Annotated in this window: 41 protein-coding genes; 20 read left to right on the plus strand and 21 right to left on the minus strand. The window is 68.7% G+C overall.

All coding sequences use genetic code 11. From position 1 onward, the window contains the following. Together GSI01S_RS18010 and GSI01S_RS18015 are read left to right on the plus strand one after the other, a co-directional pair. Positions 1-1084: LCP family protein (locus tag GSI01S_RS18010; RefSeq protein WP_244874930.1), on the plus strand; the 1084-nt coding region annotated here is incomplete at its 5' end. Positions 1085-1164: 80 nt separating this feature from the next. Further along, positions 1165-1710, plus strand: a complete 546-nt coding sequence (locus tag GSI01S_RS18015; protein ID WP_006898078.1) for a ferritin — start codon at positions 1165-1167, stop codon at positions 1708-1710. Positions 1711-1734: 24 nt separating this feature from the next. Here GSI01S_RS18015 and GSI01S_RS18020 read toward each other — a convergent pair whose 3' ends face one another. The 4 genes from GSI01S_RS18020 to GSI01S_RS18035 are packed head-to-tail and all read right to left on the minus strand — an operon-like array spanning position 1735 to position 4856. Then, on the minus strand, positions 1735-2700 hold the full coding sequence (locus GSI01S_RS18020; RefSeq protein WP_006898079.1) for a DUF5926 family protein: 966 nt from the start codon (positions 2698-2700) through the stop codon (positions 1735-1737). Between the two features lie 58 nt (positions 2701-2758). Further along, the gene (locus GSI01S_RS18025; RefSeq protein WP_085950764.1) at positions 2759-3547 is read right to left on the minus strand and encodes a glycerophosphodiester phosphodiesterase family protein; all 789 of its coding nucleotides are present in this window, start codon (positions 3545-3547) and stop codon (positions 2759-2761) included. Then, positions 3544-4506, minus strand: coding sequence for a DUF4328 domain-containing protein (locus tag GSI01S_RS18030; RefSeq protein WP_006898081.1), 963 nt, complete (start codon positions 4504-4506; stop codon positions 3544-3546). The genes GSI01S_RS18025 and GSI01S_RS18030 overlap by 4 nt, the downstream gene beginning before the upstream one ends. Beyond that, complete coding sequence (locus GSI01S_RS18035; protein ID WP_006898082.1) at positions 4506-4856, minus strand: rhodanese-like domain-containing protein; 351 nt, start codon at positions 4854-4856, stop codon at positions 4506-4508. The genes GSI01S_RS18030 and GSI01S_RS18035 overlap by 1 nt, the downstream gene beginning before the upstream one ends. Positions 4857-5299: 443 nt before the next feature. On the opposite strand from GSI01S_RS18035, the gene GSI01S_RS18040 reads away from it, so the two are divergent. Beyond that, the gene (locus GSI01S_RS18040) at positions 5300-6034 is read left to right on the plus strand and encodes a VOC family protein (protein WP_006898083.1); all 735 of its coding nucleotides are present in this window, start codon (positions 5300-5302) and stop codon (positions 6032-6034) included. Positions 6035-6062: 28 nt separating this feature from the next. Here the strand turns inward: GSI01S_RS18040 and GSI01S_RS18045 are convergent, their stop codons facing one another. Together GSI01S_RS18045 and msrA are read right to left on the minus strand one after the other, a co-directional pair. Continuing rightward, positions 6063-7127 (minus strand): winged helix DNA-binding domain-containing protein, encoded by a 1065-nt coding sequence (locus GSI01S_RS18045; protein ID WP_006898084.1) that lies wholly within the window; start codon positions 7125-7127, stop codon positions 6063-6065. Between the two features lie 9 nt (positions 7128-7136). Next, positions 7137-7856 carry a peptide-methionine (S)-S-oxide reductase MsrA gene (gene msrA / locus GSI01S_RS18050; protein ID WP_006898085.1) on the minus strand — a complete coding sequence of 240 codons (720 nt, stop codon included), beginning with the start codon at positions 7854-7856 and terminating at the stop codon, positions 7137-7139. A 117-nt stretch (positions 7857-7973) separates the two neighbouring features. Here msrA and GSI01S_RS20260 point away from each other — a divergent pair, with 117 nt between their 5' ends. Next, on the plus strand, positions 7974-8117 hold the full coding sequence (locus GSI01S_RS20260; RefSeq protein ID WP_156150494.1) for a hypothetical protein: 144 nt from the start codon (positions 7974-7976) through the stop codon (positions 8115-8117). Positions 8118-8240: 123 nt separating this feature from the next. Then, the gene (locus tag GSI01S_RS18055; protein ID WP_006898086.1) at positions 8241-8870 is read left to right on the plus strand and encodes a superoxide dismutase; all 630 of its coding nucleotides are present in this window, start codon (positions 8241-8243) and stop codon (positions 8868-8870) included. Between the two features lie 103 nt (positions 8871-8973). On the opposite strand, the gene GSI01S_RS18060 is transcribed toward GSI01S_RS18055, so the two are convergent. The 4 genes from GSI01S_RS18060 to GSI01S_RS18075 all read right to left on the minus strand — a co-directional run bounded on the left by GSI01S_RS18060 (position 8974) and on the right by GSI01S_RS18075 (position 13323). After that, positions 8974-9522 (minus strand): dihydrofolate reductase family protein, encoded by a 549-nt coding sequence (locus GSI01S_RS18060; RefSeq protein ID WP_006898087.1) that lies wholly within the window; start codon positions 9520-9522, stop codon positions 8974-8976. Then, the gene (locus GSI01S_RS18065; RefSeq protein WP_006898088.1) at positions 9519-10475 is read right to left on the minus strand and encodes a helix-turn-helix domain-containing protein; all 957 of its coding nucleotides are present in this window, start codon (positions 10473-10475) and stop codon (positions 9519-9521) included. The genes GSI01S_RS18060 and GSI01S_RS18065 overlap by 4 nt, the downstream gene beginning before the upstream one ends. Before the next feature lie 71 nt (positions 10476-10546). Then, the gene (locus GSI01S_RS18070; protein WP_006898089.1) at positions 10547-11296 is read right to left on the minus strand and encodes an energy-coupling factor transporter transmembrane component T family protein; all 750 of its coding nucleotides are present in this window, start codon (positions 11294-11296) and stop codon (positions 10547-10549) included. Continuing rightward, entirely contained in the window at positions 11296-13323 is a 2028-nt protein-coding gene (locus tag GSI01S_RS18075) for an ABC transporter ATP-binding protein (RefSeq protein ID WP_006898090.1), read from the minus strand. The genes GSI01S_RS18070 and GSI01S_RS18075 overlap by 1 nt, the downstream gene beginning before the upstream one ends. A 160-nt stretch (positions 13324-13483) precedes the next feature. Between GSI01S_RS18075 and GSI01S_RS18080 the strand changes: the two genes are divergently transcribed. Continuing rightward, on the plus strand, positions 13484-14212 hold the full coding sequence (locus GSI01S_RS18080) for a TMEM165/GDT1 family protein (protein WP_006898091.1): 729 nt from the start codon (positions 13484-13486) through the stop codon (positions 14210-14212). A 120-nt stretch (positions 14213-14332) separates the two neighbouring features. Further along, complete coding sequence (locus tag GSI01S_RS18085; protein ID WP_006898092.1) at positions 14333-15094, plus strand: SDR family oxidoreductase; 762 nt, start codon at positions 14333-14335, stop codon at positions 15092-15094. Positions 15095-15140: 46 nt separating this feature from the next. Here GSI01S_RS18085 and GSI01S_RS18090 read toward each other — a convergent pair whose 3' ends face one another. Beyond that, the gene (locus GSI01S_RS18090) at positions 15141-16805 is read right to left on the minus strand and encodes a TM0106 family RecB-like putative nuclease (protein ID WP_006898093.1); all 1665 of its coding nucleotides are present in this window, start codon (positions 16803-16805) and stop codon (positions 15141-15143) included. 132 nt (positions 16806-16937) lie between these two features. Between GSI01S_RS18090 and GSI01S_RS18095 the strand changes: the two genes are divergently transcribed. Continuing rightward, positions 16938-17663 carry a DUF6474 family protein gene (locus tag GSI01S_RS18095; protein ID WP_039868111.1) on the plus strand — a complete coding sequence of 242 codons (726 nt, stop codon included), beginning with the start codon at positions 16938-16940 and terminating at the stop codon, positions 17661-17663. A gap of 3 nt (positions 17664-17666) precedes the next feature. After that, positions 17667-18392 carry a cutinase family protein gene (locus GSI01S_RS18100; RefSeq protein WP_006898095.1) on the plus strand — a complete coding sequence of 242 codons (726 nt, stop codon included), beginning with the start codon at positions 17667-17669 and terminating at the stop codon, positions 18390-18392. A gap of 32 nt (positions 18393-18424) precedes the next feature. Here the strand turns inward: GSI01S_RS18100 and GSI01S_RS18105 are convergent, their stop codons facing one another. Genes GSI01S_RS18105 through pdhA form a run of 3 tightly spaced genes read right to left on the minus strand, consistent with a single transcriptional unit; the run spans position 18425 to position 21815 of the window. Next, positions 18425-19720 carry a dihydrolipoamide acetyltransferase family protein gene (locus tag GSI01S_RS18105; RefSeq protein WP_006898096.1) on the minus strand — a complete coding sequence of 432 codons (1296 nt, stop codon included), beginning with the start codon at positions 19718-19720 and terminating at the stop codon, positions 18425-18427. 20 nt (positions 19721-19740) lie between these two features. Further along, on the minus strand, positions 19741-20739 hold the full coding sequence (locus tag GSI01S_RS18110) for an alpha-ketoacid dehydrogenase subunit beta (RefSeq protein WP_006898097.1): 999 nt from the start codon (positions 20737-20739) through the stop codon (positions 19741-19743). Continuing rightward, positions 20739-21815 carry a pyruvate dehydrogenase (acetyl-transferring) E1 component subunit alpha gene (pdhA, locus tag GSI01S_RS18115; RefSeq protein ID WP_006898098.1) on the minus strand — a complete coding sequence of 359 codons (1077 nt, stop codon included), beginning with the start codon at positions 21813-21815 and terminating at the stop codon, positions 20739-20741. The genes GSI01S_RS18110 and pdhA overlap by 1 nt, the downstream gene beginning before the upstream one ends. Positions 21816-21965: 150 nt before the next feature. On the opposite strand from pdhA, the gene GSI01S_RS18120 reads away from it, so the two are divergent. Together GSI01S_RS18120 and GSI01S_RS18125 are read left to right on the plus strand one after the other, a co-directional pair. Continuing rightward, positions 21966-22448: an Lrp/AsnC family transcriptional regulator gene (locus tag GSI01S_RS18120; RefSeq protein WP_006898099.1), complete on the plus strand. Its 483-nt coding sequence runs from the start codon at positions 21966-21968 to the stop codon at positions 22446-22448. A 143-nt stretch (positions 22449-22591) separates the two neighbouring features. Next, positions 22592-23761, plus strand: coding sequence for an NAD(P)/FAD-dependent oxidoreductase (locus GSI01S_RS18125; RefSeq protein WP_006898100.1), 1170 nt, complete (start codon positions 22592-22594; stop codon positions 23759-23761). A 26-nt stretch (positions 23762-23787) separates the two neighbouring features. Here the strand turns inward: GSI01S_RS18125 and GSI01S_RS20415 are convergent, their stop codons facing one another. The 4 genes from GSI01S_RS20415 to rraA all read right to left on the minus strand — a co-directional run bounded on the left by GSI01S_RS20415 (position 23788) and on the right by rraA (position 28482). After that, a complete protein-coding gene (locus tag GSI01S_RS20415) occupies positions 23788-24771 on the minus strand; it encodes a helix-turn-helix transcriptional regulator (protein WP_006898101.1) in 984 nt (327 codons plus the stop codon). Positions 24772-24835: 64 nt separating this feature from the next. Continuing rightward, complete coding sequence (locus GSI01S_RS18135) at positions 24836-26278, minus strand: amidase (RefSeq protein WP_006898102.1); 1443 nt, start codon at positions 26276-26278, stop codon at positions 24836-24838. A gap of 131 nt (positions 26279-26409) precedes the next feature. Then, entirely contained in the window at positions 26410-27963 is a 1554-nt protein-coding gene (locus GSI01S_RS18140) for a succinic semialdehyde dehydrogenase (protein WP_006898103.1), read from the minus strand. Positions 27964-27993: 30 nt separating this feature from the next. Beyond that, complete coding sequence (gene rraA / locus GSI01S_RS18145; RefSeq protein ID WP_039868113.1) at positions 27994-28482, minus strand: ribonuclease E activity regulator RraA; 489 nt, start codon at positions 28480-28482, stop codon at positions 27994-27996. A 172-nt stretch (positions 28483-28654) separates the two neighbouring features. Between rraA and GSI01S_RS18150 the strand changes: the two genes are divergently transcribed. The 3 genes from GSI01S_RS18150 to GSI01S_RS18160 all read left to right on the plus strand — a co-directional run bounded on the left by GSI01S_RS18150 (position 28655) and on the right by GSI01S_RS18160 (position 31039). Then, the gene (locus GSI01S_RS18150; RefSeq protein ID WP_006898105.1) at positions 28655-29227 is read left to right on the plus strand and encodes a TetR/AcrR family transcriptional regulator; all 573 of its coding nucleotides are present in this window, start codon (positions 28655-28657) and stop codon (positions 29225-29227) included. A gap of 70 nt (positions 29228-29297) precedes the next feature. After that, a complete protein-coding gene (locus tag GSI01S_RS18155; RefSeq protein WP_006898106.1) occupies positions 29298-30386 on the plus strand; it encodes an FtsX-like permease family protein in 1089 nt (362 codons plus the stop codon). Continuing rightward, positions 30383-31039, plus strand: a complete 657-nt coding sequence (locus tag GSI01S_RS18160) for an ABC transporter ATP-binding protein (RefSeq protein WP_006898107.1) — start codon at positions 30383-30385, stop codon at positions 31037-31039. The genes GSI01S_RS18155 and GSI01S_RS18160 overlap by 4 nt, the downstream gene beginning before the upstream one ends. A gap of 73 nt (positions 31040-31112) precedes the next feature. Here the strand turns inward: GSI01S_RS18160 and lysX are convergent, their stop codons facing one another. Then, complete coding sequence (lysX, locus tag GSI01S_RS18165; RefSeq protein WP_006898108.1) at positions 31113-34505, minus strand: bifunctional lysylphosphatidylglycerol synthetase/lysine--tRNA ligase LysX; 3393 nt, start codon at positions 34503-34505, stop codon at positions 31113-31115. Between lysX and GSI01S_RS18170 the strand changes: the two genes are divergently transcribed. Continuing rightward, a complete protein-coding gene (locus tag GSI01S_RS18170; RefSeq protein WP_006898109.1) occupies positions 34504-34776 on the plus strand; it encodes an RNA-binding S4 domain-containing protein in 273 nt (90 codons plus the stop codon). The genes lysX and GSI01S_RS18170 overlap by 2 nt on opposite strands. 328 nt (positions 34777-35104) lie before the next feature. Continuing rightward, positions 35105-35527, plus strand: coding sequence for a VOC family protein (locus GSI01S_RS18175; protein ID WP_006898110.1), 423 nt, complete (start codon positions 35105-35107; stop codon positions 35525-35527). A gap of 91 nt (positions 35528-35618) precedes the next feature. On the opposite strand, the gene GSI01S_RS18180 is transcribed toward GSI01S_RS18175, so the two are convergent. Both GSI01S_RS18180 and GSI01S_RS18185 read right to left on the minus strand, forming a co-directional pair. Continuing rightward, positions 35619-36602: a TauD/TfdA dioxygenase family protein gene (locus GSI01S_RS18180; RefSeq protein ID WP_006898112.1), complete on the minus strand. Its 984-nt coding sequence runs from the start codon at positions 36600-36602 to the stop codon at positions 35619-35621. Positions 36603-36787: 185 nt separating this feature from the next. Further along, positions 36788-39139 carry an arylsulfatase gene (locus tag GSI01S_RS18185; protein ID WP_006898113.1) on the minus strand — a complete coding sequence of 784 codons (2352 nt, stop codon included), beginning with the start codon at positions 39137-39139 and terminating at the stop codon, positions 36788-36790. Between the two features lie 197 nt (positions 39140-39336). On the opposite strand from GSI01S_RS18185, the gene GSI01S_RS18190 reads away from it, so the two are divergent. From GSI01S_RS18190 to GSI01S_RS18205, 4 genes are read left to right on the plus strand one after another with little or no spacing between them, the layout of a single operon-like run. Beyond that, a complete protein-coding gene (locus GSI01S_RS18190) occupies positions 39337-40917 on the plus strand; it encodes an ABC transporter substrate-binding protein (RefSeq protein WP_006898114.1) in 1581 nt (526 codons plus the stop codon). Between the two features lie 2 nt (positions 40918-40919). Next, positions 40920-41879, plus strand: coding sequence for an ABC transporter permease (locus GSI01S_RS18195; protein ID WP_006898115.1), 960 nt, complete (start codon positions 40920-40922; stop codon positions 41877-41879). 41 nt (positions 41880-41920) lie between these two features. After that, entirely contained in the window at positions 41921-42841 is a 921-nt protein-coding gene (locus tag GSI01S_RS18200) for an ABC transporter permease (protein ID WP_006898116.1), read from the plus strand. After that, entirely contained in the window at positions 42838-44508 is a 1671-nt protein-coding gene (locus GSI01S_RS18205) for a dipeptide ABC transporter ATP-binding protein (RefSeq protein ID WP_006898117.1), read from the plus strand. The genes GSI01S_RS18200 and GSI01S_RS18205 overlap by 4 nt, the downstream gene beginning before the upstream one ends. Positions 44509-44568 lie beyond the last annotated feature (60 nt).

Consider the following 44568-nt stretch of genomic DNA (forward strand, 5'->3'; position numbering starts at 1 on the left):
TCCGTCTCCCGCACCGGCCGCAGGTGGCGCACCGCCTCGCCGTCGCTCCGACGAGAGGCGGTCCACACCGCCACCGACTCCGCCCCGGCGCCGCGGCCGCGCCGCGCCCTCTCCCAAACCGCGCAAGCGCAGGCGGTTCCGGCTGGGCCGGATCCTGCTCGTGATCGTGCTCCTGCTCGTCGTGATTCCAGTCGGGCTGCTGTTCTATTACGACGGCAAGCTGCATCGGGTCAACGCCCTGTCCGGCTATCCCGGACGGATCGGCGATACTCCCGGAACCAACTGGCTGATCGTCGGAACCGACTCCCGTCAGGGACTCACCGAGGAACAGAAGAAGAACCTGGCGACCGGTGACGCCGACGGGGCGCGCACCGACACCATCATGATGGCGCACCTGCCGACCTCGGGTAAGCCGATGCTCATCAGCATCCCCCGCGATCTGTACGTGCCGATCCCCGGAATGGGCAGCCACAAGATCAACGCCGCCTTCAACAACGGCGGGCCGCAACTACTGGTCCAGACCGTCGAAGAGTTCACCGGCGTCCGCATCGACCACTACGCCGAGATCGGGTTCGGCGGCTTCGACAACCTCGTCGATTCCGTCGGCGGGGTTCAGATGTGCCTCGATCAGCCCCTGCACGACCCCAAGGCCGGGCTGAACCTGCCCGCGGGATGCCAGAGACTCGACGGCGCTCAGGCACTCGGACTGGTGCGCACCCGCGCCTTCCCCAACGCCGACCTGGAGCGAGTGGTGAACCAGCGCAAGTTCCTCGCGGCACTGATGTCGAAGGCCACGAGCCCCGGGGTGCTGCTCAACCCGTTCCGGCTGTTCCCGTTCGTCAGCGGGGCGGTCGACGCGGTCACCGTCGACAGCGGCGACCACATCTGGAACCTGGCCTGGCTCGCGTACAAGATCAGCGGTGATCCGGTCACCACGACGGCGCCGGCCGACGGCGACGAGTTCACCGACGACGGCGACTCGCTGATACCGGGCGAGACGACGAAGAGCTTCTTCGACTACATCGCGCGCGGCCGGGCGGTTCCAGCCGATCTGCTGAGCGGAGGAACCGGCGCCGTGTCGTAGTGGCCGCCGCCACCGAATCGGAGTCGGGCGCCGCCCGTCGCCACCAGCCGGGTGCGGAGCCGGGCCATTAGACTCGTCCCATGACCGAAACGCCGCGCACGCCGTTCCATCAGCTGCTGCACGACCAGATCAGCAACGAGTTCTCCGCATCTCAGCAGTACATCGCGCTCGCGGTGTACTACGACAGCCACGACATGCCGCAGCTGGCGAAGCATTTCTATGCCCAGTCCGTGGAAGAGCGCAATCACGCGATGATGATCGTCCAGTACTTCCTGGACCGCGACATCGATGTCAAGATCCCCGCCGCCGACGCCCCGATCACCGAGTTCGACGACTACCGCGGCCCGATCGAACTCGCGCTGAAGCAGGAGAAGATCGTCACCCAGCAGATCGTCGATCTGGCGAAGACCGCCCGCGACAGCGGCGACTACCTCGGCGAGCAGTTCATGCAGTGGTTCCTCAAGGAGCAGGTGGAGGAGGTCGCGACGATCACCACGCTCCAGACCATCGCCGACCGCGCCAACGGCAACATCTTCGATCTCGAGAACTTCGTGGAACGCGAGGTCAACAACGGTGGCCCCGCACCCGACGCCGCCGAACCGCCGGCCGCGGGCGGAAACCTCTGACGGCCGGCGGGACGGCTCCGGCGGCTACCGCAGCGTGACCTGACGCCCGATGATGCCCGCCCGGGAGCTTCGCTCGGCGGCGGTGAGGTCGGAGGTCTCCGCCAGCGCCTCGGTCAGCCGGGCGTCGAACTCCTCGACTCCCGAGTGCCATTCCTCGTGGTGCGCCTCGGGATCGAGGTCGAAGACCGGAACCACCAGACCGTGGGTGCGGAACGAACCCGCGAAGCGCGAACCCTCGCCCAAGGTCAGCCCGCCGGCCGCGTGCACGCGGGCGAGTGCGTTCATCAACGCGGTCTCTTCCTCCGGACGCACCCACCTCAGATGTGCACGATCGCCTGCGTCGACCCACCACGGTGCACCGACCCCGCTCGACGGGTGCAGCCGGGCGGTCGGAAGGATTGTCGCGTTGGCGCGCTCGAGCATCATCGAGAGCTCCGCCGGAACGTCGGAGTCGTCGGCGAACCACCACCCGAAGTCCTCATGCACGACCACCTGGAGTTCGGCCTCCGGGTCGATGATCTCGGTGAGCGGACGACCGAGTACGCCGCCCGGGTAGGTGTCGCCGGCGGCGGCTGCACTCGCCCAGGTCAGCGCCGCGGACAGCGAGCCGGCGAGGTCGGCCGGCTCGGGGTTGGTCTGCAGGGCCACGAGGCCTCCGGTGACCTTCCCGCCCTCGTCCCCCTCCGCCGCTCCGCGCTCGCCGAAGACCGCTGCGTCGCGCTGCCGGACCTGGGCCGGCACCGCACCGGGCAGAATGGTCGCGAAGTCGGCTTCGTGCGCCGCGTCGAACCCTGCGGCGAACGGCACCCGGGCAGTGGCGGAAGCGATGAAGGCGCGCAACGCCACCAGATCGCATTCCGCCTTGAGTCCTTGGAACGGGCGCGCCGGCGCCGCCAGTGCGGCTTCCTGCCGCGCCTTGCGGGCGGCGACCCGCTCGGCTCGATTGCTCCCCGGACGCGGGCCGCTGCCGCGCTTGCTCTTCTTTCCCATGCGACCAGCCTCTCATCCGCCGGGACGCGGCGCACGAGGGCACCCGATCGCTGACGTCTCACTCCACCGTGACGAGCCAGTCCCGCACTCGGGCCGGGTAGTTGGTCGCCAGCCAGCGCACGCCGAGGTCGGCGCACAGCTGCACGTCGGCCTGGTCGTCGCACGTCCACGCGTAAGTGACGCGGCCTGCTGCGGCGGCCCGATCGACGAGGTCGGGGTGCAGACGCAGGGTCTCGATGGACGGTCCGACACCGGTGGCGCCGACAGCCGTCGCCGCCGTCCCGCCGATGATGCGGATGCTGTCGCCGAGGAGGATCGTCGGGAGTATCGGTGCGGTGCGCCGCACCCGCCACACGCCCGCCGGGGAGAACGAGATCACGACGGCACGGCTGTGGTCGGCCGACGGCGGCGCAGCGACGCCGAACTCGTGGAGGACTTCGAGGAGTTTGAGCTCCACCATGCTGCCGAAGCGGACCGGATGCTTGGTCTCGATGAACAAGCGCACCGGCCGATGCCAGTCCAGGGTGAGGGTGAGCAATTCGCGCAGGGTGAGCACCGACGCCGCCCGGCCGCTTCGGTGCCACGAGCCGAAGTCGTATTCACGCAGTTGCGCCAGGCTCATCTCGCTCACCACACCACTCGCGTCGGACGTCCGGTCGATGGTGCGGTCGTGGATGCAGACCAGTTCGCCGTCGGCGGTCAGCCGGACGTCGCATTCGAGGCCGTCGGCGCCCTGCGACAGCGCCAGCTCGTAAGCCGCCAACGTGTGCTCGGCCAACTCGCCGGAGGCGCCGCGATGCGCGACCACCGCGGGCTTGCCCGAGCGCGAGATACCCGCCGACATCATGCCGCCACCAGTCGTCGTCCGGATGCGCTGGAACCGACCGGGCCGGTGAGGACCGTCACCAGCCGCGGACCCACCCAGTGGGCGAAGACCGCGGAGACCGCGAGCGAGAACGTGACCAGCGCGAGCGCATTGGCGCTCACCTGGACCGAGTCGCTGAACCATGAGCCGATTCGATAGCAGACCGCGATCAGCGCGACGAGATTGACGATCGCCCACGCGGTCCCCAGATGCTTGATGCGTCCGATCGCCGGAGCCGGAGCGTCGCCGCACAGCGCGGCCTCGCTGAGCAGCAGGGGAACTCCGACGACATTGGCCAGCGGCACCGCCGCCAGCGCCAGTACCACGCGGGCCGGCCGCGGGTCCCGGCGGTCGGCGGCCCGATACGCTGCGGCCCGCGCCGGAAGCAGCCAGCGCACGAAGGCCACGAGTGCCACCAGCATTGCGACGAAGGCGAAGACTCCGAAGACGAGCACCGCGGCGCCCGAGAGCAGATCCAGCCACATCGGAATCGGCGTCGAGCGGTTGACGGCCGCGATGACGTACCGGATCAGATGCACCACCGCCGCCGCGCCGAGCATGGAGGTCGCCATCCGCAGCGCGCGCAGCAGCACGTCGCCGGGGTCCGCGGGCTCCGGGTTCTCCCCCGGCGAGATCGGCCCGCGATCCGACAGACCCCAGCGCGGTATGTACCGGTACGACGGGGTCGGCGTCCATTCGTGCGCGCGGACCGTGACCGGAGCCGGACGCGCCTCGGCCGGACGGTCGGCGACCCAGCGCAGACCGGCCCGCGCGACACTCGTGCGCGGTGCCGAAGCCCCTCGCGCGGCACCGGACTGCGGCCGCTGAACCACGCGGCCCTGTGCGTCGAGCACCATGAGCCGACGGCCGCAGCGCGGGCACAGTTCACGTCCCTCGCGATGCGGCGCCTGGATGCGGCAGCTGGGGCAGACGTCGAGCATCAGGCGTCGCCGCTCCCGTACATCCCTTCGGTTCCGGTGTCGACGGGCTTGTCCGCCGCCTGCCACGCCACCATGCCGCCCTCCACGCAGGTTCCGTCGATGCCGCGCATCGCCAGGTACTGGAGCAGGCGGAACGATCGCCCACTGGTCCGGCATATCACCAGGAGTTCGGAGTCGAGGTCGATCTCGTCGATCCGCGCGGGCACGTCGTCGAGCGGGATGTGCAGCGCCCCGCGCACGTGGGCTTCCTCCCACTCGTAGTTCTCTCGAACGTCGAGAAGGACCTTGTCGGTGACATCGCTGAAGTCGTCGGGGAGGTCGGTGACCGCCACCGTCTCGATCTCGTCCATGCTCACCGTTCCCATGCTTCCACAAGTGCCCCGAACTCGATGCGGAGCCGCCGCGGATGATCGCATCGCGGAGCCTTCGGCGCTACCACAACCGCCCAGCGGCGCAACGCGCTCACCCATATGCAAGGTTGCATATTTTTATCCACAGCGGCGTGTCGCACTGTCGATCCACACATACCCACAACCTCCGCCAGTCCTGTGGACAGCCCTGTGGATTTGTGGATAAGGGGAGGTGAAAGCAAGACTTTCTGTGTCGCACGTCTCATTCCGGCTGACAATTCCCTGAATCTTCATCGCATTTCCCCTGGATTGTCGCCTGACGGCCAAGCGATTCTTCCCCAAGTGCACTGTGGACAACGTGGGGATAACCCAGTCGAACAAACCCTCAAGTTCTACTTGCGACTTGCTCGGGCGCTGATCGCGGCACACTACACTCCGAGGTTGTGCACGTGCGCTGGCTCACCGCTTTCTTCGACTTCCCGGCCTCCGAATTCGGCGCTGAGGTGACCTTCTGGCGCGCGATCTCCGGCAGTACGGTGTCCCCGCCGCGCGGCGAGTTCAAGGAGTTCGCGACGCTCGAACCGTTCCACGGCGACCCTTATCTGCGTGTTCAGCGGGTCGACGACGGTCCGGGCGGGATGCATCTGGATCTCCACGTGGACGATCCGTCGCAGGCGATGCTCGAGGCCGAGTCGAGGGGCGCGACGGTCGAGTCCGTCGCCGACGGTGTCGTGACGATGCGCTCGCCCGCCGGCGGCGTGTTCTGCCTCATCCCGTGGCGGAACGAATCAGTCCGGGCCCGGCCCATCCGGTGGCCCGGAGGAGGCATCAGCATCATCGATCAGCTCCGATTCCAGGTGCCGTCCGCCGACTTCGGTACCGAGGTGCAGTTCTGGGCCGGACTCACCGGCAAAGACGCCGGCCCCACCGAGGGCGTCGATGCGGTCGCTCTCAACAACAGTCCCCGACTCTCGCTGCAGGTCGTCATCATGCGGACCGACGAGAGCGTCGCCAGCGCGCACACCGCGATCGCCGCCACCAACGTGCCGGACGAAGTGGAGCGGCACGAGGGCTGGGGCGCGACGGTCGTCGCGCGCTCCGCCGACTGCGTGCAGATGGCCGACCCGTGCGGCCGGCTCTACTGCATCACTGCGCGCAATCCGCGGACCGGTGTGTGAGACCACCCCCGACTGCCCCACGCGTCCGTCAGCCCAATTCGGCGAGTCTGCGGGCCTCACGTTCACACTCACGGCGCTGCGCCGGCCGCAGGTCCACGAGCTCGGTGAGCTCGACGCCGGCCGCCGTCCGCCGCCAGGTCCCGGCCAGTCGCCCGTCCGCCAGGATGAATCCCGGCGACTGCCCGTTGGGTGTCACGGTCCGCGCGTAGACGTCCGGGTCGGCGACTCGGGCGCGGTCGGCGGCGGTGAAGATCACGTTGTCGAAGGGCGCGACGAGCCGAATCGGCACCGCGGTTTCCGGATCAGCGAGCGCCAGCCCGTCCAGGTCGTACAGCGTCCGTCCGTCGGGTCCGGTGAGACGCACCAACTCCCAGTCGTCCGTCATCTGCTCCAGTACCGGGCGCAGTCCGCGCAGACCGGACCAGGTCTGCACCGCCGCGACCGTCGACGGCCCGAAACCCCTCAGGTAGAGGCGGATCAGGTCGCGAATCGCCTCATCACCGGCGACGGCCGGCTCCCCCGGTCCGATCCAGTCGTCCAGCAGGCGGAAGGCCGGGCCGCCCGACCGTCGCCACAGTCCCCGCGGGGGCGTCTGGACCAGCGGCATCCACGCCCGGACCACCGCGGCCATCGCGTCGACGGGTTCGGCCGGCCAGGTCTCCGAGAGCGCCGTACGCAGCCGGGCCGCCGTCACGGGCTCGGGTCCACCGCCGATGATCCGCGCGCCCACGGCCGCCACCTCGTCCGGGGCCGGACCGTTGAGTCGTCGGACGTGATGGCGAGCCCCGCTGATCAGCGTCGGGCTCAGCAGCGCCCTGATCCACCGCGCGTCGAGGGCGTCCATCAGGAAGACCGTGCCCCACTGAAGCGCCATCCGGACCATCGATCGATCCTGGATCAAACTGTCCAATTCGGCTGGATCGAAGTCCTCGATCCGGGAGGCGAGCGCATAGAACGCGGCCTGCGGATCCTGCGACTGCAGGCCGACGCACCGGTCGACGACCTCCACGGCGTCCTCGTCCACCCGCTCGATCAGGTGTTGCCGCTCGAGCAGCGTGCGGTTCCATTGGCGCAGACTGATCGCTCCGGTCACGGCCGCGAGTCAGCCTGCCGCCGGGAACTCCAGGCCCGTGGTGGCATGGCAGCGGTATCCGTTGGGGTTCGTGAACAGATACTGCTGGTGGTAGTCCTCGGCGTAGTAGAACATCCCGTCGCCGGCCTCCGACATCAGCGAGATCTGGCTGGTCACCGGACCGTAGCCGGCAGCGGCGAGGACCGGTTCGAACCGGCGTGCGGCGGCCGCGGCCTGGTCGGCCTCGGCCTCGTCGAAGGTGAAGACGGCCGACCGGTACTGAGTGCCGATGTCGTTGCCCTGCCGCATCTCCTGGGTGGGGTCGTGCGAGGTGAAGAAGACCTCGAGGATCTTCTGGAAGGTCAGCACCTCCGGGTCGTAGACCACAAGCACCGACTCGGTGTGGCCGGTCTGTGCGGTGCACACCTCCTCATACGTGGGATTCGGCGTGTAGCCGCCCGCGTACCCGACGGCGGTGGTGTGGACTCCGGGCAGCTGCCAGAAGATCTCCTCGAACCCCCAGAAGCATCCGCCGGCCAACACCACGGCGCGCAGGTCCGGGCCCCAGTCGCCGATACCCGCCGGAGCGAACTCTCCGTTCTCGTCGGCCGCCCCGCGCAGCGGCCGATGCAGCACCCGATGCTCCGCCGGTATCGGCATCGGCGCCCGACGGCCGGGAAGTGCGTCGTCGCGAGCCACCATCACGCGTTTGACGTCGGCTGCGGCCAGAATCCGATCGAAGAGGCTCATGCATTCCAGCGTACGTCGATCCGGACGGTTGTCGGGGCCGTCGATCCCGAGTAGCGTCTGGTACCCAGGAAGTCTGGTGTGAGGCACATCACGTCCAACAGTCGGGGAGGCTCAACGATGGCGGGACAGGCACGGTCAGCACTCGATCGGCCCGCGGAGGACACTTCACGTCTCGACCTGCACATCGGACAGCAGTGCGCCGCGACCGCGGCCACCATCGCGGCGATCATCGTGGCGATCGTGCTCGTCGTGCTCATCTGAGCCCGGGCGGTCGGCGGGTTTCGCGCAGTCGGCCGCCCTCTGTTGCAAAGCGTCTCGGTCTACGGAAATGTAGAAACCAGACCCGGGTACGGATCTTTCACACTTTCCACAGAGAGGACCATCGTGGCTGAATACACTCTGCCTGAGCTGGACTACGACTATGGCGCCCTGGAGCCGCACATCTCCGGCAAGATCATGGAGCTCCACCACAGCAAGCACCACCAGACCTACGTGAACGGTGCCAACACCGCTCTGGAGAAGCTGGCCGAGGCGCGCGAAGACGGCACCATCGCCGGCAAGGTCTACGGACTGTCGGCCAACCTCTCGTTCCATCTCGGTGGCCACACCAACCACTCGATCTTCTGGAAGAACCTGTCGCCCAACGGCGGCGACAAGCCCGTCGGCGACCTCGCCGACGCGATCGCCAACGATTTCGGCAGCTTCGACAAGTTCCAGGCCCACTTCACCGCGGCGGCCACCACCCTGCAGGGCAGCGGCTGGGCCATCCTCGGCTGGGACACCATCGGACAGCGTCTGGTCATCGAGCAGCTGACCGACCAGAGCGGCAACACCTCCGCCGCCCTCATCCCGGTCGTCATGCTCGACATGTGGGAGCACGCCTTCTATCTCGACTACCAGAACGTCAAGCCGGACTACGTCAAGGCTTGGTGGAACGTTGTGAACTGGGCCGACGCCGGCGAGCGCCTCGATCGCGCCCGCACCCAGGGCGCGGGCCTCATCGTCCCGGCCTGACACTGGGCCCGGCGACATACCCGGCACGGCGGCCCGGCACCGAAAGGTGCCGGGCCGCTCTGCGTCTCGGGAGGGGCCGGCCCGGAAGGGACCGGTCCGACTGTCACTGCGACGGGCCCCTGGCCCCCACCACGCGATAGCGCGCGATCACGAAGGCCTTGTTCCGGGCGGTCTCGAGCAATTCGAAGTCGAAGGGCCGGGTGAACAGCGGCCGCCCCGCTCCCAGCGCGACCGGGGCGTAGCAGACCACCATCTCGTCGAGCATCCCGTCCGCGGCGAAGGCGGCGGCGAGGCCGCCGCCGCCGACCACCCACACGCCGAGTTCACCGGCCGCGGTCTCCAGGAGTTCGCGGTGCTCGGCAGGGCTTCCGGAGATCACTCTCACCGTGGGATGCACCAGGGGCAGTTCGCGGTGACTGAAGACGAAGGTCTGCTGATCCGGATAGGGCCACGGCTCGTCGGGCGTGTGCTCGAGCACCCACTCGTAAGTGGTCGCGCCCATCACGATCACGCCGGTCGCCGCCATCAGGTCGGCGATCGAGAACGGACCGTCCTCATCGATCGGCTGCGACAGCAGCCAGTCGAGCGAATCGTCCGGATCAGCGAGGAATCCGTCGAGTGTGGAAGCGGTGTAGTACGTGTAGTCGGTCATGGGGTTCCTCCTCCGGTGTGGCGTCGGTGCCAGACGATCGGGTCGGGGTCGAGGGCCGGAACGTCGACGTCGACGCCCGCGTCGCGGAGCATCCATCGCACCAGCAGCCGACGGTGTGCCGAGAACGTCAGTTCATGAGCCACGATCTGGCCCAGCAGAAAGGACTCGGGCGGTACACACAGCGCATCGACCACTCGGTCCGACCACGCGTCGCGACGATCGATGTCGCGGACGGTGGCGAGCCAGCGCGCGGAGACATCGGCGTGCCGGTCCCTCAGCGCCCCGATCTCGCGGACCGGTGTGAGGTCGGGCATCTGTTCGCCGGCGATCGTCGCCAGCCACGGCTGCTTGCTGACCACGAGATGCCACATCACCTCCGACAGTGATTCGTCCGGCCCGTCCCAAGAACGCGGACGGCTCCCGGGCAGCCTGCGCCGCGTGTACTCGTCGTCGCCGAGTTGCGCGACGGCGTCGATCAGCACACCGATGTCCGCGACGTCGTGCCTGGACATGATCTCGACGACGTCCCCGGCCGGTCCGGAGCCTGCCGTGCGGCTGTCGCCGGCGTCCACGTAGAGCGCGGTCGGCGAATGGAAGTGGATGCCGTTCGGGGCCGGCAGCCAGTGGCCGGATCGATCGGCGGGCGGCAGAGCCGTCGGGGGGTGTCCGTACGCGCGGGCGAAGGCCCGGCTGAACCCCTCCACCGATCCGTAGCCGTTGGCGAAGGCCGTCTCGGTCACCGAGGCGCCGCGCTGCAGCTGCCACGCGGCTCGTTCCAGGGTCACTCTGCGCCGCAGCGCCACCGGCGACTCGCCACTTCCCTGCCGCACCTGCCGCGCGAAGTGGAACTGCGAGGTGTACGCCTCGCCCGCCATCGCATCGAGATCGTCGTTCGCGTCGTCGAGAACCGCGTCGAGGAGCATGCGCAGCGGATCGGGCCTCGGTTCGCTCATGCACCGAGTATCCCCGGGGCGCTCGGCCGGACGCTTGACCGTTCTTGCTGTGTTCGACGGGCCGCCGCTGACTACAGGTAGATCACGCTCACCGTGACCGCGGCCGCACACGCCACCGCGAACACCCCGAGCACCAGCGCATCGATGCGGCCGGGACGGGACGGATACGCGGTCAGCCGCCCGGTGCCGCCGCGCGCGGTGATGGCCTCGGCCATCTCCGAACTGCGCCGCATGGCCGACGACATCGCGGCCACGATGATGTCGAGCACCGACAGCTCCGCCGAAGGGTGTCCGGAGTCCGAACTCGACCGCGGTCGCAGTCGGTGCGCGGCCCACAGGAGCCGGATCTCCTCCACGAGCAGCGGAAGGCCGCGGAGCGCCAGGGCGATGGTGACGGCCCATTCGTCGACGGGAAGCCGGAGGATCCGCAGCGGCGACATCAGGCGCGCCAGCGCCGGCGCCAATTCGGCCATCGGAGTCGTCCAGATCACGAGCACCGACATCGACACCACCAGCAGGCCGAGGAGAACCCCGCGCAACGCCGTGATGCCGCCGTCGCTGCCGCGGGCGATCCACGACCACACCACCGTCGCCGCCATCAGCGCCCAGAACCACCACGGCGGCCGCGGCAGCGCGCCGAGCGGGATCTTGGCGATCAGCACGAAGGCGATCAGGCAGATCGCGACGAAGCCGAGCCCGGGCCAGGAGGGAAGGACCCACGTCATGAGCCCCAGGACGAAGATGATGATCAGCTTGCTGCCGGCCCACAGCCGGTGCACCGGCGAATCGCCGGGGATCTCGCGCAGCATCGGAATCTGCATCACAGACCGCCTTCCAGCACACCGTCGACCAGTTCGATCCGACGGTTGCACACCCGATCGAGCGACTCCAGATCGTGCGAGATGATGATGATGGTCGCGCCCTTCTCCCGCAGTCCGGCGAGGACGGCGAGGACCTCCTCGCGCGCCTGCGGATCGAGTCCGGCCAGCGGCTCGTCGAGCACCAGGAGTTCCGGCCCCGAGGCGATCAGGGAGGCGAGCACCACGCGGCGCATCTGACCTCCGGAGAGGGCGTCTACCCGCCGCGCGGCGATCTCCCTCGGCAACGCGACCAGGTCGAGCACATGCCCGACCTCGGCGGTACCGACTTCGAGACCGCCCACCGCCATGATCTCGTCGGCGACCGTCGTCTTCTGCAATTGCAGTCGCGCGTGCTGGAAGCCGAGTCCCACGTCGCCCACCCGCTCCGCCGTCGGCTCACCGCCGAGCAGCACCGAGCCGCGGGTGGGGGTGATCAGTCCGGCGAGAATCCAGGCGAGGGTCGACTTCCCGGAGCCGTTGCCGCCGACGATGAGGACACCGTCACCGGAATTGACCTGGAAGTTCACCGATTTCAGCGCGGTGACCTCCCACGGCGATCCGGGCAGATAGGTGTGCGCCAGATCGCGGACCACGAGCAGCGCCTGCCCGTGCTCGTCGTGCCGTTGCGGTAGCGGGGGGCTGATCGCCTCCGGCCGCATCCACTCCGGATGGTGCTCCACCACCCGGCCCGCCTCGAGGTGGATCACGCGGTCTGCGGCGCGGGCCTCGGAGTCGCGGTGGGTGATCAGCACGACGGTGATCGCCCGGCGGCGCGGGAGTTCAGCGAGGATCTCGATCAACTCGGCGCGCCCGACCGGGTCGACCATCGACGTCACCTCGTCGGCGATGAGCAGCTGCGGGCTGCGCGCGAGCGCGGCGGCCACCGCCAGTCGCTGCTGCTGACCGCCGGACAGATCAGTGGTCTCGCGGTCGCCGAGTCCGGCGAGACCCACTTCCGCGAGCAGTCCGTCGACGTCGACCTCCGCGTCGTCGGGCAGTCCCCACACGAGGTCGTCCGCGACCCGCGCACCGAGCATCTGGGCTTCGGGCCGCTGCAGGACGAGTGCCGTTCCGCCCTCTCGGCCGAGGCCGGGCGCACCCGGGCGGTCGACGATACCGATGGTCGGATCCACCCCGACCAAGAGCTTGGCGAGCGTCGACTTCCCGGAACCGTTTGCGCCGACGACAGCCACGAACTCACCGCTGATCAGCGAGAGGTCGATGTTGTGGAGCACCTGCCGGTCCGACCCCGGATAGGTGTAGCCGACCCCGGCCATGCGCAGCGGAAGGGGCTCCACGGGGCGATCGCCGTCGGCGATCCCGGCGATCTCCAGGGTGTCCTCCAGCGGCACCTCGTCGAGGCGGTCGAGCACCTTGCCCAGCAGCCACCCGGCGATCAGCAGCGTCACCAGCGTTCCGATCACGCCGGGAATCCACATCCACAGCCACCAGTTGTCGACCACATTGCGCGAGAGCGCGTCCATCGCGTCGCCGACGGCGTCGAGTCTGATCGCGCGCGCGGTCTTCGCGATTCCGGTCAGCACGTTGTCGAGGACTTCGAGTGCCAGTTTGCGCAGCGGCACCAGTACCCACATCAGCAGTACCGACACCCCGGCGAGGATCGGCGAGGCCAGCAGCGACATCAGCGCCATGGCGGGCATCCGCCCGCCGCGCCGATGCACCTCGCCGATCAATCCGCCCATCACCGCCGAGACGAGCACCGCGAAGGCGGGCCCCAGTCCGGCGACCACGAAGGTCACCGCCACCGTCGTGACGATCGCCGCCAGGACCGCCCGCGGGCGGGTGCGCGCCGCGAGCAGCGCGACCGGCACCGGTGTCATGAACCCGAGCGCCGCCGCCAACGGCACCACGGAGACGATGACGGCGGGCACCACCGTCAGACCACTGAAGATCGCGATGGCCGCGATCTCACGGGCACGCAGGCCCCCTGTCGGCGTCGCCGGGACGTCGATTGCTTTGCTGACCACCTGTCCATTGTGCCCGGTCGGGGTGCCGGACACCGACGCTCAGGGCTCCCGGGGCGGGTCGGTACGGGTACCCGAATCACCCCTTTTGGGCTCCCTACCAGCGATTTTCCAGGCCGTCGATCTGTTGCGTACGGCAGATAGGCCGCCCTAACCTAGCGATATGTTCGCCGCTCTGATGCTCAGCTCGGGCATCATCTTCGTCGCCGAGCTGGGCGACAAGTCTCAGCTCATGGCGATGACTTACGCTCTCCGATACCGCTGGTGGGTGGTACTGGCCGCGATCCTGACCGCGACCACCCTCGTCCACGCCGTCTCGGTCTTCTTCGGTCATTTCCTGGGCCTGTCGATACCGTCCGACATCATGTCGGTGCTGGCCGGACTGTCGATGCTGGTCTTCGGACTCTGGACGTTGCGGGGCGACGAGCTCGACGAAGAGGAGTCCGCCCGGGCGCGACGGGTCGGTGCATCGGTGTTCCTGGCCGTGATGAGCTCGTTCATGCTGGCCGAACTCGGCGACAAGACGATGCTCGCCACCATCACGCTCGCCACCGATCACGACTGGGTGGGCGTGTGGATCGGCTCGACGGTCGGCATGGTCGCCGCCGACGCGCTCGCGATCGCCGTCGGCCGACTGCTCGGCAGGCATCTCCCCGAGCGCGCCATCGCGGTGGGCGCGGCGGTCCTGTTCTTCGGATTCGCCGTCTGGCTGCTGGTCGAGGGTCTGTCGGGTGCTTCCGGAGTCCTCGTGGCCGTCGCGGTCCCGGCCGCGGTCCTGATCGTCGTCGCGGGTGTGTTCTGGATCCGGGTGACGCATCGGCGCAGGCAGGCGCGCTCGCAGGTCGCCGAACACGACGTCGCCGAAGCCGACCGGATCCGCGAACTGTACTGAGAGAGGCTTGCGGGTACTATTGCATCGGCCCTACCGAGCGAGCGCTCGGGGTTGTGGCCGATCAATCCGTCACGGTGCCCGGTCCGGTGCGGGCCGCACCCGCCTGAAAGGAATTCGTCCATGGACGTCACAGGTTCCGCAGTCATCGTCACCGGCGCCGCATCCGGCCTGGGTGCCGCCACGGCACGTCGGTTCGCCGAGCAGGGAGCGACCGTCTTCGGCATCGACCTGCCGCAGTCGATCGAGAAGGCGGAGTCCGTCCCGGGCGTGCAGTTGGTGGCCGCCGACGTCACCAGCGAATCCGAGGTCCAGGCCGTCATCGATCAGATCGCCGAAGCCGGTCTGCCCTTGCGCGCGGCGGTCAACTGCGCGGGCGTGGGCTGGGCGTCACGCATCCTCGGCAAGGAGGGCCCGCACGATCTGGAGCTCTTCCGCAAGGTCATCGACATCAACCTCGTCGGCACGTTCAACGTGATGCGCCTGGCCGCCAACCGGATGCAGCATGAGTCCGCGGTCACCGACGACGGCGCTCGCGGCGTCATCGTCAACACCGCGTCGGTCGCGGCCTTCGAGGGCCAGATCGGGCAGATCGCCTACACGGCCTCGAAGGGTGCCGTGCATGCCATGACGATCTCCGCCGCCCGCGACCTCGCTCGAGCCGGCGTCCGCGTGTGCACCATCGCCCCGGGCACCATCAACACCCCGATGCTCGCCGGCGTCACCGACGAGTTCAAGAAGACGCTCGAGGCGGGCATCCCGTTCCCGCAGCGTCTCGGCGAGCCTTCGGAGTACGCCGACCTCGCGGCGTTCATCGTCTCCCACGACTACCTCAACGGCGAGACCATCCGCATGGACGGCGCACTGCGCATGGCTCCGCGCTAGAGGACCTCGCGCAGCGGTGGCGGGCCGGCCGGTGAACGCCGGCCCGTCACCGCCCGCCGGGCAGAACGCCGCCGCCGGCGTTCTCGGCCAACAGATCGGCGGCCAGCGGAAGCTCGAGCACTTCGTCCGAGTCGATCCATTCGCGGAGCACCTTGGTGGCGCGGACGTCGTCCTCGTTGTACTGAAGCAGACGCTCGCGCTGACTCTCGTCGCGCACCGCGCCGTCCAGACCCACCGCGGCGGCGTACCACTCCATCGACGCCTCGCCGCCCGCCTCGTCGTCGCGCCAGTTGAATCCGGCCACCGGAGCGATGCGCTTGAGTCCCTTGCCCTTCGGGCACACGAAGTTGTCGTTGACGGCCTCGAACACGTCCACCCACTCGCGGGATGCGATGAAGGCGTCCACCGCGGTCCGCGACGGAACACCCGGCATGTCGGCGAACCGGTCGGCGCTGCCGCGCAGCCACCGGTTCTCGGCATGCTGCGAATAGCAGTAGGCGGCGAAGGTCTTGCCTGCGGCACGCGCCGCATCGCGTTCGGCTGTCAGCCACGCCCAGAACTGCGCGAACGACCGCCCCTCGTCGCGCGTGGGCAGCGGATCCCACGTGACGAACGGACGATAGGCCACCGGCCGCGCCGGATCGGTGTTGTCGGTCAGGAGTGTGCCCCACATGTACGCACCGCGCTCGGAATAGCTCTCCATGTCTACGTCGACCTCGACATCGGCCCGCTGGACGCGCGGGCGGTCGTGCCGCCGGACCAGCGGGATGTCGCGGACCCAGCACTTCGCGGACACGACGGTGTCGTCGAAGCGCACCGCACCCACCCACTCGGCCGGCTCCGCGCCGCGATAATCGGCGAGCTGATCGATGGTGACGACCCCGATGTCGCGGAGAATCTGCCCCTGGTTCCCGCCGACCACCAGACTCACGTCACGTTTCTCGGTGAGTTCGGCCTCGCATCGCGGCCACCAGTGACAACTGCGGCACTCGCTCACCCGTCGGGGCGAGGTCGCGATGTCCCCCGCGGCGATCGCCCGGCGGCGATCGAAGGTCTCGTCGTAGTCGTGGGCCGATTCGCCGAGCGGGACCACGACGATGCAGTCGGCGTCGAGACCGATCAGTCCGCCGAGCGCCTCCTCCCGCGGGGCGTGCAGCCGTCCGAGGTCGTCGAGCATCGCCGCGATCTGCGCCAGCCGCATCACGTCGCCGCGCCGGCTGCGGAACGACCGCGTCGCATCCGGCTCGGGATGCCAGCCGAACAACGGACTGGTCCGCAACGTCGGCACCTCGCCCTCGCGGGGTTCGGCGATCGTCGTCGTGACACGGTGGTTGACGACGATGATCGGGAGATAGCCCTCCCCATGCCGCAGCAGCGCCTCGGCGTGACCGCGACGGCCGCGCTCCACGTCGGTCGGCAGTGCGGCCTGGAGAATCCACTGCGCCCCGCGGTCCATCGCCGCACGGGTCGCCGCCACCCGGTCTCGGTGATCGGCCGCCTCCACCACGACCACCGTTCCCTCCGGACGGTCGCTCCAGAACCCGCGGATCAGATCGAGCACGTGACGTCGATGCGCCTGAGCTGCCTCGATCCGTCGATTCGCCTCGGCGGTCTCCGGCTTCGCGACACCGTCCGCGGCAGCCGCGGAGTCGAGCGCCAGCCGGTGCTCGCAACCCGTGAGATTCCGCGCACCGAGAATCGCAGATCCCACGTGATCGGCCTCGACTTTCCGTTTCCGAGCGGCAACACGGCCACGGGGGCCGAGTTGTTCATTACCCACAGAGACTATGCAAAGCTGGAGACAACTGATCGCAGGTGTCGGGTATCCGACGGGAAGGTCGCCATGGGACTGCTCTCATCTATGAGCTCGAAGAGGGCTCAGCGCAAGGCCGATGCGAAGGTTCGCAAGGCGGAGGAGAAGGCGATCCGCAAGCGCGCCGAGGTCCAGGCGGAGGCCGAGTCCCGCGCGAGCCGCAAGGCGCAGAAGCGTCGGCTCAAGGATGAGCACAAGTTCCACAAGCGGGCGCAGAAACAGGATCGCAAAACGGTCAAGGCCACCGGCAAGGCCCAGCAGAAGGCGGCGGCCGCCGAGGCCAAGGCGATAGCCGAACAGGCGAAGGCCGACGCCGCCGCGGCGTTCTTCACGCCGGCGAAGATGAAGCGGTACCTCGCGGTGGCCCGGATGGCGGCCCCGATCGTGGTTCCGATCGCGTATCGGGCCGCGGTCGGCGCCCGCAGCCAGGTGACCGCCGTCCAGGCCCGCCGAGCGGGCGTGTCGCCGGCGCTCCTGACCCAGTACGGCGGCCCCAGCGCATCGCTGCGGGCGCGCATCGCGGCCTGTCGCGCCACCGCGGACGAGGTCGCGGCGCTCGAGCAGTCGGCCGAGGGCAAGGCCTTCGTCTCGGCGATGTCCAGCCGCCTGGACAACCTCCAGGTCGCTGCCGATGCCGCCGACACCATGCCCGCTCAGCAGCGCAAGAACGCCCAGCGCGCCATCGACAACGAGTTGACGGCGATCGACAACGATCTGCTGGCGCGGCTCAACGTCCATCCGGTCCAGGCGGGCTGAGCCGTGACGCGCCGGGTACTCGCGCTGCTGTCCTGCCTGATCGTTGCGGCCGCCGGTCTGCTGACCGGCGGCGCGACCCTCGGCCGCGCCCCCTCGACCGCGGCACCGCGGTGCGTCGACGTGCACGTCCTGTTCGCGCGCGGCACCGTCGAGGAGGCTCCCCCGCTGGGCGTCACCGGGATCGCGTTCGGCAACGCCGTCAGGAACCGGTTGCCCGGTAAGTCTGTCCGCATCGAAGCCGTCGACTACGCCGCGAGCGGCAACTTCACCGACCGGCTCGCGTTCGCGCGCACCTTCGTCGACGGAGTCAAGACCGCGCAGCGGCGGGTGAAGTCGATCGCCGCCGCGTGCCCGGACACGCGGATCGTCATCGGTGGCTACTCGCAGGGCGGCGCACTCGCCGGATACGCGATCAGTTCGGCCTACCGGGTCCCCGATCGCTATCAGCAGTACCGCACATACGTGCCCGAACCCCTGCCCGCGGCCGTCGCGCCCCACATCGCCGCCGTAGTGGAGTTCGCACCGCCGTCGGCGCGCTTCCTCCGCGAGGCAGGCGCTCCCCCGGTCCAGCCGCAGGCGGTCTACCGGAACCGGACCGTCGAGTACTGCATCCAGGGCGACACGATCTGCAACGGCGCACCGCTCGGCGGCCCGAACGCGCTGCACCTGCTGTACTCGGTGAACGGCATGGCCGATCAGGCCGCCGATTACGTCGCCCGGCACCTGTAGCGCGACCCGCGAGCCCCGGCCCGGTACCCCGCTCAGCTCAGGGCGATCAGCGACAGCGGGTCCGAGAGCGCGTCGGCGACCGTCGCCAGGAAGACCGAGCCCTGCTCGCCGTCGACGAGCCGATGGTCGAAGGAGAGGCTGAGGGTCGTCACCTGCCGCAACGCGATCTCACCCTGCCATTCCCAGGGTCGAGGACGGACCGCGCCGAAGCAGAGGATCGCCGCCTCACCCGGGTTGATGATCGGCGTACCCGAGTCGACGCCGAAGACGCCCACGTTGGTGATCGAGAACGTGCCGCCGAGCAGGTCGGCGGGCGGCGTCGCACCGGCCTTCGCGACGGTCGTCAGTTCGCCCAGCGCCCGAGCGAGTTCCAGCAGGCTCATCGTGTGGGCGTTCTTGATGTTGGGGACCAGCAGTCCGCGGGGCGTGGCCGCCGCGATCCCGAGGTTCACATAGTGCTTGGTGACGATCTCCTGCGCGTCCTCGTCCCACGTCGAGTTGAGCGACGGGTTGCCGCGCAGCGCCACCAGCGCCGCCTTCGCGACGAGTGCGAGAGGTGTCAGCCGTACTCCGGAGAAGCGTCGGTGAGCGGCGAGGTCGTCGACGAGTTCGGTCATCGCCGTCACGTCCACGTCCACGAACTCGGTGACGTGCGGAGCCGTGAACGCGCTCGCCACCATCGCCTCGGCGGTGCGGCGCCGGACGCCGCGGATCGCGGTGCGCTCCTCGTCCGGCCCGGCGGCCCCCGCCGCGGTCGGCGCTGCCTCGTCGACCGCACCGGCCTTCACCGCGGTCAGATGCCGGTCGAGGTCGGCTCGAGTCACTTCGCCCGAGCGTCCGGTCGGCCGCACGTCCGTCAGGTCCACGCCGTGTTCGCGCGCGAGTTTGCGGACGGGTGGAGCGGCGAGCGGTCGTTCCGGAGCGCTGTCGCCGACCGCCCCGACGGTGTCGCGCGCGTCGGAGGCGGGCGCGGGCTTCCGCCGCCTCCGGGTGCCGCTCTCCGCCGCGACGCCGTACCCGACGAGCACGGGTTCGGGTGCCTGCGGCTCGGCGGCATCGGCCTCCGGCGCATCCGCCTCGTCGCCGGCGACCCGGATGTCGATGAACGGGCTGCCGACGTCGACGGTCTCCCCCTCCTGGACGTGCAGCTTCACCACGGTGCCCGCATACGGCGACGGCAGTTCGACGGCGGCCTTCGCGGTCTCCACCTCGGCGATCACCTGGTTGAGTTCCACGGTGTCACCGACCGTCACCTCCCAGCGCACCAGTTCGGCGTCGGTGAGCCCCTCACCGAGGTCGGGCAGATCGAAGGTCGAGATGACGGACATGCCGGGTCCTTCCGCAGGAGTCAGTCGAGGAGTACCGCGTCGACGGCGGCGAGGATGCGGTCGACGTCGGGCAGGAAGTGACGTTCGAGTTTCGCCGGCGGATAGGGGGTCGCGAACCCGCCGACCCGCTGGATCGGTGCCTCCAGATGGTAGAAGCACTCCGACATCACGCGGGCGGCGATCTCGGCGCCGACGCCCATGAAGACCGGCGCCTCATGCGCGATCACCAGCCGGCCGGTGCGCCGGACCGAGGCCGAGAGCGTGTCCGTGTCGAGGGGCGAGATCGATCGCAGATCGACCACCTCGACGGACCGTCCCTCGTCCTCTGCGACGGCGGCCGCCTGCAGCGCGGTGGTGACCAGCGGCCCGTAGGCCACCAGCGTGACATCCTCGCCGGGACGTGCGACGCGCGCCTTGTGGAGGGGATACGGATCGGCGTCCAGAGCCGGGTAGTCCGTCTCGCCCTTCTCCCAGTAGCGCCGTTTGGGCTCGAAGAACAGCACCGGATCGTCTGAGGCGATCGCCTGCTGGATCATCGTGTAGGCGTCTGCCGCGTTGCTGCAGGTCACCACCCGCAGACCGGCGGTCGCCGCGAAGTAGCCCTCGGGCGACTCGGAGTGATGTTCCACCGCGCCGATGCCGCCGCCGAAGGGGACCCGGATGGTGATGGGCATCGAGACATGGCCCGCAGTCCGGTAGTGCAGTTTGGCCACCTGCGACACGATCTGATCGAACCCCGGATAGATGAAGCCGTCGAACTGGATCTCGCACACCGGGCGGTAGCCGCGGAAGGCGAGCCCGACCGCTGTACCGATGATGCCGGACTCGGCGAGCGGGGTGTCGATGACCCGGCCGGTCCCGAACTCCTCCTGCAATCCGTCGGTGATGCGGAAGACCCCGCCGAGGCGACCGATGTCCTCGCCCATCAGGACGACCTTCGGATCGTCGGCGAGCGCCTTTCGCAGACCCGCGGTAACGGCCTTCCCAAGTGGAGTCGGGGCGGGCGCCGCGGCGGTCATCATGCCTCCAGGGTGTCGAGGTAGGCGGCGTACTCGCGCCGTTCGGCGTCGATCAGCGGGTGCGGTTCGGCGTACACGTCGTCGAAGACCGACAGCGCAGGCGGGTCGTCCAGCGCGAGGCATCCCCGCCGGAGTTCGGCGGCCGCGGCGTCGGCGTGCTCACCGATCAGCTTCGCGTCCTCGTCCGACAGCGCACCCGCGGCCTCGAGCAGCAGGCGGATGCGCTCGATCGGGTCGCGCCGGATCCACTCGGCATCATCGGCCGCGGTGCGGTAGCGGGTGGGATCGTCGGACGTGGTGTGCGGTCCGCGGCGGTAGGTGACCGCTTCGATGAAGGTGGGGCCGCCGCCCTCTCGCGCCAGTTCCAGAGCCGCCCGGGTGACCGCCAGCACGGCCAGCACGTCGTTTCCGTCCACCCGCACGGTCGGCATCCCGTAGCCGCGGCCGCGGTTGACGATCGGCGTCTTGCTCTGCAGGGTCACCGGCTCGGAGATGGCCCACTGGTTGTTCTGGCAGAAGAAGACCACCGGCGCGGCGAAGCTCGCCGCGAAGCCCATCGCCTCCGAGACATCGCCCTGGCTGGTGGCGCCGTCGCCGAAGTAGGTGATGACCGCGCTGCCCGCACCCTCGAGGTTCAGTCCCATCCCGTAGCCCGCGGCGTGCAGGGTCTGCGCCCCGATGATGATCGCCGGAGTCGCGATGTTGTGCTCGTGCGGATCCCAGCCGGACAGTGACGTGCCGCGCCAGAACGGCATCATCTCCTCGAGCGCCACGCCGCGGCAGTAGGCGACGCCGTGTTCTCGGTAGCTCGGGAAGACGAAGTCCTCGGCGTCGAGCGCTCGGGCCGAACCGATCTGAGCGGCCTCCTGCCCGAGCAGCGGCGCCCACAGACCGAGCTGCCCCTGGCGTTGCAGCGCCGTGGCCTCGGCGTCGATGCGTCGGACGACGACCATGTCCTCGTAGAGTCTCCGCAGTTCGGCCATGTCGATGTCGTCGACGTAGGTCGAGAAGTCGGGATGGATGTGCCGCTCGCCGGTGATGGTGACGAGTTGAACGATTTCGTCGATGTCGGACACGACTGCCTCCTTCGGGACGTCCGCGTGGATCGCACGCTTCCTGGTCCGTGTGGCCACCGTCTCAGTAGATTGCAGCCTGCGCAAGGTCCATTGGGGAAATTGATCAGAATGCCCAACATCAGCACCGTTCGACGAGCGATACTGTGCGCTATGGCCAGGCTGGACCGAACCGACGCGAAGATTCTCCGTGCTCTGTGCGAGTTCCCGCGCGCCACCGGCGTGCAGTTGGCGGGACTGGTCGACATGGCGCGCAACACCGTCCAGGCGCGGATCGGGCGGTGGGAGACCGAAGGCGTGCTGGCCCCTTTCGACCGTCGCGTGCATCCGCGCGACCTCGGCTTCCCCCTGCGCGCCTATATCGCCGTGGTGGTCGACCAGCATCGCCTGGAGCAGGTGCTGGACTCGCTCGACGGGATTCCCGAAGTACTCGAAGCCGTAGGCGTCTCCGGCATCGCCGATCTGCAGCTGCTGGTGGTCGCCGCCGACGCCGACGATCTCTACCGGATCGCCGGACATGTGCTGGCCGTTCCGGGAGTGGAACGGACGACGGTATCGGTGGTGATGCACGAGGCGATCGGGTATCGGACCCTTCCGCTGATCGAGCGCCTCGCCGGCGGACGTCCGCCCGACTGACCTCTCCGACTGGTCGGTTTGTGGATCTCACCGATCTGCGGCCTACCGATTCGTGCTGATGACCAAGACGTGGATCACATCTCGTGCCTACCCTCGGAGGGGAGGACACATCTCGCCTCTTCGACCTGCCGAAGGGAAGCCCCATGGACAACACCGCTTCGATCACCGCCGCCGACTTCGACACAATCGTCGTCGGCGGCGGAATCGCCGGCGTCTCGATCGCGTACGAACTGGCCGCCCACCGATCGGTCGCCCTCGTCGAACGTGAATCGACGCTGGCCTACCACACCACCGGCCGTTCGGCCGCGACCTTCCTGGAGAGCTACGGCAACGCCACCGTGCGTGCGCTCACCCGGGCCAGCCGCGACTTCTTCGTCGCGCCGCCCGACATCGTCGACGGCCCGCTGGTGGCCGAACTGCCGTTGTTGATCGTCGCCGAGGAGACCGAGGTCGACGGACTTCGCGCCCTGTACGAGACGGTGAGTCCGCGCAGCCAGACCATCGAGCTGGTCGACGGGAACGCGGCGGAACAGCTGAATCCGATGCTCCGGTCGGGTTACACCGACCTCGCGATGGTCGACTACGGTTCGCTGGAACTCGACGTTCACGGCCTGCACCAGGGCTTTCTGCGCGGTCTCCGGCGCCGGGGCGGCACCGTGCTCAAGTCGGCGGGCATCGTCGAAGCCCGCCGCGAGCGGTCGTCCTGGGTGCTGCGCGATGCGGCCGGCGACGAACTGCGCGCCCGCACCGTGGTCAACGCGGCGGGGGCGTGGTGCGACGAAGTCGCGGGCATGTTCGGCGCCGCCCCGATCGGCATCGCTCCGCTCCGCCGGACCGCGTTCATGGTTCCCGACCCGCGGGAGACCCCTGCCCGCTCCATCGCGGCGCGCCGCACCATGACGATGTCGGCGAGCGAGGACTTCTACTTCAAACCCGACGGCGCCGGCTTCTTGTGTTCGCCCGCGGAGGAGACACCGCAGCCGCCCTCGGACGCCAAACCGGACGATCTGGAGATCGCCCGCGCGATCGAACGGCTCAACGAGGCGACGCTGCTGGCCGTGCGCAGCGTCTCGACGTCGTGGGCCGGCCTCCGCAGCTTCACCGCCGACCGCACGCCGGTGGTCGGACCCGATCCCGCGGTCGACGGCCTCTTCTGGTTCGCAGGCCAGGGCGGCTACGGAATCCAGATGGCCCCGGCGCTCGCGCGCGCCGGAGCGTCGCTGGCACTCACCGACGATCTGCCCGCCGACCTCGCCGACTTCGGCATCACGGCGGCGTCCCTGGCGCCCGGCCGATCGGCCCTGGCCGCCTGAGGGTCAGGCGGCCGGGCCCGGCGGCATCAGTTCGCGAGCAGCCCTGCCCACACCAGCCCTTCCCGTTCAGCGAGCACCGCCGCCCGTGCCCGCGACGACGTGCCCGTTTTGGCCAGGATCGAACTGACGTGGGCGGCGACGGTCCGTTCGCGAACGCCGGTGCGGATGGAGATCGAATAGTTCGACAGCCCCGCCCAGACGTACGAGAGCACCTCGGTCTCCCGATGCGTCAGTCCATACGGGACAGGCGCGTCAAGCACCGTCACGGACGCACCGTCGGGAAAGTAGCGGACCTGGACCCGAAACGGACGACCGTCCGCCGCCGACCACAGACAGCGCACATCACGTCGATCGCGAACGCGGCTCAGACTGGCCGCCAGAGCCCTCAGCCGACTCCCCTCGGGCCCACCCGGCGCGAGCAGCGTCTCCACGCAGCCGTCCGAGCAGACGATCAGCCGGGCCACGGTCTGCACGGAAGCATCGTCACCCGTCCCGTGGACCGGTTCGGTCCGCGGGAGTTCGCTGCGGCACAGACCGGCCAGGATGGGGCGGACCCGATGCAACGCCACCATCCCGGACTCGGTGGGCCGACTCCGGCAGGTCGTACTCAGGTGGAGGTCTCCGACGTAGCCGTCGGTCTCGTCGACGATTCTCATCGACACCCCGCCCCGGTATCCGGCAGGGATGAGAAGGTCGCGGGTCATGGCGCTGGACACGAACTCCTCACCCACGTCCCGCCAGCTGCGGAGGGGCCGGACGGGGTCGTCGGCCAGCGCCCGGTAACTGGGTCCGCGGGTGAAATCGCCGGTGATCGCCTCGACCAGCGGCGGCGAATACTCCTGAACCGCCAGAACCGGACCGGTCCGGACACCATCCGGTCCGGCGAGCAGACCAGCGACCGCGCCCGTCGCATTCATCAGCACTTGCAGAACGCTCCGGGCGCGGTCGACGGATTCGGCGACGCAGATCTCGGCCAGTTCGAACCCCAGCGACCCGATGCCATCGGCCATGCACCACTCCGTCCGTCGACCTCAGACCAGGATCTCCGCAGCCCGAGCTCCTGACAAGTCCCCGTCAGCTGATCGCCGAGGCGTGAACGCGCGGACGACGGTCCGACCATCCGGCGGCCCGCTCGTACTCGCCGGCCAACTGCATCAGCAGCCCGTCCTCGTTGATGCGCCCGGCGAACTGCACACCGATCGGCAGACCGGTGGAACTCGGCCGTGCCGGAACGCTCACCGCCGGGGTGCCGGTGAGATTCTGCAACGGCGTGAAGCTGACGGTGTCGAAGATCCTCCGAGTCCACTCCTCGTGGCTCAACGAGGAGTCGTCGGAGTCGAGATGACCGAGAACAGGCGCGACCGTGTTGGTGGTCGGGGTCAGCAGCACATCGTAGTCCCGATAGAACGCGGCGACCGACCGGGTGATCGTGTTCACCACGGCCGACGCTTCCGCCATGTCGAGCACGGTCAGCGACCTGCCGTACTCCCAGCCCTTCAGGATCGCGGCTTCAAGGGTCTCCGGCCCGGGTTCCAGGCCGGACATCGCGCTGATCCCCGCGATCGACTCGGCGACGAACCCGCCCCAGTAGCGGTAGTGCGCCTCCATGAACTGGTCCCAGTCGAAGGACGGCGTCGCGACCTCCACACGATGGCCGAGATCCTGCAGCGTCTGCACTGCGGCCTCCACCGAGGCCACGACCTCCGGATCGACGTACGTGCCAGCCCACGACTCGGTGTGGACGGCGATACGCAATCGCCTCGGGTCCTGCCGAGCGAGCCCGGCGAAGCCGTAGTCCTCGCCGGACCAGGCGTACTTGTCACCCGGTGCGGCTCCGCAGATCGTGTCGAACACGGTCGCGGTGTCGCGCACCGACCTGGTCACCACCGACTCCGCCGCGCACCCGTACAAGGCCTCCTGCATGTCCGGCGCCAGGCTGACCCGCCCACGACTCGGTTTGAATCCGACCAGACCGTTGTACGCCGCCGGGATCCTCGTCGAACCGCCGCCGTCGTTCGCATGCGCGACGGGCACCGCACCGGCCGCCACCAACGCAGCCGAGCCGCCGCTGGATCCGCCCGCCGACCGGGAGGTGTCCCACGGGTTGCGGGTGGATCCCGACGTCACCGGCTCGGTGTTCGCGTTGTAGCCCAGCTCCGGGGTCGTGGACGTGGCCAGCGTCGCCAGACCGCTCGCGCGGAACCGCGACATCAGTTCGGTGTCGTGATCGAACACGACACCGTCGGGGCCCGTCAGCCGGGTGCCCATCCACGTCCGGACTCCGGCCGCGTGGCAGATGAGGTCTTTGATGACGAACGGGACGCCACCCAGCGGACCGTCGGACGAGTACTCGAGCGGTTCCTCGAACGGTCCGGCGACGACCGCGTTGAGATCGTCGTTGACTGTGGCGAGTGCTTCGCGCGCGGCGGCGTGGACTTCGTCGGCACCGACCTGACCGGTCGAGATCAGCTCGGCCAGACCGGTGGCGTCGTGGGTGGTGTACTCGTCGAGGTGCATCAGGGACTCCTTGTCGAAACTATGAGGTGTCCCACAGTTCACTCGGAGCCGTCGACAGGAGCCATTGGCAGATCTGCCACCTTGACGATAGGCCCGGCCGCGGGTAACGCGACCGGGCCTCGAACCCACGCTTACCGGCCGGGCAGGTACTTGAGCGACTTGATGATCTGCGGGGTCAGCTTCAAGTACAGGCTCTGCGGGATCCCGCGGATGCCGTCGAGACCGATGAACCGCTGGGTGGCGATGGTCTGCGGCTCGGTGTACTTGAGCAGCCCCTCCTCACCGTGTCGGCGTCCCATGCCCGAGATGCCCATGCCGCCCATCGGAGCTGCCGTGGAACCCCATGCGGCGGCGTAGCCCTCGTTGATGTTGACCGTGCCCGCGTGGATCTGCTCGGCGATCTTCTGCGCTTCGTCGTTGCTGCCCGCGAAGACGCTGGCGTTGAGACCGTACTCGGTGTCGTTGGCGCGCTTGATCGCCTCGTCGGTGGAGTCGACCGGGTAGATCGACACCAGCGGGCCGAAGGTCTCGTCCGCGTAGCAGGTCATCTGTTCTGTGACGCCGGCGAGCACGGTCGGCTCGTAGAAGAACGGGCCCAGGTCGGCGCGCTTGCGTCCGCCGGCGAGCACCTTGGCGCCCTTGGCGACGGCGTCGGTGACGTGCGCGTCGACGGTGTCGACCTGCTGTGCCGAGGCGAGCGAGCCCATGTCGGCGCTGAAGTCATAGGTGCCCGCCAGGTTCATGCCCTTGACGTGCTCGGCGAACTTCTCCGAGAACTCGTCGGCGATGGCCCGATCGACGTAGATCCGCTCGATCGAGATGCACAGCTGCCCGGAGTTCGAGTAGCACGCGCGGGCGGCACCGGCGACGGCCCGGTCGACATCGGCGTTGCGGGTGATGATCAGCGGATTCTTTCCACCGAGCTCGGCCGAGAAACCGATCAGCCGCTTGCCCGCCTGAGCCGCGAGAGTCGACCCGGTGGCCGATGATCCGGTGAACATGACGTAGTCGGTCTGCGCGACGATCGCCTGCCCGACCACCGAGCCCGGACCGGGCACCACGGCGTACAGCTCGCGCGGGAGTCCCGCCTGGTACAGGAGTTCAGCCAGCGCGAGGCAGCAGTACGGGGTGTTGCTGTCGGGCTTGATGACGACGGCGTTGCCCGCGATGAGCGCGGCCACCGCGTCGGAGACCGCCAGCGTCAGCGGGTAGTTCCACGGGCTGATGACGCCGACGACGCCCTTGGGCTGGTAGCGGACCCGAGTGTCGGTCGCGCCCGGAAGCATGCCCTGCACCTTGCGATCGGCAAGCATCTTCGGACCGTGCTGCGCGTAGAAGCGGGCGGTAAGCGCGACGTCGATGACCTCTTCCTGCGCATAGATCCGCGCCTTGCCGGTCTCGGCCTGCGCGATGTCCATGAGCTCCTCGGCGTGGTCGTTGACCAGCTCGGAGAAGCGGTTGATCACCTTGGCTCGGTCGGCGGCCGAACGATCGCCCCATGCGCTCTGAGCTGCGCGGGCGCGGGCCACGGCCAACTCGAGATCCTCGGCGGTGCCCACTGGCACGGTCGCCATCTCGACGCCGCTGTAGGCCTCGAGAACCGGTCGGGTCGGGCGGTCGGCCGGGTTGTCGATCGCGGCCAGCGCCGCCAGACGCTGGAAGTATGCGGGTGCGGGCTTCGGCATGATGTGCTCCTAGAGTTCTGTGGCCTGCGGTCAGGCTTGGGGCGCGACGAGGACGATGCCGTCGTCGTCGGAGTAGACGATGTCGCCCGGATTGAAGGTGACGCCGCCGAGCTCCACCGGCACGTCCCGTTCGCCCGCACCGGTCTTCGTCGACTTGCGCGGGTTGGTCCCGAGCGCCTTGACGCCGATGGCCATGCCGCCGATGGTCTTCGCGTCGCGGATCGCGCCGTTGGCGATGATTCCCACCCAGCCGTTGGACCGACCGAGTTCGGCGATGATGTCGCCGACGAGCGCGGTGTGCACCGACGCGTCGCCGTCGATCACGAGCACGCCGCCCGGGTTGGGCTCCGACAGGATCGACTTGAGCAGCGCGTTGTCCTGGAAGCACCGGACCGTGGTCACGGTACCGACGAACTCACGGTTCCCGCCGTACTGGGTGAACTGGGTGTCGCAGCTCCGGACATCGGCGCCGATCTCGTCGACGAGGTCGGCGGTCGGGGTGAAGTTCAACGTGCTCATGGCCATCGATTCTAGGCGGGCGGACTCTTATCTGTAACGCCCGGTTACGTCACAGCTGCCGCAGCCGGTGAGCACCGGCTTCGGGCACCGGCTTCGGCGGCCCGCGCGGCGGCGGTAGCGTGTTCTATCCGTACGACCCGAGTCTCCACTTCCGGAAAGGCGGCCGACCGACGTGCCGAAGATCAGTGCCGACTCGCTCGCCGAGCACCGCGAGGCAGTGCTGTCGGCGTTGATCGACGGAACCGAGCGGATTCTGCTGAGCCGGGAACGGCTCACCGCGGCCTCGGTCGCCGCCGAGGCGGGCATCGCCCGGAACAGCATCTACCGCTACGTCTCCTCGATCGACGATCTGGTGGACATGGTGGTCGCGCGAGGCTTCGAGGAGTGGGCGTCGCAGGTCCGCGCGGACGTCGCCGCCGCTGCCGACCCGCGCGCCGCCGTGGTCGCCTACGTGCGCAGCAACCTCACACTCGCGGCCGGCGGCGAGCACGCTCTGCAGCGGTCACTCGCCCACGCCGGTCTGTCGGAGTCCGCCCGTGAGCGGATCTCCGACCTGCACGGACAGATCGCAGCCGTGCTGCACGAGGCGGTCGCGCGTTCCGGCGCCGCGCACCCCGACCTGGTCATCGCCGCGGTCGGGGCGCTCGTGGACTCCTCACTCGCCCTGGTCGGTCCGGAACAGGACTCGGAGTCGGTCATCGACTTCATGTGCGGCGCCGCGGAGGCGATCGTCGACTCCGACTGAGCCCAGTTAGGGACACCCTGTCGCGATCATGTACCGTCCTTCGCGACATAGTGTCTCTAAGATGGGAGCGATGGTGTTCATCGCATTGCGTGAACTGCGAGCGGCCTGGGGCCGCTTCGCGATGATCGGCCTGGTGGTCGCGCTGGTCGCGGCCCTGGTCGGAATGGTGTCGGGCTTCACGATCGGCCTGGGCAACGACACGGTGTCGGCGCTGCGTGCGCTCAACGCCCAGTCCGTGGCCTTCGCCGACGGAACCTCCGACTTCAACCGGAGCGTGATCTCGGCGAAAGACGTGGACGCCTGGCGATTCCAGTCCGGCGTCGAGGCGGCGCCGATGGGCGTCACCATGTCGCACGGCGAGACGCAGAAGGGCACGATGGTCGACCTCGCGGTCTTCGGCGTCGATCCGGACGGTCCGCTGGCTCCGGACACCGAGAGCGGTGATCGACTGACGCCGGCACCCGGCGAAGTGGTCGTCTCCGAGAAGCTGCACGACGACGGCGTCGGCATCGGCGACGTGCTCGCGATCGACAACAGCGACGTCCGACTGCGGGTGGTCGGTATCTCCGAGGCCCGCTCGTACGGCCACGTCCCCGCCGCGTACACCTCGCTCGACACCTGGCGGACCATCCGGTACGGCACCACCGGTCTGGGCCCGCGCCAGCAGGGAACCGCCGCCGCCGTGGTCATCGTCGGCGGGACACCGCCCGATACGCTCGGCGGCACCACCACGCAGAGCGAGGGCGTCCTGCTCGCCGCGGCTCCCGGCTACTCCGGCGAGCGGCTCACCATGAACTCGATCCTCGCCTTCCTCTACGTGATCGCTCCGCTGATCGTCGCCGCGTTCTTCGCCGTCTGGGTGCTGCAGCGTCAGGGCGTGTACGCGTTGCAGCGGGCGCTCGGCGTGTCTCGCTGGTCGCTGATCGGTTCCGCACTCGCCCAGGCCGCGGTGGTCGTCGCGCTCTCCACCATCATCGGCTCGGCGGTCGCGTATCTGCTCGGCCTGTTGCTCGGCGACGCCGTTCCCTTCGACCTCTCGTTCTCGTCCCTGGCGACGACCACGCTGGCGGTGATCGCGGCATCGCTCGTCGGCTCCGCCGTCACCCTCCGCTGGGTGGTCTCTGCCGATCCCCTGACCATGCTGGGAGCATCCCGATGAGCCTCGACCTCCGCGACGTCCGCGTCGAATACCACTCGGGTGAGGAGCGTCTCACCGTCCTCGACGGATTCGACGCGACCTTCCGAGCCGGTGAGGCCACGGCCATCGTCGGCCCGTCGGGCTCGGGCAAGTCCACCCTTCTCGGTGTGTGCGGCATCCTGCGACAGCCCGACAGCGGGAGCGTCACCCTCGACGACACCGAGGTCACGGGCCTGTCGGTCCGCGCCCGCGACCGGATGCGGCGCACCCGGGTGGGCTACGTGTTCCAGTCCGGCAACCTGTTTCCCGGACTCACCGTTCTCGACCAGGTGCTGGCCCAGGCCGTCATCTCCGGACGCCGACCGTCGCAGGCCCGCGACCGCGCCCTGCACCTGCTCGATGAAGTGGGGCTGGCCGGACACGAGAAGCAGCGGCCCGATGAACTCTCCGGCGGCCAGCGCCAGCGAGTCGCGATCGCACGCGCCCTGGTCCACGAGCCACGACTGCTGCTGATCGACGAGCCGACGGCTGCGGTGGACCGCAGCCAGGCCGGCCGCATCACCGCCCTGATCAAGCAGGTGACCGCCGAGTCCGGCTGCATCACGGTCATCGCGACCCACGACCCCGAGGTGATGGCCGCGGCAGACAGCACGCTGTCGCTCGCCGCGGTCTGACCGCACGCGCTCGAAAACTTTGGCTCCCGGACCGGTCTCACAGCCCGTTCCGGGAGCCAAGAGTTTTCGGGGTCTATTGGTGCGGCTTGGCCAGCGGGAACGCGAGCGACTCGCGGATCGACTGACCGGTGATCAACATGACGATGCGGTCAACGCCGAGGCCGAGACCGCCGGTCGGAGGCATCGCGTACTCGAGCGCGGTGAGGAAGTCCTCGTCGAGTTCCATCGCCTCCGAGTCACCGCCCGCCGCCAGGATCGACTGCTCAGTGAGCCTCGTTCGCTGTTCCACCGGGTCCGTCAGTTCGGTGTAGGCGGTGCCGAGTTCCACACCCCAGGCCACCAGATCCCAGCGCTCCGCGACGCCGTCGACGAGGCGGTGCGCGCGGGTGAGCGGCGACGTCGAGGTCGGGAAGTCCTTGTAGAACGTCGGGAACGTGGTCCGTGCCTCCACCAGGTGTTCGTACAGTTCCAGGACCAGATGCCCGGCGTCCCAGTCGGGGCGGAACGCGATGTCGAGCCCGCGGCACACGTGCCGCAACTCGTCCACCCCCGTCTCCGGAGTGATCTTCACTCCCGCAGCCTCCGACACCGCGGCGTGGACGGACTTCACCGGCCACTGTCCGGAGATGTCGACCGTCTCCACGCCGGCGTCCCCGGTGCGCTCGATCACCGCCCGCCCGTTGGCGGCGGTGGCCGCTGCGACGATCAGCTCCCGCGCGAGCGTCATCATCGACTCGTAATCATGGTGTGCCGCATAGGCTTCCAGACTGGTGAACTCCGGGTTGTGTGAGAAATCGACGCCTTCGTTGCGGAAGTTCCGGCCGATCTCGAAGACCTTCTCGATGCCTCCCACGCACAGTCGTTTCAGGAACAGTTCGGGGGCGATGCGCAGGTACAGGTCCATGTCGTAGGCGTTGATGTGCGTGCGGAACGGGGTCGCGTTCGCCCCTCCGTGCACCTGCTGCAGGATCGGTGTCTCCACCTCCAGGAATCCCTCCGAGGCGAGATGATCGCGGAGGGCGCGGACCACGGCGCTGCGGGTCGCCAGCAGTTCGCGGCTGCGAGCGTTGACCGCCAGGTCGAGGTAGCGCTGCCGCACCCGGGCCTCCGGATCGGTGAGACCGCTCCATTTGTCCGGAAGCGGGTGCAGACACTTGCCGTTCAGACGCCACTGCGTCGCGAGCACCGACAGCTCGCCCGATCGGCTGGTCCCGATGGTTCCGGTGATCTCGACGAGGTCTCCCAGATCCACGGTGGACGCGAAGTCGAGCGAGTGCTCCCCCATCGCCGCGGGTTCCACGAGGATCTGGATCTCGCCGCTCTGGTCGTGCACGTCGGCAAACGTGACTCGACCGAAGTCGCGTTTGCGCGTGAGCCTCCCGGCGATGCGCACCACGGTCCCGAGCGACGCGGCCGCGGCCTGGGCCACGGTGTGCGTGGGCGGTTGCGCCACCGGGTACGGGTCCACTCCGTCGTCGATCAGCCGCTCCAGCTTGTCCAGCCGCACGCGCACCTGTTCGGGCCGACGCACCTCGGCGATCCCTCGGGTCCGCGACTCCGATTCGAGTTCGGCGACCAGTTCGTCGACGTCGATGCCGTCCGGGACCGACGACGCACCGCTCCGATAGTGCCTGGCCCGCCAGTGCTTGCCGGGAAGCTGGACGAATCCCTCGGCGACCATCGCGGCCAGAGCGACGCGTGGAATCACCTTGGCGTCTTGGTAGCAGATGTAGCGCGGCTTCCACCGGGGCTGATACTTCGCATTCGACTTGTACAGCGACTCCATCTGGAAGAACTTCGAGAAGAACTTCAGCACCGCGTACACCAGCCGCAGCACCGGTCGGGCCCCCACCTGCGGCCCGTGCTCGAAGACGTCTCGGAAGGTGGCGAAGTTGAGGGAGATCTTCGTGACGCCGACCGACTCGGCGTTCTGCGCCAGCTCGGACACCATCGTCTCCACCACGCCGTTCGGGCCGTTGCGGTCGCGCCGCATCAGGTCCAGCGAGACACCGCTGCGGCCCCAGGGAACGAACGACAGCATGCCGATGACCTTCTCGTCGGCGGTGCCCTCGGCCTCCACCGCCTCGACGAGCAGTGCGTCGCCGTCCGCCGGGTCACCCACCCGGCCCAGCGCCATCGCGAAGCCGCGCTCCTGCTCGGTGTCGCGCCATTCGTCGGCGCGCCGGACCACTCCTTCCACCTCGGCCCACGGCAGTTCGCTCATGCGCCGCATCCGGACGGTCACACCGAGCCGTCTGACCCGCGACACCGACCCCCGCACACCCTTCATGGTGGGCCCGGACAGGCTGAAGTCGGCCGCGTTCAGGATCGCCTCGTCGCCGAGGTTGATTGCGTCGAGGCCGGCAGCGTGCAGGACTTCGGCTCCCCTGGTGCTGGCGCCGAGCACTGCCGGATGCCACCCATAGGTCTCGCAGAGCGCGAAGAACTCGGCGATGGCCTCGGTCCAGGAGTCCGGATCGCCCACGGGATCGCCGCCGGCGAGCGCTGTCGACATCTCCACTCGATAGGTGATCGCCGCACGTCCGTCGGGGGAGAAGACGACCGCCTTGTCGCGCCGCGTCGAGAAGTAGCCGAGCGAGTCCTCGTCGCCGTAGGCGTCCACAAGCGCACGCACCAAGCGTTCGTCCTCAGCGGTCATGAGCGAGCTGAGCCGCTGCGACCGGAACAGCACGACGGCCGCACAGATCAGCGCGAGCGCCCCGAACAGACCGAGCAGCCAGTTCACCATCCAGGGCGCGTGATGATTCGCGAAGGGTTTCACATCGATGGTCGCGAAGGCGACCACGTGGTTGAAGGCGTACGGCAGCCGTTCGTTCGGTGCCACGGTACCGGGTGCGACGCTGAGCAGCGCCCAGCCGGCGAGGGTTCCGGCGGCCAGTCCGCCGACCAGCACCACCGCCGCCCACCGGAGGGCGCCGCGCCGGACACGGGTGTTGAACTGCCGGTAGCCCGCGATCAGCACGACCATCAGCGCGATGTTGACGATCAGACCGCTCACCGACTGCCGCCACTCGTCCGCCCAGCCCGGGTCCGACGCGGCGACCAGGACCACCAGCAGGTTCAGCACGGTGTAGAGCGATAAGTAGGCGACCGTGATCCACCACGCCACACGTTTGCGCAGCGACAGCGACACCGCGAGCAGCCCCAGAACCACCGTCCACGCGAGGCTGGTGCTGGGCATGGGGAACAGGTAGTCGTCGACGAACATCCGCGGAATGCGGATCAGATGCCGGAACGGCGGGATCAGCGTCGACAGCAGTGAGACGGTCGCGAGCAACCCCACGACGGTCCCCGCGATCCGCGGTATCCGCCGGCCGAAGCCGCTGGGATTGGAGATGCGCCGGACGATCGCGGACGATCGACGATTGGCGGTCGCGTGTCGACTCGCCTCCCGCGTCGCCGCACTCGGCATCGCGTCACGGGATCCGTTCTCCAGTTCTGGCATGCCTTCAAATTATCCGGGCGCCCGGCCGACGGAGAAGGACGCGCGGCACAATGCAGGAGTGGATCAGATCGAAATCCGGGATGACAACATCCGACTCGGGCAGTTCCTGAAGCTTGCGAACCTGATCGAGTCCGGGGCCGACGCCAAGGCGGTGATCGCCGACGGGCTGGTCACGGTCAACGGCCGGCCGGAGATCCGCCGCGGCCGTCAGCTGCGCGACGGCGACGTGGTCGAGCTGGGCGGAATCAGCGTGCGAGTTTCAACTCCGTGAGCTCCTGCTGAGTGACGAGACGTTCTCGCTGCTCAGACAGCTCCCGGGGAACACGGCGCCAGTTGCCGACGACACGCGCGAGCATCGTTCGCGGGGTCTTGCGTCGTTGGCGACTCGTCGGCATGTCTGTCCTTTCCACTCCGAGCCCGCAGTAGGCTCACTCCCTATCCAGAGTGTCGTCGACGACGCACCACGCGTTAGCCTCCGGCGCGGAAAGAGTCCGGTTTCACTCACGGGCCGCGGTATGAGCCAGGTCGGCCGGACACCTCCCCCGCGCCCTCGAGGTGCGCGCATACTACAGAGACCACCGGCCCCGAAGGAGCGAGACATGGCAGAGTCGATCGCAACGTACATCGCATTGCCCGGCACCACAGCCGAGGCAATGCAGCACTGGCACGACGTCTTCGGAGGGGAGCTCCAGATCCTCCGCTACGGAGACAACCCGATGCCCGGAATGCCCTTCGACCCCGACCCGCAGGCGGTAGCGCACGCGACTCTGGTGACGGACGCAGGCATCATCGCCGGCGCCGACGCGATGCCGGACGGTCACGACTACGCCGTGCAGGGAACGGCCTACTCGCTGCTCTACACGACGGACACTCCGGACCAGGCGCGCACCTACCTCCAGCGGTTGGTCGAGGGCGGCGGCCGCGAGGCCATGCCCTTCGCCCGCGCGCCCTGGGGCGGATGGTACGGCCAGGTGTTCGACCGATTCGGCGTGATGTGGGCGTTCTCCTGCGCGGGAGAGTAGTGAGACGGCGGTCGGACCCCGGCCGCGGTGAGCCCGAGGCGGCCCGACACCGCAGTGCCGGGCCGCCGCCGCGTAGGTCACGCAGCGTAGGTCACGCCGCGTATACGCCCAACCGGCGCGGCTCCTCCACCACCGAGTAGTGCGATGCGTCGCCGGCGATGATCCGGCTGCTCTCGCCGTCGATGCTCACCGGGACGTCGCCGGCGAGCGTGATCCGGTGCAGTTCCCGCTTCTGCCCGCCGAAGTCGGCGATGCCGTAGTGCTGCGTGGCACGGTTGTCCCAGATCGCCACATCGCCGAGACTCCAATTCCACCGGAAGGTGTTCTCGAGCCGGGTGATTCGGTTCTGCAGCAGCTGGTACAGCGGACCGAACTCGGCGGGCTTTAGCGCCGGGAACTCCTTGACGAAATGTCCGAGCAGCAGACTCCGCTCCCCGGTCTCCGGATGCACCCGCACCACCGGATGGAGCGTCTCGTACGCGGCGCTCGTGAACTCGCGGTAGTGGTCGGCGCGACGGCGCGTCTCCTCGTCACCGCCGTCGTGTTCGGCGGTCACGTAGTCGTAGAAGTTGGTGTGCTTGGCCCACAGCCCGTCGACCAGCGCCCGCAGCGGCGCGGGCAGTTGCTCGTAGGCCGCCACGGTCGAGGCCCAGGTGGTGGCTCCGCCCCACGCCGGCAGCGTCACCGCACGCAGGATGGACGCCTTCGGGACGCGGTCGACGAAGGAGACGTCCGTATGCCAGCTGTTGGCGGCGCCTTCGATCGTCAACAGCTGCGAACCGCGGGAGGTGACCGTGGGGTGCGGAAGAGTCGGATCGCCGAGCAGTTCGGCGAACGCGTACTGACCGTCGTCGTCGAGATGATGCTGGTCGGTGAAGACGACCACCTTGTTCGCGGCGAGGGCGAGGCGGATCGCCTCGACCTGTTCGGCGGGCAACTCCCCGCCCAGGCGCACTCCGCCGATTCTGGCGCCGATGTTCTCGCCGAGTCGGTCGACGGTGATGCCTGCTTCGGAATAGATCTTTCGCGCGGCCTCTTCGCGGTCGGCGCGATTGGAGATGGACGTGACGGTCATAGCGAGATCCCTCTCGAAGAATGTGGTTGGAATGGTGTGAATTCATCACTGAATCGGCGAATGCCGATGCTTCGCCTGTGAGTGAGGAACTGATTGATGAGATACCGATTCGGTAATTCAATGAAATCAGTCGGCTCGACCTGCCGCGAGATATTCACTCACCCTGATCGAAAGGACGCAGAGCCTCAATCCGCGTGGTCGGCGGCGTGATCGTCGATCTCTCGCCGCACGTCTTCGGGGACCCGCACCGGGCCCGGCCGGTAGGTGACGGCCACCAGGGCGGGACCGGCACGGAAGACGCCGCGACGGCGGCGCAGCTGCGGGTCGACGGCGCCGCGTGCGTCGCGACCCACCGAGATCCCGGTCCACGGCGCCATTCCGACCAGTTGCACCGCATCGGGCAGGGACGCGACCACCGTCTCATCGCCTGAGGCCGAGGCGAGCACGGTGAAGTCCCACCTCACCCGCGGTGTCGCGGCCGCCCGGAGGGTGACGGTGTCCGTTCCGGGCGGCAGAGCACCGGTGACCCGCTGGATCCGGCCGTAGGAATTGAAGGTGAACGTCAGCCGCCCGTCCTCCACCGCCAGCAGGTAGCCGCCCTGCTGGTCGCCGTGCGCGACCAGCACCCCTTCGTCCTCGGCCGACCAGCCCCGCAGTTCGACGATCACGTCGAAGTCTCGGTAGGCGATGAGCCGACTCGACCGGTACCGTTCGAGGGTCGGCGTCCCGGCCAGGATCCGGACCGGCGATGCGTACCGGCGGTCCTCGGCCGGGCGTCGCCGCTGCGGTGCGTCCGCGGTGTCGAAGAGCGGGAACACCGTGTTGTGCCAGGCCGCGGCGTCCCATGCCCGCGCCAGTTCCGCCACGAGGTCGGGATGCTCCGCGGCCACGTCGTTCGTCTCCGCGGGGTCGGTGCGCACGTCGTACAGTTGCCAGCGGGGTGCGTCGACGTGGTCAGGGCGGTGGTCGTGCAGCGACAACAGCTTCCAGCCGTCACGATAGAAACCGCGATGGCCCCCGAACTCCGCGTACTGCTCGATGTGCGGCGAGGACGCCGCCGGGTCGCGGAGCACCTCGGCGATGCTGACGCCGTCCCGTTCCACCGCGGGCACGCCCTGACGTGTCGCGGGAGTCGGCACGCCGGCCAGCTCCAGCAGAGTCGGCGCGAGGTCGGTGACGTACGAGAACTGCCGCCGGACGCCGTTGTCTCCCTCGGTCCGCGGCAGCCCGCTCGGCCACGACATCACGAACGGCACCCGCACGCCGCCTGCGAAGGTCTGGCCCTTGTAGAAGCGGAAGGGGGTGTTGGACGCCTGGCCCCAGCCGCGCGGATAGTGAACGCCGAGGTCGGCCGAACCGATCAGCTCCTCGTCGTGCGGCACGTCGCGCTCCCAGTCATCGGGCACCGGACCGTGCACGAACTGGCTGAAGTACGACCGTGTTCCGGTGGCCCCGCCCTCTGCGGTGCCACCGTTGTCGGAGGTGAACACGATGATCGTGTCCTCGAGCTCACCGAGATCCTCGAGTAGGCCGATGAGCCGCCCGACGCTCTGGTCGACGCTGTCGACGAGCGCCGCGTACACCTCCTGGTAACGCTGGTAGCGGCGCTTCTCGTCGTCGTTCAAGTCGTCCCAGCGCGGCGCGTCGTAGCCGGGTTCGGTGTTGCGCTCGGCGATCGGCGTGCCGGGGTCGAACAGACCGTCGGCGATCTGTCGCGCGAAGCGTTTGCGGCGCACCTCGTCCCAGCCTTCGGCGTACCTGCCGCGGTGACGAGCCAGGTCGTCGGCTTTCGCCTGGTGCGGTCCATGCATCGCGATGTGCGCGAAGTACAGGAAGAAGGGCTTGTCCGAGTCGTGTGCGCGCAACGCTGTGATCTGGTCGATCGCCCGGTCCGTGAGATCGTCGGTGACGTAGTACCCGTCGGGATACTCGTCGACGTCGACCACCGAGTTGTCGGCGATCAGCTGATTCGGGTTGAAGAACGAGTTCAAGCCCTCCAGCGAACCGTAGTAGCTGTCGAAGCCGCGCTGCAGGGGCCACGACTTCCGCGATCGCCCCGGGCTCATGTCGGCGTCCCGCACCAGATGCCACTTGCCGACAGCGAAGGTGGCGTACCCGGACTCCCGCAGTATCTCCGGCAGCGTGAGCACGTCGTCGGCCAGTTCCAGGCGCAGCCCGGGGAAGCCGGGGTCGGAGTTGGCGACGCTGCCGTAGCCCGCACGGTGCGGATTGACGCCGGTCAGCAGCGCCGCACGCGCCGGTGAGCACACCGGTGTGGTGTGGTAGTTGCTCAGCCGGAACCCGCTCCGCGCGAGCCGGTCGATGTTCGGCGTCGGGATCTCGGCGCCGAAGGGACCGACATCGGAGTATCCGAGATCGTCGACCAAGACCACGACGATGTTCGGCGCGCCGGCCGGCGGTTCGGGCTCGGGCGGCCACCACGGCGTCGACACCGAGGTGGTGCGGCCGACTGCGCCGCCGAAATCCTCGTAACCTCGCGCATGAGCGGGAATTGAATTGCCGTCGTTGCCGGACATCTGCCTGCTTCCTGTTCGCGTTATTCGCCGAATCAGCGTTTCGGCGCTTGCGCGAAGATGCCTCACTCTCCGATCTGTGGTCAAAGTTTAGATTCGGGCTGAACGCAACCGATTACATTCGGCCGCCACCCGCGAATGATTCCTCGAAGTCGCGCATTTCCGCGATCACCGTCCTCTTCGAGAAAGCAGACCTTCGCATGTTCCCGATTCCGCGCTCGCGAAAACCGTGGGTGCTCGCCCTGACCGTCGTCGTGCTCGGCCTCGGTGGTTGCCGCAGCGCGGTCGAGGCGCAGCAGACCACCGCGACGTCCGGCCCCGTCGCGGCCGGCGGTGATCTGCGCGTGGGAGTACTCGGCGACCTCTCGCCCAAGACCTTCCTGCAGATCGGTACCGGCAGCGTCAACGGCCACGTTCTCGCGAACGTGTACGACACTCTGATCACCTACGACCACGCCACCCTCACGCCGCGGCCCTCACTGGCGACCTCGTGGAGCACGGCACCGGACGGCAAGACACTGACGCTGAATCTGCGCGAGCACGTCCGCTTCCACGACGGGCGCCCGTTCACCTCGACAGACGTTCGCGCGTCGCTCCAGGCGTACCTGGGCGGTCCGTGGACACCGCAGTTCAAGCGCACCGCGGCCGCCATCACCTCGTACGACGTCAGCGATCCCCACCGCATCGTGCTGACGTTCGCGCACCCCACGGGCAACGTCTTCGACCTGCTCGACTCCGCGCCCGTCCTCGACGGATCCAAGATCGATGAGCTCAAGGCCGGCAAGTCGTTCAACGGCACCGGCCCGTTCCGGTTCGACTCGTGGACGCCGAACTCCTCGGTGCGTCTGGTCCGCAACACCGGGTACTGGGGCGGGGCGGCGCCGCTCGACGCCGTCACCTTCGTCGAAGCCCGCGATCCCAAGTCGCTCTACACCCGGCTGCGCACCGGACAGCTCGACGTGGCCAGCGGACTGACCGACAGCGACCACCAGATCGCCACGCGCCGTTACGGCTTCAGCGACATTCAGCTCACCGGCGGCGAGTCCCAGGTGTATGTGGGCGTCAATGTGGCCAACCCAGCGCTCGGCGACCCCCGGGTGCGTCGCGCCATCGCCTACGCGGTCGACAGGGATCGGATCATCAAGGACGTCTATCGCGGCTCCGGATATCCGGTGAATCTGCCGTGGCCCCGGACCTCGCCCGCCTACGACGAGTCGGGCAACCGTACCTATCGCCGGGATCTCCAGCGGGCCCGCGACCTCCTGCGTGAGGCCGGGCCGGTCCCGCCGATCGACCTCGACTACACCACCGGCGGCTCGGACCGGATCGTTGCGGAGATCATCCAGTCGAACCTGCGCGAGGTCGGGATCACCGCGAATCTCGTTCCCAATGACCGGACCGTGCAGGCCACCAAACTGATCGGCGGTCAGTTCTCCGGGCTGTGGATACTGCAGCATGCCTTCGCACAGTTCACACCGTCGACGCTGGCGGTCTCGGCGTATCCGTTCAACGCAGCCAAGAACTCCTCGAACTACTCGAGCGCCGAGTACTCGTCGGCGGCCGACGCCGCCTGGAAGATCGCCGATCCGGCGTCTCCGCAGGCTCTGGACGCCTACCGCCGACTCGACCGTGTCTGGCTCGACGACCTCTTCCTGATCGAGATCGGTGTCGTCATCTCGAGCGTGACCGCGGCGCCGACGGTCCACGGCGTCGACTGGGACCGCCGCGACCAGCTCCATTTCGATCACACCAGCCTCGCCACCTCTGATCGGAGGTCCTGACCATGACCAGATATCTCATTCGCCGGATTCCGACGGCCGTCGTCGTTCTGCTGGCCGCCTCTCTGCTCGTGTTCGCCGTGCTCCGGCTCATCCCCGGAGGTCCGGAATCGGCTCTGGCGGGTCCCGACGCCGGGCCGGAGCAACTCGCCGCCATCCGTCATGACCTCGGACTCGACCGTGGTTTCTTCAGTCAGTACTGGGCATGGATCAGCGCCCTGGTCACCCTCGACTTCGGAACCAGCTACCAGGTGGGCGGCGACATCGGCGATCTGATCTCCTTCGGCCTCACCAACACCCTCGTGCTGACCGCGGCTGCGACCGCGGTGGCGGTGAGCCTCGGGCTGGCGTTGTCGCTGAGCGCCGTGATCTGGCGAGGACGGGTACTCAACGCGGTCCTCACCGGGATCAACGCGGTCGCGATAGCGTTGCCCACCTTCGTGGTCGGCACTGTCCTGATCGCCCTCTTCGGCATCCGCTGGCGAGTACTGCCCGCAGGCGGCACCCCGCCCAACGGACTCACCGACGACCTCGGGATCACCGCGCAGTATCTGCTGTTGCCCGCCCTCACCCTCGGGCTTCCCGCCGGGGCGATGCTGGCGCGGTTCCTCACCGAAGCCCTGCGGACCGAACTCGCACAGCCGTACGCCACCACTGCGATCGCCACCGGCGCGACCCGTCGTGATGTCGTCCTCAAGCACGCTCTGCGCAACGCGCTGCCGTCCACCGTCACCGCTTTCGGTCTGATCGTCGGCGCATTGCTCGGCGGGGCGGTGCTCGTCGAATCGATCTTCGGTTGGCCGGGGCTCGGGTTGCTCACCGAAGAGGGCATCTCCGCCCGCGACTACCCCCTCGTCCAGGTGCTCGTGCTCCTGTCGGTCACCGCGTTCGTGCTGATTCAGCTCGCCGCCGACGTCGTACACGCCTGGCTCGACCCTCGAATCCGACTGGCAGGTGCACAGTGACTCGTTCTTCCGACGCCCGACCATCCGACCCCAGGCCCGGGGTGCTGATACCGCAGCCACCATCCAGTTCGTCCGGCGAAGCCCTGCCCGTCGGTCCGGGACTGCTGCCGGAGGCACCCGCAGACCGTGACGAGACACGCGCGCGGCTGCCGCTCTACCGGAGCCTCCTACGCGGCTCCGGCCTCGTCGGGACCGTTCTCGTCCTCGCTGTCGTCGCCGCCGGGGTATTCGGTCCCCTTTTCCTCTCGCACGGCGCCGACCAGCAGATCGAGGGTGCGTATCTGCTTGCGCCCAGCGCCGATCACTGGTTCGGCACCGACGACGTGAACCGCGACGTCCTCGCACGCACGCTCGTCGGCATCCGCGTGGACCTGCTCATCATTCTCATCGCCGTCCCCATCGGTGCCGCCCTCGGCACGCTCGTCGGGCTTGTGTCGGTCACCGTGCCGCTCGCCGACAGCGTCGCGCAGCGCGTCTTCGACGTGATCCTCGCTTTCCCGGCGCTGATCCTCGGCATCGCGCTGGCCGCGATCCTGGGTCCCGGCGCGCTCACGGTCGGCATCGTCATCGCGGTCGCCGAGATCCCCGTCTTCGGCCGACTGGTGCGGACCTCGGTACTGCGAGTACGCGAGCAGCCGTATGTCGAAGCAGCGCGGGTCAGCGGCGCCGGGACCGGACGGATCCTGCTGCGGCATGTGCTGCCGAACTCGGTGGAGGCGCTCGGCGTGCAGTTCGCGCTGTCGCTGTCGCTCGGGGTCTTCATCGAAGGTGCGCTGGGCTATCTGGGGATCGGCGTCGTCCCACCGACTCCGTCGCTCGGCGGCCTCATCGCCGCCGGAAACAACTACCTGGAGACCAATCCGTGGTTCTCGCTCGGACCACTGTTCGTCATCTCCGCTCTCGTACTCGGGCTCTACCTGATCGCCCAGTCGATCTCGAACGACAGAAGGAACCTCCGATGACCGCCGCGTCCTCCCCCGCCGTACCCGTACCGTCCGTTCCTCCGGCCCTGGAAGTGACCGACCTGCACGTGCGGTTCGCCTATCCGCGTCCGGCGGTCTCCGGAATCAGCCTCCGCGTCGATCGCGGCGAAATCGTCGCTCTCGTAGGAGAATCCGGATCGGGCAAGACCATGACCGCACGGGCCGCGATCGGTCTCCTGCCCGACGGTGCGACGGCCACCGGTTCGGTTCGGGTCGACGGACGCGAGATTCTCGGTCTTCCGGAGAAGGACCTCGCTCGCCTTCGGGGCGACCGCGTGGCCATGGTCTTCCAGGAACCGCAGACCGCGCTGAACCCGGTCCAGACCATCGGCTGGCAGCTTCGCCAGGCGCTCACCCGGCACAGCGGTCTGTCCCGGGCGGCGGTGCGCGCCAGGGCCGTGGAACTGCTCCGACTCGTCGACCTCCCTGAACCGGAGGTCCGTGTCGGCTATTATCCGCACCAGCTATCCGGCGGCCAGAAACAGCGTGTGGTCATCGCACTCGCGCTCGCCGGCGACCCGGCCCTGCTGCTCGCCGACGAGCCGACCACAGCCCTCGACGTCTCGGTGCAGCGAGAGATCCTCGAACTCCTCGTCCGTCTCCGCGAGCGCACGGGCGCAGGCATTCTGCTCATCACGCACAACCTCGGTGTCGTCGCCGAGATCGCTGACCGCGTAGTGGTGGTGCAACTCGGGGAGACGGTGGAGACCGGCGACGTGGGACGGATCTTCGCCGAGCCCTCCGCACCCTACACACGCCAGTTGCTGGCCGCCGTTCCGCGCTTGGACACCGCGTCGCGGGACAGCAGACGCCACGCCGCGCACGGACCGACGCCGGTCGTCGTGGTTGACGGCGTGACCGTCGAGCATCCGGGATCGTTCGGGTCGAACCCGCACGTAGCGCTGTCGGACGTGTCGCTGGTGGTCGAGTCCGGTGAGGTGGTCGGGGTGGTCGGCGAGTCCGGCTCCGGAAAGACGACCCTCGGGCGAGCCATCGGCGGCCTGCTGCCCCTGGCCGGCGGTCGTATCCTGCTGGATGGCGACGATCTCGCCGAACTCTCCGGCAAGGACCTCCGAGCAGCGCGGCGCCGCATCGCCTTCGTTCCGCAAGACCCGACCGCCTCTCTCGACCCGCGCTTCACCGTCGCCGAGTCCATCCGTGAGCCGCTGGAGATCCAAAGGATCGGGGACCGCCGCTCACGCGCGGCTCGGGTCGCCGAACTGCTGTCGGCCGTGCAATTGCCGACCTCGTTCGCCTCTCGCCTGCCACACGAGTTGTCGGGTGGTCAGCGTCAGCGCGTCGCCCTCGCCCGTGCGCTCTCGACGGACCCCAAACTCCTCATCGCCGACGAGCCGACGAGCGCGCTGGACGTCTCCGTCCAGGCCCGCGTATTGGAGCTGTTCGCACAGTTGCAGGCCGACATCGGCTTCGCGGCACTGTTCATCAGCCACGACCTCGCCGTCGTCCGCCAGGTGTCCGACCGCGTGACCGTCCTCAAGTCCGGTCGCGTGGTCGAGTCCGGCAGTGCGACAAGGATCTTCGTTCAGCCCGCCACCGACTACACCCGCACTCTGGTGCACGCGGTCCCCGCCCCCGACCCCGAACGAGACCGCCTCGGCCGCGAGCTGCTGCCCGCAACCTCGTAGCCCAGATCGCGCCGCGGCCCCCGCACACGAACCCCGCCGTATCAACACAGTCCATAACTG

It is taken from the genome of Gordonia sihwensis NBRC 108236 (genome assembly GCF_000333035.1).
Classification (GTDB): domain Bacteria; phylum Actinomycetota; class Actinomycetes; order Mycobacteriales; family Mycobacteriaceae; genus Gordonia; species Gordonia sihwensis.

Coding starts and splice junctions, on each gene's coding strand:
- GSI01S_RS18030 (WP_006898081.1), bottom strand. CDS start 4,506: ATGCTCGACGTCTGCCCCAGCTGCCGCATCCAGGCGCCGCATCGCGAG.
- GSI01S_RS18160 (WP_006898107.1), top strand. CDS start 30,383: ATGAGCCTCGACCTCCGCGACGTCCGCGTCGAATACCACTCGGGTGAG.
- GSI01S_RS18120 (WP_006898099.1), top strand. CDS start 21,966: ATGGCCAGGCTGGACCGAACCGACGCGAAGATTCTCCGTGCTCTGTGC.
- GSI01S_RS18025 (WP_085950764.1), bottom strand. CDS start 3,547: ATGATGTCGGCGGGTATCTCGCGCTCGGGCAAGCCCGCGGTGGTCGCG.
- GSI01S_RS20415 (WP_006898101.1), bottom strand. CDS start 24,771: ATGGCCGATGGCATCGGGTCGCTGGGGTTCGAACTGGCCGAGATCTGC.
- GSI01S_RS18170 (WP_006898109.1), top strand. CDS start 34,504: ATGCCTTCAAATTATCCGGGCGCCCGGCCGACGGAGAAGGACGCGCGG.
- GSI01S_RS18190 (WP_006898114.1), top strand. CDS start 39,337: ATGTTCCCGATTCCGCGCTCGCGAAAACCGTGGGTGCTCGCCCTGACC.
- GSI01S_RS18020 (WP_006898079.1), bottom strand. CDS start 2,700: ATGGGAAAGAAGAGCAAGCGCGGCAGCGGCCCGCGTCCGGGGAGCAAT.
- GSI01S_RS18015 (WP_006898078.1), top strand. CDS start 1,165: ATGACCGAAACGCCGCGCACGCCGTTCCATCAGCTGCTGCACGACCAG.
- GSI01S_RS18185 (WP_006898113.1), bottom strand. CDS start 39,139: ATGTCCGGCAACGACGGCAATTCAATTCCCGCTCATGCGCGAGGTTAC.
- GSI01S_RS18060 (WP_006898087.1), bottom strand. CDS start 9,522: ATGACCGACTACACGTACTACACCGCTTCCACACTCGACGGATTCCTC.
- GSI01S_RS18175 (WP_006898110.1), top strand. CDS start 35,105: ATGGCAGAGTCGATCGCAACGTACATCGCATTGCCCGGCACCACAGCC.
- rraA (WP_039868113.1), bottom strand. CDS start 28,482: ATGAGCACGTTGAACTTCACCCCGACCGCCGACCTCGTCGACGAGATC.
- GSI01S_RS18070 (WP_006898089.1), bottom strand. CDS start 11,296: ATGCAGATTCCGATGCTGCGCGAGATCCCCGGCGATTCGCCGGTGCAC.
- GSI01S_RS18140 (WP_006898103.1), bottom strand. CDS start 27,963: ATGCCGAAGCCCGCACCCGCATACTTCCAGCGTCTGGCGGCGCTGGCC.
- GSI01S_RS18080 (WP_006898091.1), top strand. CDS start 13,484: ATGTTCGCCGCTCTGATGCTCAGCTCGGGCATCATCTTCGTCGCCGAG.
- GSI01S_RS18125 (WP_006898100.1), top strand. CDS start 22,592: ATGGACAACACCGCTTCGATCACCGCCGCCGACTTCGACACAATCGTC.
- GSI01S_RS18180 (WP_006898112.1), bottom strand. CDS start 36,602: ATGACCGTCACGTCCATCTCCAATCGCGCCGACCGCGAAGAGGCCGCG.
- GSI01S_RS18205 (WP_006898117.1), top strand. CDS start 42,838: ATGACCGCCGCGTCCTCCCCCGCCGTACCCGTACCGTCCGTTCCTCCG.
- GSI01S_RS18195 (WP_006898115.1), top strand. CDS start 40,920: ATGACCAGATATCTCATTCGCCGGATTCCGACGGCCGTCGTCGTTCTG.
- msrA (WP_006898085.1), bottom strand. CDS start 7,856: ATGAGCCTCTTCGATCGGATTCTGGCCGCAGCCGACGTCAAACGCGTG.
- GSI01S_RS20260 (WP_156150494.1), top strand. CDS start 7,974: ATGGCGGGACAGGCACGGTCAGCACTCGATCGGCCCGCGGAGGACACT.
- GSI01S_RS18155 (WP_006898106.1), top strand. CDS start 29,298: ATGGTGTTCATCGCATTGCGTGAACTGCGAGCGGCCTGGGGCCGCTTC.
- GSI01S_RS18095 (WP_039868111.1), top strand. CDS start 16,938: ATGGGACTGCTCTCATCTATGAGCTCGAAGAGGGCTCAGCGCAAGGCC.
- GSI01S_RS18035 (WP_006898082.1), bottom strand. CDS start 4,856: ATGGACGAGATCGAGACGGTGGCGGTCACCGACCTCCCCGACGACTTC.
- GSI01S_RS18110 (WP_006898097.1), bottom strand. CDS start 20,739: ATGACCGCCGCGGCGCCCGCCCCGACTCCACTTGGGAAGGCCGTTACC.
- GSI01S_RS18135 (WP_006898102.1), bottom strand. CDS start 26,278: ATGCACCTCGACGAGTACACCACCCACGACGCCACCGGTCTGGCCGAG.
- GSI01S_RS18105 (WP_006898096.1), bottom strand. CDS start 19,720: ATGTCCGTCATCTCGACCTTCGATCTGCCCGACCTCGGTGAGGGGCTC.
- GSI01S_RS18065 (WP_006898088.1), bottom strand. CDS start 10,475: ATGAGCGAACCGAGGCCCGATCCGCTGCGCATGCTCCTCGACGCGGTT.
- GSI01S_RS18085 (WP_006898092.1), top strand. CDS start 14,333: ATGGACGTCACAGGTTCCGCAGTCATCGTCACCGGCGCCGCATCCGGC.
- lysX (WP_006898108.1), bottom strand. CDS start 34,505: ATGCCAGAACTGGAGAACGGATCCCGTGACGCGATGCCGAGTGCGGCG.